This window comes from Bradyrhizobium sp. WSM2254 (assembly GCF_000472645.1).
GTDB lineage: Bacteria > Pseudomonadota > Alphaproteobacteria > Rhizobiales > Xanthobacteraceae > Bradyrhizobium > Bradyrhizobium niftali.
In genome coordinates this window covers 53,618-109,094 of record NZ_AXAB01000031.1, presented here as the reverse complement: position 1 = coordinate 109,094, position 55,477 = coordinate 53,618, and the positions used below count along the sequence as shown (strand labels likewise).

Annotated in this window: 54 protein-coding genes (2 of these 54 cut by a window edge); 28 read left to right on the top strand and 26 right to left on the bottom strand. The window is 65.9% G+C overall.

The genetic code is table 11. The features are described 5' to 3' along the window. A protein-coding gene (locus A3M7_RS0123320; protein WP_084302424.1) for a putative quinol monooxygenase crosses the window boundary here: on the bottom strand, positions 1–146 show its start. 343 nt of this gene lie to the left of the window's left edge; the window shows 146 of its 489 coding nt (coding positions 1–146); the start codon lies at positions 144–146; its stop codon lies off the left edge, out of view. 252 nt (positions 147–398) lie between these two features. Here A3M7_RS0123320 and A3M7_RS0123310 point away from each other — a divergent pair, with 252 nt between their 5' ends. The 3 genes from A3M7_RS0123310 (at position 399) to A3M7_RS44840 (ending at position 3,395) form a co-directional block, all read left to right on the top strand. Then, positions 399–1,637 carry an FAD-binding protein gene (locus tag A3M7_RS0123310; protein ID WP_027546058.1) on the top strand — a complete coding sequence of 413 codons (1,239 nt, stop codon included), beginning with the start codon at positions 399–401 and terminating at the stop codon, positions 1,635–1,637. Further along, a complete protein-coding gene (gene glcF / locus A3M7_RS0123305; protein ID WP_027546057.1) occupies positions 1,634–2,956 on the top strand; it encodes a glycolate oxidase subunit GlcF in 1,323 nt (440 codons plus the stop codon). Before A3M7_RS0123310 ends, glcF begins: the two co-directional genes overlap by 4 nt. A 70-nt stretch (positions 2,957–3,026) precedes the next feature. Continuing rightward, positions 3,027–3,395 carry a hypothetical protein gene (locus tag A3M7_RS44840; RefSeq protein WP_049823638.1) on the top strand — a complete coding sequence of 123 codons (369 nt, stop codon included), beginning with the start codon at positions 3,027–3,029 and terminating at the stop codon, positions 3,393–3,395. A gap of 194 nt (positions 3,396–3,589) precedes the next feature. Here the strand turns inward: A3M7_RS44840 and A3M7_RS48805 are convergent, their stop codons facing one another. Continuing rightward, a complete protein-coding gene (locus A3M7_RS48805; protein ID WP_156936968.1) occupies positions 3,590–3,727 on the bottom strand; it encodes a hypothetical protein in 138 nt (45 codons plus the stop codon). 104 nt (positions 3,728–3,831) lie between these two features. Here A3M7_RS48805 and A3M7_RS0123295 point away from each other — a divergent pair, with 104 nt between their 5' ends. Next, a complete protein-coding gene (locus A3M7_RS0123295; RefSeq protein ID WP_027546056.1) occupies positions 3,832–4,839 on the top strand; it encodes a TorF family putative porin in 1,008 nt (335 codons plus the stop codon). 290 nt (positions 4,840–5,129) lie between these two features. Here A3M7_RS0123295 and A3M7_RS0123290 read toward each other — a convergent pair whose 3' ends face one another. After that, positions 5,130–6,893 (bottom strand): ABC transporter ATP-binding protein/permease, encoded by a 1,764-nt coding sequence (locus tag A3M7_RS0123290; RefSeq protein ID WP_027546055.1) that lies wholly within the window; start codon positions 6,891–6,893, stop codon positions 5,130–5,132. Positions 6,894–7,207: 314 nt separating this feature from the next. Here A3M7_RS0123290 and A3M7_RS0123285 point away from each other — a divergent pair, with 314 nt between their 5' ends. Together A3M7_RS0123285 and A3M7_RS0123280 are read left to right on the top strand one after the other, a co-directional pair. Then, on the top strand, positions 7,208–8,872 hold the full coding sequence (locus A3M7_RS0123285) for an L-lactate permease (protein WP_027546054.1): 1,665 nt from the start codon (positions 7,208–7,210) through the stop codon (positions 8,870–8,872). A gap of 132 nt (positions 8,873–9,004) precedes the next feature. Beyond that, positions 9,005–9,403 carry an META domain-containing protein gene (locus A3M7_RS0123280; protein WP_027546053.1) on the top strand — a complete coding sequence of 133 codons (399 nt, stop codon included), beginning with the start codon at positions 9,005–9,007 and terminating at the stop codon, positions 9,401–9,403. A 68-nt stretch (positions 9,404–9,471) separates the two neighbouring features. Here the strand turns inward: A3M7_RS0123280 and A3M7_RS0123275 are convergent, their stop codons facing one another. From A3M7_RS0123275 to groES, 3 genes are all read right to left on the bottom strand, one after another. After that, complete coding sequence (locus A3M7_RS0123275) at positions 9,472–10,683, bottom strand: hypothetical protein (RefSeq protein WP_027546052.1); 1,212 nt, start codon at positions 10,681–10,683, stop codon at positions 9,472–9,474. A gap of 244 nt (positions 10,684–10,927) precedes the next feature. Further along, the gene (groL, locus tag A3M7_RS0123270; RefSeq protein WP_027546051.1) at positions 10,928–12,556 is read right to left on the bottom strand and encodes a chaperonin GroEL; all 1,629 of its coding nucleotides are present in this window, start codon (positions 12,554–12,556) and stop codon (positions 10,928–10,930) included. 170 nt (positions 12,557–12,726) lie between these two features. Next, complete coding sequence (groES, locus tag A3M7_RS0123265) at positions 12,727–13,023, bottom strand: co-chaperone GroES (RefSeq protein ID WP_027546050.1); 297 nt, start codon at positions 13,021–13,023, stop codon at positions 12,727–12,729. Between the two features lie 314 nt (positions 13,024–13,337). On the opposite strand from groES, the gene A3M7_RS0123260 reads away from it, so the two are divergent. After that, positions 13,338–13,859: a hypothetical protein gene (locus A3M7_RS0123260; protein WP_027546049.1), complete on the top strand. Its 522-nt coding sequence runs from the start codon at positions 13,338–13,340 to the stop codon at positions 13,857–13,859. Positions 13,860–14,131: 272 nt separating this feature from the next. On the opposite strand, the gene A3M7_RS0123255 is transcribed toward A3M7_RS0123260, so the two are convergent. Continuing rightward, a complete protein-coding gene (locus A3M7_RS0123255) occupies positions 14,132–14,914 on the bottom strand; it encodes a protein phosphatase CheZ (protein ID WP_027546048.1) in 783 nt (260 codons plus the stop codon). A gap of 314 nt (positions 14,915–15,228) precedes the next feature. On the opposite strand from A3M7_RS0123255, the gene A3M7_RS0123250 reads away from it, so the two are divergent. Continuing rightward, the gene (locus A3M7_RS0123250; protein WP_027546047.1) at positions 15,229–16,041 is read left to right on the top strand and encodes a L,D-transpeptidase; all 813 of its coding nucleotides are present in this window, start codon (positions 15,229–15,231) and stop codon (positions 16,039–16,041) included. Between the two features lie 243 nt (positions 16,042–16,284). Here the strand turns inward: A3M7_RS0123250 and A3M7_RS0123245 are convergent, their stop codons facing one another. The 6 genes from A3M7_RS0123245 to A3M7_RS0123220 all read right to left on the bottom strand — a co-directional run bounded on the left by A3M7_RS0123245 (position 16,285) and on the right by A3M7_RS0123220 (position 22,317). Further along, positions 16,285–17,115: a DUF2076 domain-containing protein gene (locus tag A3M7_RS0123245; RefSeq protein ID WP_027546046.1), complete on the bottom strand. Its 831-nt coding sequence runs from the start codon at positions 17,113–17,115 to the stop codon at positions 16,285–16,287. A gap of 129 nt (positions 17,116–17,244) precedes the next feature. Beyond that, positions 17,245–18,090, bottom strand: a complete 846-nt coding sequence (locus tag A3M7_RS0123240) for a ChbG/HpnK family deacetylase (RefSeq protein ID WP_027546045.1) — start codon at positions 18,088–18,090, stop codon at positions 17,245–17,247. Next, entirely contained in the window at positions 18,087–19,133 is a 1,047-nt protein-coding gene (locus A3M7_RS0123235; protein WP_027546044.1) for a glycosyltransferase family 2 protein, read from the bottom strand. The genes A3M7_RS0123240 and A3M7_RS0123235 overlap by 4 nt, the downstream gene beginning before the upstream one ends. An 88-nt stretch (positions 19,134–19,221) precedes the next feature. Beyond that, positions 19,222–20,199: an ATP phosphoribosyltransferase gene (gene hisG / locus A3M7_RS0123230; RefSeq protein ID WP_027546043.1), complete on the bottom strand. Its 978-nt coding sequence runs from the start codon at positions 20,197–20,199 to the stop codon at positions 19,222–19,224. A gap of 3 nt (positions 20,200–20,202) precedes the next feature. Then, positions 20,203–21,354, bottom strand: a complete 1,152-nt coding sequence (locus A3M7_RS0123225; RefSeq protein WP_027546042.1) for an ATP phosphoribosyltransferase regulatory subunit — start codon at positions 21,352–21,354, stop codon at positions 20,203–20,205. Between the two features lie 207 nt (positions 21,355–21,561). Beyond that, complete coding sequence (locus tag A3M7_RS0123220; protein WP_027546041.1) at positions 21,562–22,317, bottom strand: 16S rRNA (uracil(1498)-N(3))-methyltransferase; 756 nt, start codon at positions 22,315–22,317, stop codon at positions 21,562–21,564. 211 nt (positions 22,318–22,528) lie between these two features. Here A3M7_RS0123220 and A3M7_RS0123215 point away from each other — a divergent pair, with 211 nt between their 5' ends. Next, positions 22,529–23,188 carry a hypothetical protein gene (locus tag A3M7_RS0123215; RefSeq protein ID WP_027546040.1) on the top strand — a complete coding sequence of 220 codons (660 nt, stop codon included), beginning with the start codon at positions 22,529–22,531 and terminating at the stop codon, positions 23,186–23,188. Next, positions 23,185–24,117 carry a 4-hydroxybenzoate octaprenyltransferase gene (gene ubiA, locus A3M7_RS0123210; protein WP_027546039.1) on the top strand — a complete coding sequence of 311 codons (933 nt, stop codon included), beginning with the start codon at positions 23,185–23,187 and terminating at the stop codon, positions 24,115–24,117. The genes A3M7_RS0123215 and ubiA overlap by 4 nt, the downstream gene beginning before the upstream one ends. A 115-nt stretch (positions 24,118–24,232) precedes the next feature. On the opposite strand, the gene A3M7_RS0123205 is transcribed toward ubiA, so the two are convergent. After that, on the bottom strand, positions 24,233–24,751 hold the full coding sequence (locus tag A3M7_RS0123205; protein WP_027546038.1) for a DUF6101 family protein: 519 nt from the start codon (positions 24,749–24,751) through the stop codon (positions 24,233–24,235). A 264-nt stretch (positions 24,752–25,015) separates the two neighbouring features. Here A3M7_RS0123205 and A3M7_RS0123200 point away from each other — a divergent pair, with 264 nt between their 5' ends. Genes A3M7_RS0123200 through lpxK form a run of 6 tightly spaced genes read left to right on the top strand, consistent with a single transcriptional unit; the run spans position 25,016 to position 30,534 of the window. Beyond that, positions 25,016–26,407: a TldD/PmbA family protein gene (locus A3M7_RS0123200; RefSeq protein WP_027546037.1), complete on the top strand. Its 1,392-nt coding sequence runs from the start codon at positions 25,016–25,018 to the stop codon at positions 26,405–26,407. Then, entirely contained in the window at positions 26,394–27,212 is an 819-nt protein-coding gene (locus tag A3M7_RS0123195; protein ID WP_027546036.1) for a 3'(2'),5'-bisphosphate nucleotidase CysQ, read from the top strand. The genes A3M7_RS0123200 and A3M7_RS0123195 overlap by 14 nt, the downstream gene beginning before the upstream one ends. A 60-nt stretch (positions 27,213–27,272) precedes the next feature. Next, positions 27,273–27,518 (top strand): DUF4170 domain-containing protein, encoded by a 246-nt coding sequence (locus A3M7_RS0123190; protein WP_027546035.1) that lies wholly within the window; start codon positions 27,273–27,275, stop codon positions 27,516–27,518. Then, on the top strand, positions 27,515–28,228 hold the full coding sequence (locus A3M7_RS0123185) for a lysophospholipid acyltransferase family protein (RefSeq protein WP_027546034.1): 714 nt from the start codon (positions 27,515–27,517) through the stop codon (positions 28,226–28,228). The genes A3M7_RS0123190 and A3M7_RS0123185 overlap by 4 nt, the downstream gene beginning before the upstream one ends. Then, entirely contained in the window at positions 28,191–29,525 is a 1,335-nt protein-coding gene (locus A3M7_RS0123180; protein ID WP_027546033.1) for a 3-deoxy-D-manno-octulosonic acid transferase, read from the top strand. The genes A3M7_RS0123185 and A3M7_RS0123180 overlap by 38 nt, the downstream gene beginning before the upstream one ends. Next, positions 29,518–30,534 carry a tetraacyldisaccharide 4'-kinase gene (gene lpxK, locus A3M7_RS0123175; protein ID WP_027546032.1) on the top strand — a complete coding sequence of 339 codons (1,017 nt, stop codon included), beginning with the start codon at positions 29,518–29,520 and terminating at the stop codon, positions 30,532–30,534. The genes A3M7_RS0123180 and lpxK overlap by 8 nt, the downstream gene beginning before the upstream one ends. Before the next feature lie 454 nt (positions 30,535–30,988). Here lpxK and A3M7_RS49810 read toward each other — a convergent pair whose 3' ends face one another. Then, positions 30,989–31,174, bottom strand: coding sequence for a hypothetical protein (locus tag A3M7_RS49810; protein WP_198033804.1), 186 nt, complete (start codon positions 31,172–31,174; stop codon positions 30,989–30,991). Positions 31,175–31,743: 569 nt separating this feature from the next. Between A3M7_RS49810 and A3M7_RS0123160 the strand changes: the two genes are divergently transcribed. Then, complete coding sequence (locus A3M7_RS0123160) at positions 31,744–32,049, top strand: hypothetical protein (RefSeq protein WP_027546030.1); 306 nt, start codon at positions 31,744–31,746, stop codon at positions 32,047–32,049. A gap of 16 nt (positions 32,050–32,065) precedes the next feature. Here A3M7_RS0123160 and A3M7_RS0123155 read toward each other — a convergent pair whose 3' ends face one another. Beyond that, positions 32,066–32,293, bottom strand: a complete 228-nt coding sequence (locus tag A3M7_RS0123155; protein WP_011090242.1) for a DUF2093 domain-containing protein — start codon at positions 32,291–32,293, stop codon at positions 32,066–32,068. Between the two features lie 202 nt (positions 32,294–32,495). Between A3M7_RS0123155 and A3M7_RS0123150 the strand changes: the two genes are divergently transcribed. Further along, positions 32,496–33,320, top strand: coding sequence for a dienelactone hydrolase family protein (locus A3M7_RS0123150; RefSeq protein ID WP_027546029.1), 825 nt, complete (start codon positions 32,496–32,498; stop codon positions 33,318–33,320). Positions 33,321–33,577: 257 nt separating this feature from the next. Further along, positions 33,578–33,727: a hypothetical protein gene (locus tag A3M7_RS47035; protein ID WP_165448178.1), complete on the top strand. Its 150-nt coding sequence runs from the start codon at positions 33,578–33,580 to the stop codon at positions 33,725–33,727. 216 nt (positions 33,728–33,943) lie between these two features. On the opposite strand, the gene xseA is transcribed toward A3M7_RS47035, so the two are convergent. Beyond that, positions 33,944–35,581 (bottom strand): exodeoxyribonuclease VII large subunit, encoded by a 1,638-nt coding sequence (xseA, locus tag A3M7_RS0123140; RefSeq protein WP_084302414.1) that lies wholly within the window; start codon positions 35,579–35,581, stop codon positions 33,944–33,946. Positions 35,582–35,701: 120 nt separating this feature from the next. Between xseA and A3M7_RS0123135 the strand changes: the two genes are divergently transcribed. The 5 genes from A3M7_RS0123135 to A3M7_RS0123115 all read left to right on the top strand — a co-directional run bounded on the left by A3M7_RS0123135 (position 35,702) and on the right by A3M7_RS0123115 (position 40,130). Next, positions 35,702–36,712, top strand: coding sequence for an alpha/beta hydrolase (locus A3M7_RS0123135; RefSeq protein ID WP_027546027.1), 1,011 nt, complete (start codon positions 35,702–35,704; stop codon positions 36,710–36,712). Beyond that, the gene (locus tag A3M7_RS0123130) at positions 36,709–37,263 is read left to right on the top strand and encodes a hypothetical protein (RefSeq protein WP_027546026.1); all 555 of its coding nucleotides are present in this window, start codon (positions 36,709–36,711) and stop codon (positions 37,261–37,263) included. Before A3M7_RS0123135 ends, A3M7_RS0123130 begins: the two co-directional genes overlap by 4 nt. 3 nt (positions 37,264–37,266) lie before the next feature. Further along, positions 37,267–37,566 carry a transcriptional regulator gene (locus A3M7_RS0123125; protein WP_027546025.1) on the top strand — a complete coding sequence of 100 codons (300 nt, stop codon included), beginning with the start codon at positions 37,267–37,269 and terminating at the stop codon, positions 37,564–37,566. Positions 37,567–37,756: 190 nt separating this feature from the next. After that, complete coding sequence (gene purD / locus A3M7_RS0123120; RefSeq protein WP_027546024.1) at positions 37,757–39,040, top strand: phosphoribosylamine--glycine ligase; 1,284 nt, start codon at positions 37,757–37,759, stop codon at positions 39,038–39,040. Positions 39,041–39,227: 187 nt separating this feature from the next. After that, entirely contained in the window at positions 39,228–40,130 is a 903-nt protein-coding gene (locus tag A3M7_RS0123115; RefSeq protein ID WP_027546023.1) for an alpha/beta fold hydrolase, read from the top strand. A gap of 161 nt (positions 40,131–40,291) precedes the next feature. Here the strand turns inward: A3M7_RS0123115 and A3M7_RS0123110 are convergent, their stop codons facing one another. Beyond that, complete coding sequence (locus tag A3M7_RS0123110; protein ID WP_041954073.1) at positions 40,292–40,750, bottom strand: nucleoside deaminase; 459 nt, start codon at positions 40,748–40,750, stop codon at positions 40,292–40,294. A gap of 119 nt (positions 40,751–40,869) precedes the next feature. Here A3M7_RS0123110 and A3M7_RS0123105 point away from each other — a divergent pair, with 119 nt between their 5' ends. Continuing rightward, a complete protein-coding gene (locus tag A3M7_RS0123105; RefSeq protein ID WP_027546021.1) occupies positions 40,870–42,915 on the top strand; it encodes a pseudouridine synthase in 2,046 nt (681 codons plus the stop codon). Beyond that, positions 42,916–43,473, top strand: a complete 558-nt coding sequence (gene rsmD / locus A3M7_RS0123100; RefSeq protein ID WP_027546020.1) for a 16S rRNA (guanine(966)-N(2))-methyltransferase RsmD — start codon at positions 42,916–42,918, stop codon at positions 43,471–43,473. It begins immediately after the preceding gene. Position 43,474: 1 nt separating this feature from the next. Here rsmD and mutL read toward each other — a convergent pair whose 3' ends face one another. Next, positions 43,475–45,286, bottom strand: a complete 1,812-nt coding sequence (mutL, locus tag A3M7_RS0123095) for a DNA mismatch repair endonuclease MutL (protein ID WP_027546019.1) — start codon at positions 45,284–45,286, stop codon at positions 43,475–43,477. A gap of 317 nt (positions 45,287–45,603) precedes the next feature. Between mutL and A3M7_RS0123090 the strand changes: the two genes are divergently transcribed. Continuing rightward, positions 45,604–45,912 (top strand): hypothetical protein, encoded by a 309-nt coding sequence (locus A3M7_RS0123090; protein ID WP_027546018.1) that lies wholly within the window; start codon positions 45,604–45,606, stop codon positions 45,910–45,912. Between the two features lie 58 nt (positions 45,913–45,970). Here A3M7_RS0123090 and arfB read toward each other — a convergent pair whose 3' ends face one another. From arfB to A3M7_RS0123055, 7 genes are all read right to left on the bottom strand, one after another. After that, positions 45,971–46,387: an alternative ribosome rescue aminoacyl-tRNA hydrolase ArfB gene (gene arfB / locus A3M7_RS0123085; protein WP_011090218.1), complete on the bottom strand. Its 417-nt coding sequence runs from the start codon at positions 46,385–46,387 to the stop codon at positions 45,971–45,973. Between the two features lie 111 nt (positions 46,388–46,498). After that, positions 46,499–47,887 carry a M16 family metallopeptidase gene (locus tag A3M7_RS0123080; RefSeq protein WP_371090215.1) on the bottom strand — a complete coding sequence of 463 codons (1,389 nt, stop codon included), beginning with the start codon at positions 47,885–47,887 and terminating at the stop codon, positions 46,499–46,501. Further along, a complete protein-coding gene (locus A3M7_RS0123075; RefSeq protein WP_371090214.1) occupies positions 47,884–49,278 on the bottom strand; it encodes a M16 family metallopeptidase in 1,395 nt (464 codons plus the stop codon). Before A3M7_RS0123075 ends, A3M7_RS0123080 begins: the two co-directional genes overlap by 4 nt. A gap of 191 nt (positions 49,279–49,469) precedes the next feature. Further along, complete coding sequence (locus A3M7_RS0123070; protein ID WP_027546015.1) at positions 49,470–50,195, bottom strand: hypothetical protein; 726 nt, start codon at positions 50,193–50,195, stop codon at positions 49,470–49,472. 96 nt (positions 50,196–50,291) lie between these two features. Beyond that, positions 50,292–50,786: a signal peptidase II gene (lspA, locus tag A3M7_RS0123065; RefSeq protein ID WP_027546014.1), complete on the bottom strand. Its 495-nt coding sequence runs from the start codon at positions 50,784–50,786 to the stop codon at positions 50,292–50,294. A 183-nt stretch (positions 50,787–50,969) separates the two neighbouring features. Beyond that, entirely contained in the window at positions 50,970–53,978 is a 3,009-nt protein-coding gene (gene ileS, locus A3M7_RS0123060; protein WP_027546013.1) for an isoleucine--tRNA ligase, read from the bottom strand. Between the two features lie 204 nt (positions 53,979–54,182). Further along, positions 54,183–55,154 (bottom strand): bifunctional riboflavin kinase/FAD synthetase, encoded by a 972-nt coding sequence (locus A3M7_RS0123055; RefSeq protein WP_027546012.1) that lies wholly within the window; start codon positions 55,152–55,154, stop codon positions 54,183–54,185. A gap of 232 nt (positions 55,155–55,386) precedes the next feature. Here A3M7_RS0123055 and A3M7_RS0123050 point away from each other — a divergent pair, with 232 nt between their 5' ends. After that, positions 55,387–55,477, top strand: partial view of a response regulator gene (locus tag A3M7_RS0123050; RefSeq protein ID WP_008567674.1) — the start only. It continues 305 nt past the right edge of the window; the window shows 91 of its 396 coding nt (coding positions 1–91); its start codon is at positions 55,387–55,389; its stop codon lies off the right edge, out of view.

The following is a 55,477-nucleotide window of genomic DNA, read 5'->3' as shown; positions in this document are numbered from 1 at the left end:
CCTCCTTGCTGCTGGGCTTGAGATGACGACGTCCATGGCGAGAGATAGATTGCCAGGACGGCGCCGAAGGCGGTGATCACCGACCTCCGGCTGAACACTTCGTGGACGCGCGGCGCCGGCGGCCGCGCACATGTCGATCGCTCCATGTCTGTCTCCATCGGCTGAGCTCGATCGCGATCGGCGCAAGCTTGTAGCGATGGCCTGCCGGCTTTGGTTCGCCGGTGATCGAAGTGTCGATGTCGTGAACGCTTCGATATTGATCGAACCGTTGCTGTCGGATTTCGCGGAGCCGGCCTGATGGATTGTCGTCGCATGCCGGACCGTCATCGCGCCGGCAGGTGGTCGTTGCGTCACGCTGCATTTGATTTTGGCGGCGAATTTCGCTACCGCCTTTTCCCGTGGATACGCTCAGGGTCAGAGACGCCAAAGACGTCGAAGAGGTGGTGCGCGCGGCGATTGCCAATGAGCAGCCGCTCGAGATCATCGGTCATGGCAGCAAGCGCAGCATTGGCCACGCCATGGCGACCAACGCCGTGCTCGACGTCTCCGCGCTGAATGCCGTCACCTCCTACGAGCCCAACGAGCTGATCGTGACGCTTGAGGCCGGTGCGCCGCTGGCCGACGTGCTGTCGTTGATCGATGCCAAGAACCAGCAATTCGCCTTCGAGCCGATGAACACCGCGCCGCTGCTCGGCACGCCCGTATCAGGCACCATCGGCGGCATGATCGCGGCGGGCCTCGCCGGCCCGCGGCGCATCAGGGCGGGCGGGGCGCGCGATCACCTGCTCGGGGCGCATGCCGTTTCCGGCTTCGGCGACAGCTTCAAGACCGGCGGCAAGGTGGTGAAGAACGTCACCGGCTACGACCTCTGCAAGCTGCTCGCCGGTTCCTGGGGCACGCTGTCGGTGATGACCGAGGTCACGCTGAAGGTGATGCCGAAGCCGGAGGCCGAGCGGACGCTGCTGCTGCGCGGGCTCGACGAGGCCGCCGCCAACAAGGCGATGACCGCGGCGCTCGGCTCACCCTTCGACGTCTCCGGCGCCGCACACCTGCCGAAATCCGCATTCCGGGCGAAGACCGACGGGCTCGGCGACATTGCAGGCGGGGGCGAGGCGCTGACCGTTCTCCGGCTCGAAGGCATTACCGCCTCCGCCACGCACCGCGCCGGCTCGTTGCGCGAATTGCTGGCGCCGTTCGGAACCGCGACCCTGGTCGAGGACGCGGCGTCTTCGGTACTGTGGGCCGCCATCCGCGACGTCCTGCCGTTCGCGGCCACCGGCGCGCTGGGGGCCTGGCCGGTGTGGCGGATCGTCTGTCCGCCGGCATCGGGTGCGGCGCTCGGGACGCAGCTGGCGCGCGAGACCGGCGGCGACATGATCTTCGATTGGGGCGGCGGATTGATCTGGGCCGCATTGCCGCCGAAGGGCGATGCGCATGAGCCGGCCGTGCGCGCGTGTGCGAATGCGGTCGGAGGGCACGCCATGCTGATCCGGGCGGCCGAGGATGTCAGACGCGAGGTCGATGTGTTCCAACCGCAGGCGCCCGGCATCGCCGCCTTGAGCGAGCGGGTACGCGCCAGTTTCGATCCGAAGTCCATTCTCAACCGGGGACGGCTGACGCGGGGCGCTGCGGCATGAAGACCGAATTCTCACTGGCGCAGCTCGCCGATCCCGATATCGCTGAGGCCGACAAGATCCTGCGCGCCTGCGTCCATTGCGGCTTCTGCACTGCAACCTGTCCGACCTATGTGCTGCTCGGCGACGAGCTCGATAGCCCGCGCGGCCGCATCTATCTGATCAAGGAGATGCTGGAGAAGGACCAGGCGCCGACGGCGGAGGTGGTCAAGCATATCGACCGTTGCCTGTCGTGCCTGGCCTGCATGACGACCTGCCCCTCCGGCGTGAACTACATGCACCTCGTCGACCAGGCCCGGGTCAGGATCGAGCAGCGCTACCAGCGGCCGCTCACCGAGCGGCTGCTCCGCCAGGTATTGGCCTTCGTCCTGCCGGACCCGCAGCGCTTCCGCGCCAGCATGTGGCTGGCGCGGCTGGCCCGTCCGCTGGCCGTATTCCTGCCGACGCCGCGGCCCTCGGCCACGCCCGGACTGATCCAGCGCCTCAAGGCGATGCTGGCGCTGGCCCCGAACCGGCTGCCGTCGCCCGGCCCCCTCCCAGGCAGCGTGTTCGCGGCGCTCGGCAAAAAGCGCGGCCGGGTCGCGCTGCTCCAGGGCTGCGCCCAGCAGGTGCTGGCGCCGCGCATCAACCAGGCCGCCATCAGTCTTCTCACCCGCCACGGCATCGAGGTCGTCCTGGTCAGGGACGAGCAATGCTGCGGCGCGCTGACTCATCACCTCGGCAACGACCACGATGCGCTGGCGCGGGCTCGCGCCAATATCGCGGCATGGCGCGCGGAAGCGGCCGGCGAGGGGCTCGACGCCATCCTGGTGACGGCGTCCGGCTGCGGCACGGTGATCAAGGACTACGGCTACCTGCTGCGCGAGGACGCTGCGTTCGCGGCCGATGCGGCGAAGGTGTCCGCGCTTGCCAAGGACATCACCGAATACGTTGCCGGCCTCGGTCTTCCGACCACTGCGATAGGCGACAACATCGTCGTCGCCTATCACTCCGCGTGTTCGTTGCAGCACGGACAGAAAATCACGGGCCTTCCGAAAGAATTGCTTTCCAAGAATGGATTCGTGGTGAAAGATGTGCCCGAGAGCCATTTGTGTTGCGGTTCGGCGGGGACCTACAACATTCTCCAACCCGAGCTTGCGGGCAGGTTGCGTGATCGCAAGGTCGCCAACATCGCAAGCGTCAAGCCGGACATGATTGCCGCGGGCAATATCGGCTGCATGGTGCAGATTGCCAGTGGCACGTCAGTTCCGGTCGTACACACGATTGAGCTTCTCGATTGGGCTACGGGCGGGTCGCGGCCGGCATTGAACGCGTCGAGCTGAGCTTTCGTCCGAAGGTGACGGCGGAAAGACGCCCGATCGACCATTGTACGGCGGCAACAGGAGGACCACGATGGCGAAAGCGAAGAAGAAGAAAAGCAAGAAGGCCAAAAAGGCCAAGAAGGCTGTAGCGGCGAAGAAGACCGCGAAGAAGGCGACGAAGAAGAAGGCAGCCAAGAAGACCGCGAAGAAATCTGCCAAGAAGGCCGCCAAGAAGGCCGCGCCGAAGAAGTCGGCCAAGAAGGCTGCTGCAAAGAAAGCTGCACCGAAGAAGGCCGCCAAGAAGGCTGCGAAGAAAGCGGCACCGAAGAAGGCGAAGGCAGCTCCCGCGCCGAAGCCGTCAGCGCCGGTGGCGTCTCCGGCTCCCGAGCCTGTCGCCGAGACAAGCTGGGCGATGCCTTCGTCTTCTGCGGAACCGACGCCGGCCGAGGGGCAAGGTTAGGCCCAGGGTCAGGCCAGGGCTGCCCGGGGTCAGGCCGAAGGCCGGCTCCAGTCCAGAGACTATGACCGACAGCAGGAGGGCCGCGGCGGCGACGCTGCGGCCTTTTTGCATCTCAAGCGCCGGCCCCCTGAGGCCGCCTTCCACGGTGACCGCCCGATTCGTGTCGAGCGCAGCACGCACCGCCGGACTCCGTACTAACCCGGTCCTCTTTGTGCACTTTGGAATGCAAATAATGTGATCGAGAAGCCACACAGGCCGACAACCTTCGGCGGAATCGCCAGAACGCCTAAAAAGTCGGCAGATGCTCGCGTTTTTTGCTTCACGGTTTGCATGCCTCAATCCAGATTGTCGCGGTAACGCAATTTTGCATATGGGTCGTACGCCCCGGGGGGCTTCCGGGAAACCGACTGGGTGAGAACTGGTGATGGGGATCGAAATGAAAAAAGTGGCTTTGTTGGCAACGGCGCTGGCAATGGTGACGACGGGTTCCGCTTTCGCGGCGGACATGGCGGTGAAGGCCAAGAAGGCCCCGCCGGTCGTTGCGTTTGATCCCTGGGATATCGCCTTCGGCGGCGCGATCATGAGCGACTACATCTTCCGCGGCGTGACCCAGTCGAACCACCAGCCTTCGGTCGCCGCCTATTTCGAGCCGCGCTACAACGTCACCAAGGACCTCCAGCTCTACGTCGGCGTGTCCGCGGAGAGCATCTCCTTCGCCAACCGCGCCGCGGCTGAAGTCGATATCTACGGCGGTATCCGCCCGACCTTCGGCGCCTTTGCGTTCGACATCGGCGTCTGGGGCTACCTGTATCCGGGCGGGAGCTGCGCCGACAACGTGCTCACCGGCGGCATTCCCGGCGGCAACGTCTGCGGCGTCAGCACGACCACGATTTTCCTCGCCGACGGCAACGTCATGAAGAAGGACGTCAGCTTCTTCGAAGTCTACGGCAAGGTGAACTACACCATCAACGACAGCTTTACCGTTGGCGCGACCGAGTACTACTCGCCGAACTTCCTGAACTCGGGTGCCTGGGGCAACTACGCTTCGTTGACCGCCAAGTACACGGCGCCCAGCACGGTCTTCGGTCCCTCGGGCGTCGGCATGTACGTGTCGGGTGAGTTCGGCCGTCAGTGGTTCGGCACTTCGGACGCCTTCTACGGCACCGGCGCCGGCACCGTGTTCGCCAACGGCATTCCCTACAAGGACTACAACACCTGGAACATCGGCATCGGCTTCACCTACAAGGTGTTCACGCTGGATCTGCGTTACTCCGACACCGACCTGAACAAGGGTGATTGCAACGCCTTCACCAGCGCGTTCAACGCCACCGGCACCACCAACGTCACCGCGATCAACCCGGGCGGCGCTGGCTCCAACTGGTGCGGCGCGGCCGGCATCGCCAAGCTGTCGTTCGACCTGACGGCGATGAGCAACCTGAAGTAAGTTTCTTCCCGAAACGGCTTATGAGGGCGGCAGAGCAATCTGCCGCCCTTTTGCTTTTTGCGGCCTGGAGCGCTGCGACTGTGCCGGGCCTTCATGGTTCGCCCGGCGATGCAGGGCATCGTCCGGAGACGCGCCGTCAGGCAGCGCTCCTCACCATGAGGGTCTGGGATTTTGCCGCAAAATCCGACTTCATCCTGAGGGCCCGCCAAAGGCGGGCGTCTCGAAGGATGGGCCGCAAGGAAAGGTGCCTATCGAGGTTCTTTCAACTACGATAGCGATCGCCTTGCGCCTCAACGCGCCGCGGTCGGCTCCTTCTCGGCCGGCGCTCCGCTCTTGCCGAGGACGTGGATCTTGCCCTCCTTCACCATCGTCACCTTGCGGGTGTGGAAGGCGTCGAGGGTCGAGCGGTGGCCGATCGAGACGATGGTGGCTTGTGGCAGCCTCTCCGTCAGCAGCCGGTACAGCCGGGCCTCGGACGGCTCGTCCAGTGAGGCGGTGGCCTCGTCCAGGAACAGATAGTCCGGCACGTGCAGCAGCGCGCGGGCGAGCCCCAGGCGCTGTTGCTCGCCGAGCGAGAGCATCCGGTTCCAGTGGCCGTCCTCGTCGAGCCGCTCGGCGAGGTCGGGCAGTCCGACCGCGATCAGCGTGTCGCGGATCCGTGCGGTCTCGAACGCGCCTGGTGCAGCGGGATAGACCACGGCGTCGCGCAGAACGCCGACCGGGAAATAGGGGCGCTGCGGCAGCATCATCAGCTTCGCCTTCTCGGGGACAAAGATGGTGCCGGTGCCGAACGGCCAGATGCCGGCGATGGCCCGGAACAGCGTCGACTTGCCGGATCCGGACGGCCCGGTAACCAGCACGCGCTCCGGCATCTGGACGGCAAAGGCGTCGGCGGCGACCAGCGGCGTGCCGCTGGGCAGGTTCACGCAGAGCTGATCGAGGGCGATGCTGCCGTTGCCACCGGCGGCCTTGAGGGCGATCGCCGGCTCATGGGCCGGCAGGTTCGCGGCTGAATCGACCGACATCTCGAAGCCGTCGAGACGCGCGACGATCGAGCGCCATTCCGCCAGCGATCGGTAGGCCGTGACGAAGAACGACAATGCGCCTTGTACGCTGGAAAAGGCCGATGCGGTCTGCATCATGTCGCCGAGCTGGATCTTCTTGGCGAAGAAGGCCGGCGCCACCAGCACATAGGGAAAGATCACGGCGGCCTGCTGGTAGCTCGCGGTGAACGCGGTGAGGCGCTTGGTCCGGCTCATGATGGCGTACCAGTTGCCGATCACGAAGCCGAAGCGGTCCAGCAGCCGGCCGCGTTCGGCCCCTTCGCCCTTGAGCAGCGCGATCTGCTCGGAATTCTCGCGGACGCGGACGAGGTTGAAGCGGAAGTCGGCTTCAAAGCGCTGCTGCTCGAAATTGAGGTTGACCAGCGGAGCGCCGATCCAGTGCGTCAGCGCGGTGCCGAAGATCGCGTAGACCAGCGCGCCCCAGCAAAGATAGCCCGGGATCACGAGGTCGGTGCCGAACAGGTGCAGCGGGGCGGCGTTGGAGAGACCCCAGAGGATGATCACGAAGGAGAACAGCGTCACGATCGACGACAGCAGGCCGAGTCCGATGGTCAGGGTCTGCTCGACGAAGTTCTTGACGTCCTCGGTGATGCGCTGGTCCGGGTTGTCAGCCGCATCGCCCTTGAGCTGCATGCGGTAATGCGTGGCGTCTTGCAGCCATTCGCCCAGATAGTGCCGGGTCAGCCATTGCCGCCAGCGGATCTGGAGCCATTGGTTCAGGTACAGCTTGTAGACCGCCAGCGCGATGTAGATCGAGGCGAGGGCGACGAAAATCCAGATCTGCGTGACGAACGCGTCCCAGTCGCTCGCCTGCAGTGCGCTGTAGAACCGGTTCTGCCACTGGTTCACGAGCACGTCGATCGCGACCAGGGCCAGCTCCATCGCGATCACGGCGCCGAGCAGGCCGCGGCCGGCCCATTTGTCCTCCGATCGAAAATAGGGGGCCGCGATTCGCCAGACGATCGCGAGCGTGGCGCTGATGTTCTTCACAGAGCTCTGTCTCCTGAGGGGATGTGCACAAATGCCTGGAGCCAAATGGCCGAGGCAATGGCCGAAATGGGCGCGCTTAGACTAAAGTCGCAAGTTCTGCAATTTGCGTTGGCTTGTCGCGGCTTGCAACCCTAGCATGGGCTGTAACGGCGCGGGGTGGGGGCCTTCGGGACTTCGCGAGCTTGTGAGCGGACGGGAACCGCCGCATTCGCGAGGAATTCGCGTCCAGCTCGGGGGTTATCGCTTCCAGCGTCAAGCAGGTTCGGCTGTCCACGCGGGCCGCCTGCCGCAAACATGCGTGGGGGAGGAAGACCATGTGGAATCAAATCTATGACCCGCTGCACAGCCCTGTGCTGTCGACGATCGCCGCGGCGGTGCCCGTCGTCACGCTGCTGGTCCTGATCGCGAGCGGCCGCGTCCAGGCGCATATCGCGGCCATCATCGCCGTGATCGTGGCCAACCTGATCACGATCTTCGTCTTCACCATGCCGGCGAACATGTCGATCCGCGCCTCGATCCTCGGTATCGTCACCGGCTTCTTCCCGATCGGCTGGATCGTCCTCAACGTCATCTTCCTCTACCGGGTGACGGTGACCACTGGACGCTTCGAATTGCTCAAGCGCGCCATTGGCGGCGTCACCGAGGACCGGCGGCTGCAATTGCTGCTGATCGCGTTCTCGTTCGGCGCCTTCTTCGAGGGCGCCTCCGGCTTCGGCACGCCGGTCGCCATCACCGGCGCCGTGCTGATCGGGCTCGGCTTCTCGCCGCTCGCGGCTAGCGGCCTGTCGCTGATCGCCAACACCGCGCCGGTCGCCTATGGCGCGCTGGGCACGCCGATCCAGGGCCTTGCCTCGGTCACCGGGCTCGATCCCTACATCCTCGGCGCGATGGTCGGACGGCAATTGCCGTTCTTCTCGCTGATCGTGCCGTTCTGGGTGGTGTGGGCGTTCGCGGGCTGGAAGGGCATGAAGGACGTCTGGCCGGCGATCCTCGTCACCGGCGTGTCGTTCGCGATCCCGCAATTCGTGATCTCGAACTTCATCAACCCATGGATCGTCGACATCGGCGCCTCGCTGATCTCGATGGGCGCGCTGATCCTGTTCCTGAAGGTGTGGCAGCCCAGGCAGCTCTGGTTGTCGCCGGCGCTGCGCGGCCGCGATGAATCGGCGGCCACCATGGCGCCGGCAAAGCCGCTCGACAAGACACTGCTGACGCAAAGCGAGCTCTTCAGCGCGCTGCTGCCGTGGATCATCGTCTGCATCGTGATGCTGATCTGGGGCAACGGCGCCTTCAAGACCTGGGCGAACTCGATCTTCACCTGGAACTATCCCGTTCCGGAGCTGCACCAGATGATCAACAAGATGCCGCCGGTCGCGCCAGGGCCGACGAAAGAGAGCGCGGTGTTCGGCTTCACCTACCTCTCGTTCACCGGCACGGGCATGCTGATCGCGGCGATCATCTCCGGCTTCCTGATGGGCGTCGGTCCCGGCAAGCTCGTGACCGAGTACGGCCGCACCATCCGGCTGTGCGCGATCTCGCTGATCACGATCTCGGCGATGCTCGCGATCGGCACGCTGACGCGCCTGTCCGGCGTCGACGCGACGCTCGGTCTCGCCTTCGCCGCAACCGGGGTGCTCTATCCCTTCTTCGGCACGCTGCTCGGCTGGCTCGGCGTGGCGCTGACGGGATCGGACACCGCCTCCAACGTGCTGTTCGGAAATCTGCAGAAGATCACCTCCGAGCAGCTCGGCCTGTCGCCGATCCTGATGGGCGCGGCGAACTCCTCCGGCGGCGTGATGGGCAAGATGATCGACGCGCAGTCGATCGTCGTCGCTTCCACGGCCACCAACTGGTACGGCCACGAAGGCACCATCCTGCGCTTCGTGTTCTGGCACTCGATCGTGCTGGCCTGCCTCGTCGGTGTGCTCGTGACGTTGCAGGCCTATGTCTGGCCGTTCACGGCGATGGTGCTGAAGTAACAGGCCCTATTTCGACGCAAATCCCCGCGGGCTCGTCCCCGCGGGGATTTTTGCGTCGCGTGTAGGCGAACCTTCTCAATCGCGCCGCCGTCTTATAGAAGGTGCGGCAAATCAGGTCGGTCGAGAGGTTTCATGGTTTCGCTCAGGCAGATGGTGTGTGCGACGGTTGCAATGCTGGCGATGTCCATTGTCGCGCGTGCGGAGGACGGTTTTCCCTTCGGCACCGAGATGACGCTGGAGGCGCTGCCGCAGCCGGGCTCGAAGCGGATTCCGAACATCGAGATCGGCGACAATGGCGAGGTCGTGCTGGAGCTGTGGTGCAAGGGCGGCAAGGGCCAGTTCTCGGTCGCCGGCAACACCGTGATCTTCGTCCCCGGCCAGATCCAGGACCGATCCTGTCCGCCTGCCAGGGCCCAGGCCGACGACGATCTCGTCGCAGCGCTCGGCAGCGTCGAGACCTGGAAGCGCCAGGGCGACGTGCTGACGCTTCTCGGCCCCAAGCTGCTGCGCTTCCGCGTCAACGGGAATTAGCTTCGCTGTCATGCCCCGCGACCCGGCTACACCAAGGCCGGGCGATGACCGAGAGTAGGTGTCTGCGCCTATTTCCACACCGACTTGTCGGCGTCCCAGCGCTGGCCCTTCAGCTCCTTTGCGAGCGCCTCGATCGAGCCGTTGTCGTCGGGCTGGTCGCCTTCCTCGTCGGCCGAAGCCTCGTCCGAGAGGTTGAGCTTGGCGCCGCCGCTCTCGTCCGCGGTGGTGGTTGCGGGGCTGCCGATCCAGAGCATGAGCTTGTCGGTCGTGCCGGGCTTGTCGGGCGAGACGAGCCCTGCGACCTCGATCGTGTCGGTGAGATCGAGCGCCGGGAAATCCTGGTTCGGCCGCTTGAAGACCAGCTTGAGCTTGCCGGTGGCCGGGTTGAAGCTCTGCGAGACCGGCTTTGCCGCGAGCGTCCGGCTCAGCACGCCCGCCACCGCGGACGCGAGCTTGTCGCGGTTGATCTTGTCGCCGTCGCGCCAGTCGGCGGCGGCGAAGCGGATGGTGCGGTCCATCTCGGTCATGCCCGCGGTCCAGCCCGCGGCGACGACGCCGGGCATCGCCTTGAACTTCGCGAGGAGGGCGCCGGCGCGCTCCGGGTCGACCGACATGTTGATGGTCTGCTCGCCGGCGCGCAACGCGTCGCAGCCGACGCTGAGGCTCGCCAGCGTCACTTCGACCTCCTGGCCCTTCAGGCTCTTCAGGAACTCGGTCGCGGCGTCCAGCTTGACCTTGACCGCGATCGCCTCCGGCGAGACATCGGTGAAATCCTTCGGCTGCGGCGTGATGCCGTCGTCGGAGGTCTGGTTGTCCAGAAACTCCTTCTCGCTGAGATCGGAATTGTCGGGCGAGGTGACCTCGGTCACGGCCGGGCCGATTCCAATCTGGCCGCGGAACTCGAAAGTGTCTCCGGCCTGCTTGCGCAGCAGCTTGACGGTGACGGGCGCCTTCGCGCCGAGGCTCTGCGTCGTGCCGGTCAGCATCTGGCCGGCGACCTGGAGATTGACGACGAAGCGGTCCTTGCGGTCGGAATTTTTCGCGACCGGATAGCAGACGTCGAGCACGGCCGCCGTGACCGTCTTGCCCTGGCGGGTCTCCTTCAGGATCACGTCGGCATTGCCGTCCATCAGCCCGTCGATCGAGGTGAAATAGCGCGTCTCGGGTCCGCCCGGCGCCGTCGCCTTTGGCGACAGCTTCATCTGGGCGGATGCGACCTCCGGCGAAACAGCAAGCAGAGCCGCCACAAGGGCCGTGGAGCAAACCAGAAGCGCGCGCATCGACGAAATCCTCGAGCAAGGGAGCATGATCCGGAAAAGCGTGACGCGGTTTTCCGAAAAGATCATGCTCAAACAATAACCTAAAGCGCGATGACGACTCATTTTCCGATCTCGTCGCGCTTTAGAATCGGCGCCACCGTAGTGGGTTTTGGCCGTCGGTTGAATCGGAAAGCGTGAGCCATGGTCGGCAAAAAAGAAGGCCGCCCGGAGGCGGCCTTCGCAACATTGTCACGGAACGGTCGGCTCAGAAGCCGCCCATGCCGCCGCCGGCCGGCATCGCGGGCGGAGCTTCCTTCGGCGTCTCGGCGACCATGGCTTCGGTGGTCACCAGCAGGCCGGCCACGGAGGAGGCGTCCTGGAGCGCGGTGCGCACCACCTTGGCGGGGTCGATGATGCCCTTCTCGACCATGTCGACATAGTCCTCGTTCTGGGCGTCGAAGCCGAAGGTCTCGGACTTGTTCTCGAGGATCTTGCCGACGACGATCGAACCTTCCACGCCCGCGTTCTCGGAGATCTGGCGGATCGGGGCTTCCAGCGCCTTCAGCACGATGTTGATGCCGGCCTGGACGTCGTCATTGGCGTTGGTGAGACGGCCGACCGCCTTCTTGGCGCGGAGCAGCGCGACGCCGCCGCCGGGGACGATGCCTTCCTGCACTGCGGCACGGGTGGCGTTGAGGGCGTCCTCGACGCGGTCCTTCTTCTCCTTGACCTCGATCTCGGTCGCGCCGCCGACGCGGATCACCGCGACGCCGCCGGCCAGCTTGGCGAGGCGCTCCTGGAGCTTCTCGCGGTCGTAGTCCGAGGTGGTCTCCTCGATCTGCGCCTTGATCTGGCCGACGCGGGCCTCGATGTCGGGCTTCTTGCCGGCGCCGTTGACGATCGTGGTGTTCTCCTTGTCGATCACCACCTTCTTGGCGCGGCCGAGCATCTTCACCGTGACGTTCTCGAGCTTGATGCCGAGCTCTTCGGAGATGAGCTGGCCGCCGGTGAGGATCGCGATGTCCTCGAGCATGGCCTTGCGGCGGTCACCGAAGCCCGGCGCCTTGACGGCGGCGACCTTGAGGCCGCCGCGCAGACGGTTGACGACCAGGGTCGCCAGCGCCTCGCCCTCGACGTCCTCGGCGATGATGACGAGCGGCTTGCCCGACTGCACCACGGCTTCGAGCACCGGCAGCATGGCCTGGAGGCCCGAGAGCTTCTTTTCGTGCAGGAGGATGTAGGCGTCCTCGAGCTCGGCGGTCATCTTCTCGGCGTTGGTGACGAAGTAGGGGCTGAGATAGCCGCGGCCGAACTTCATGCCCTCGACGATGTCGACCTCGGTGTCGAGCGACTTGTTCTCCTCGACGGTGATGACGCCCTCGTTGCCGACCTTCTGCATCGCCTGCGCGATCATCTTGCCGATGGCGGCATCGCCGTTGGCCGAGATGGTGCCGACCTGGGCGACCTCGGAGGAGGCGGCAACCGGCTTGGCGCGCTTCTCGATGTCCTTGATGACGGCGGCAACCGCGATGTCGATGCCGCGCTTGAGGTCCATCGGGTTCATCCCGGCGGCAACCGCCTTGGCGCCTTCGCGCACGATGGCCTGGGCCAGCACGGTCGCGGTGGTGGTGCCGTCGCCGGCGAGGTCGTTGGTCTTGGAGGCGACCTCACGCACCATCTGGGCGCCCATGTTCTCGAACTTGTCCTCGAGCTCGATCTCCTTGGCGACGGTGACGCCGTCCTTGGTGATGCGGGGCGCGCCGAAGCTCTTCTCGATGACGACGTTGCGGCCCTTCGGGCCGAGCGTCACCTTGACGGCGTTGGCGAGAATGTCGACGCCACGCAGCATGCGTTCGCGCGCGTCTCCGGAAAACTTGACGTCTTTGGCAGCCATTTCTGCAATCCCTCGTGTTTCGTGATGTGTCTTGTTTCGTGCTGGGTTGCGCTCTCTCCGTCATTGCCGGGCTTGACCCGGCAATCCATCTTTTTGCGAAGAATGATGGATGCCCGGGTCAGGCCCGGGCATGACAGTGGCGCATTCAGCGGCTGTTCAGGCGGATGGCCTTAGGCCAGAACGCCCATGATGTCCGACTCCTTCATGATCAGGAGCTCTTCGTTGTCGATCTTGACCTCGGTGCCCGACCACTTGCCGAACAGCACGCGGTCGCCCGCCTTGAGGTCGATCGGGATCAGCTTGCCGGTCTCGTCGCGGCCGCCGGGGCCGACGGCGACGACCTCGCCCTGGGACGGCTTTTCCTTGGCTGTGTCCGGAATGATGATGCCGCCCTTGGTCTTTTCCTCGGCGTCGATACGTTTGACCACGACACGGTCATGCAGCGGACGAAATTTGGATTTAGCCATGACGTTTCCCTTTGGAGGCTCGCTTCGGAAGTAATGAAGTGGGTGGGGCGGCGCTTCCGTCCGTCCTCTTCCCGAGGATCGAACGGCGCGCTTAGCAATCGGGCTTTCCGAGTGCTAATAGTGCGCCCGGAAATATGGCTTGGCCGCGATCCTGTCAAGCAAAGGTGGTTAAGCGATTGGTGAGGCGGATATAGGATGGTGGCATTGGAAACGTGTTCGGGGCGCCGGCGTATCAAAGGACGTCATTGCCCCGGCGTCGGTTTTGCGCTTGGCTGCGGGAGGGGTGCGGCCATGGTCTTGTTCGGGGGAATGCCATGATCAGTTCAGCTCGCGCGCGCACGGTAGCCAATCTGGCGGCCGCGTCTTCTCTGGCGCTGTTGCTGGGCGCCTGCGGCGGCGGCATGAGCCTGCCGTCCTTCTCGTCGTCGTCTCCGCCGCCCGAAGCCGAGCCCGGTACCGGCCCGGAAATGCCGGCGAGCATCCGCGCCGACGAGATCGTCGGCCGCTGGGGTCTTGCCTCGTTCCAGAACCCGGCCGACCGCGCCCGCACCGAGGCTGCGGCGCGGTCCCAGTGCAAGAATCCTTACGTGATCGGCGCCGGAACCTCCGGCGGCGTGGTCATGCATCTGGCCGACCAGGCGACGCCGCAGGAATTGCGGCTCAAGGGTTCGCCCAGCGGCAAGAACTATATCGGGCCGGCCGGTCCGACCCCCGGCGAGCAGGACCGCGAGATCGTGTCCTTCGACGGCCGCGTCCTGATCACCCGCTTCATCGACAAGGACGCCGCCACCCGCTACGGCAACATGGTCTACGTCCGCTGCGCCCCGAGGGCGTAGTCTCTCGCCTTCGTCATGCCCCGCGACCCGGCTACGCCAAGGCTTCGCCGGGTTTGCGGTCTAGGGGCGCCGAAGCTTTAGCGTAGGCGGCAGGCGGGGCATCCAGTACGCCGCGGCTTCTCGGCTCTAGCCTCGCTGTCTCTGGAATACTGGATCGTCCGCCCCAGTGCGCAATTGCGCACAAGGCGGACGATGATAGCGTGAGATAAATCCCCAAAAACAAAAACGCCGGCTCGCGCCGGCGTTTTGCGTTTCCGCGATCTCGCGTCCGTTCAGTCGAACAGCGCGTCGATGTCGTCCTGCGAGGCGTGGCCGACGTCGCCGGCGAGCTTCGGACCGTTGAGGAGTTTTTCGTCGTCGCTGCGGGCGTCGACCGGCGCCGGCACATGGGCCTTGATCGCGTCGACGCCGCCCCAGATCTCCATCATCGCGTTGATGTGCTGCTCGATGAACTTCATCGTGGTCATGACCTTGCTGATGCGCTGGCCGGTCAGGTCCTGGAAGTTGCAGGCCTCGAAGATCGAGATGACGCGTTCCTGGATGTCGTCGGCGAGCCGCTTCTGCTGGTCGGCCGATTGCACCTTGGACATCGCACTGGCCGCCTGGTCGATCGACTCGGCGGCTTCCAGGATCTGCTGGGTCGCCTGCTCGGTGCCGCCGACGACCGCGCCGAGTTCGCCATTGACCTTGGCCATCTCGCCGCCGTCGAAGCTCTTGCCATGCAGCGTCGCGATTTCGCGCTTGGTGCGGTCGATGGCGTCGTGGATGAGGTCGAGCTCGACCTTCAGCTTCTCGCACTGCTCGATCTGCGCCCGGTACGTGTCGAGCATGGTGCGCGTCTCGGCAAGCTCATGAGCCGTGGAAGCATCGATCGCCGCCATCGCCGCGCTGGCGGACAGGGGGGCAGCGGTGCCCTTCGCCATCTGTGCGCGGATCGCGCGCAGCTCCGCCATGATCTCGTTATGCATCGGCGCAGCCTCCTCAATCATTTCGGGGCTGGGCATCTCGCCGACAATAGCCTCTTCGACACGAAAACGTTTGCGGTGAATCGCCATCAGGAACTCCCCCCACCTCACTCACGCGTCTTTGTAGGCAGAAGCAATTTAACACGAGGTTCACGACCGGAACTGTTGCGCGGCCGCGCGCGACGGCCCGCAAACGAGCGATTAACCATGAGCATGAGGCGTTCATCGAAAATAAACGCTGATCGCCAAATTGGACCGTCGCTCGCGACGTGGTGAATCAAAACGGCGTTTCCGTTTACCAAACAAAACGCCTTTTGCTTTTTATTGACCACGTCGCGGACGCCGATCAGCCATCAGCTCTGCACGACGCATGTGATCTAGACGAAACAGTACAGAGTACGTCGATGTTCAAGAAAATGTCTGTCGCGCTGCTCGGCGGCGCTTGCACCCTCGTTGCCGGCGCAACCAGCGCCAGCGCCTTCGACAATACCGTGCCGAACGATCCGCCCGCGGTGCTTTACCAGCCGCAAGTGCCGTCGGCGCCGGTGCGCGTCGCCTCCAATGCGAACATGGGCGGCGGCTTCATCGAGTTCCTGTTCGGCGACGGGCCCGGCCGCGGTCCGGCCTACGCTTCGCCGCCGGTGTATCAGCAGCAGCCGGGTTACAACGATCCGCGCCGCCTGCCGCCGATGGGCGAGCCACAGATGCAGGGTGGATATCAGCAAGGCGCGGGTCTCCAGCAGGAGGCGGTCGATCCGCGGCAGCGTCAATTCGATCCGAGATTCGAGAAACAACTCGTTGACTATAGCGGCAAGGAAAGTGCCGGCACGATCGTGGTCGATACGCCGAACAAGTTCCTCTATCTCGTCGAGGGCAACGGCCGGGCGATGCGCTACGGCATTGGCGTCGGCCGTCCCGGCTTCACCTGGTCCGGCGTGAAGTCGATCACGGCCAAGCGCGAATGGCCGGACTGGACCCCGCCGGCCGAAATGATCGCGCGCCGCCCCGACTTGCCCCGGCACATGGAAGGCGGTCCGGAAAACCCGCTCGGCGCCCGCGCGATGTATCTCGGCTCCACGCTCTACCGCATCCACGGCTCCAACGAGCCCTGGACCATCGGCACCAACGTCTCCTCCGGCTGCATCCGCATGCGCAACGAGGACGTCATCGACCTCTACGGCCGCGTCAATGTCGGCACCAAGGTCGTGGTGATGTGAGGCGCTGTTTCACCCTCTCCCCTTGTGGGAGAGGGTGGCTCGCCGCATAGCGGCGAGACGGGTGAGGGGTCTGTCTCCGCGCGTGACTCTCTTGCAATTGAGCTCGCTGAAGCAACCCCTCATCCGGCGCTTCGCGCCACCTTCTCCCGCAAGGGGAGAAGGGAAGAGTGCTGCGCAAGACCCTCGAAATGAAAACGGCCGCCCCATGGGCGGCCGTTTTTGTTTGCGCGCTATCGAGCAGCCTTACGCATAATCGCTGCCGCCATCGTCGCCGCCGCCGAAATCGCTGTCGTCGGCCAAGTCGACGTTGTCGTCATTGTCGTTCTGATCGTTGTAATTCTGGTCGTCGTTCGAAGCCTGGTCGACAAAGCCTTGGCGGGAATCGCCGCCGCGGTCGCGGCTGGAGCCGATGTCGTTGAGGCCGGCATCGCGCGCGAGCGAGCCGCCGGACTGGTCGCTGCCGCCCCAAGGGCTTCCACCAGCGCTGCGGTCGCCCAGGGCGTTGGTGTCGCCAAAAGCCTGCTGGTGCGATCCGCCCATCATGCCGCGGATGCTGGAGAGCAGCAGCGAGCCGCCGACGACGCCGGCTGCGGCCGCCGCGGCCGTACCGAGGAACGAGCCGCCGCCACCGCCGGCCGGCGGGGCACCATAGCCCGGGGCCGGAGCCTGACCGTAAGCCTGTCCATAGGGCGGCGGGGCGCCGTAACCGGGTTGCGTCTGTTGCATCGCCTGGCCGCTGTTCCAGACCGGCCGCGAATCGCGCGGCGGCACGTTCGGAACCGAGCCGCGCGAGGGGCCTCCACCGAACAGCGTGTCGCGCATGGTATCCAGGAAGCCGCCGGATTGCGCCTGTTCGGGCGCATGGGCCGCCTCCAGCTCCTGGATACGGTTATGGGCGCGCTTCAGCGCTTCGTCCTGCAACAGCGTGGTCTGCACCAGCGCGTAGATCGCGCCGGGCGCCTTGCGCAGGCCGTCGGAGATCGCGGCGATCGCGTCGGGATCGCGCGGTGCATTTTCCAGTTTCGAAAGCCGGTCGAAAAGCTCGTCGACGAGCTGGCGTTCCTGCGGCGTCATGATCAATCTCCCTCGCGCAAACCAAGCGCGCAGAAGATGTAGGGTTCCATTGTGGCCCCAACAGTGCCGGCCATATTAAATTTCGGTATGCGACAAGCTGCCTCGTCGGGCCGGCGCTTTCGCCGGCTTTCACCCCAGTGTCGTATTGGTCTGCGCCAGCAGCCGCACGAATTCGTCGCTCCCGAGATAGGCATACTCGCGTTCGCGCACGTCGGTCATCGGATCAAGCGCGGCAAGGACGTCGTCGACGAAGCCGGGATGGCACATCACGAGGCCGCCATCCGGCAGGCCGTCCAGGAATTGCCGCATCATTTCGCCGAAATCGGCGGCGCGGCTGAAGTCATAGGCGCCGGCGAAGCCGGGATTGAAGCCGAGGCCGGCACTGGCGGCGCGGCGGCGGAATTGTGCGCTGAGGATGTCGAGCACCATGGCTTTGGGTGAGGCCAACCGCTGCTTCAGCGGCAGGTCACGGCCGCCCTGACGCACCCAGGCGTTCGGCGCGGTTTCGATAACCGCGTCGACAAAGCCGTCGCGCACCTGCGGATAGAGCTGCACATGCTGATGTCCGTCGACGAAGTCCGGGGCGCAGCCGAAAGCGTCGGCGAAGGCCGCGAGCTGCGCCTTCACCTCATTGCGAAAGAATTCGCGGTCGAGCCGCCGCAAGACACCCGCGCACAACAGCTTCGGAAACGGCATGAACATGTCGCCGTCGAGCGGGCGAAAATGCATGGTAAGCGGCCGGAACGGCGCGGACAGCGTCACGTGCAACCCGATCGCGCAGCGCGGGCTCGTCTTCGCTGCGGCCTGGAGCGCCTCGATCTCGCCCCGAGCGATCGTGGGGCCCACCATCATCACCGAGGTGGCGTTGAGGCGGCCGCGTCCGATCAGGTCACGGATGGCGCGGTTGACGCCCGGGCTGATGCCGTAATCGTCGGCGCAGAGCCAGATCCGCCGCGGCGGCGCCGCCGCGCTCATTCGGCCGCCGTCCTCTTCGAGGCCTCGTCGGCCTTCTCGGTCTCGAAGTGCTTTTCACTGTGCTCGGCGACGAAGTAGATCGGGCGGGCCTTCAGCTCGGAGAGGATCTTGCCGATATATTCGCCGACGATGCCGATCATGATGAGTTGGACGCCGCCGATCGTCATCAGGCCGACCACGAGCGAGGGATAGCCGGGGACCTGCTTGCCGGTGGTGAAGACCTCCCAGAGAATGGAGAGGCCGAACAGGAAGGCGATGCCGGCGAGCACGACGCCGAGCAGGCTGGCGAAGCGCAGTGGTGCCACCGAGAACGAGGTCAGGCCCTCGATCGACAGGCCGAGCAGGCGCGCGGCGTTGAAGGTGGTGACGCCATGGGCGCGCGGCGCGGGCTCGTAGTCGACGCGGATCTGGCGGAAGCCGATCCAGCTTGCCAGGCCCTTGAAGAAGCGGTTGCGCTCCGGCAGTTGCCGAAGCGCCGTGACCGCGCGCGGCGAAAGCAGGCGGAAGTCGCCGGCATCTTCCGGAATCTTCTGGCGGGCGCCCCAGTTGATCAGGGCGTAGAAGCCGTGCACGGCGAGCCGCCGCAGGAAGGTTTCGTTGTCGCGATGCGCCTTGGCCGTATAGACGACGTCATAGCCGTCATCGATCCAGTGTCGCACGAGCTGCTCGATGAGAGCCGGCGGATGCTGGCCGTCGCCGTCCATGAACATCACGGCGCCGAGGCGGGCATGGTCGAGGCCGGCCATCAGCGCCGCCTCCTTGCCGAAATTGCGCGACAGCGAGACCACCTGGACGTCGATCGCGTCGGCCGGCAGGCTGCGTGCGATCGACAACGTCGCGTCCGCGCTGCCGTCGTCGACATAGACCACCTCGCAAGCGAGGCGATGGCGTTGCCGCAGGGTCCTTGCGAGATCGCAGATGCGCTGGTGCAGAGCGGCGAGGCCCGCCGCCTCGTTGTAGACGGGGACGACGATCGACAACCCCTTCGCGGCGGCGTTCGCTGCGGTGGTCGTCAGGCCGGAAACGTCAGAGCCCAGCGTCATCGATCAAGGTTCCAGAGGGCGTTCAAGGTCATCTCAACAGCATATGGTAGCTGCCGTTTGCTGTCGCTACGCTGAACGGACCTGAGGCTCACCGCCGCAGGAACGCCTCGAGCTTGGCGAACAGCGGGTTCTCCCGGTCGAACACGTAGTCGAGCGAGACCACCGAGACGGTCTCGGCGCCATGCTCGCGCAGGAAGCTCGCGAGCGCATAGAGCTGCCCCGGCGGGCAGTGCAGCGTCAGCATGCCCGACGAGGTCGGCCCGCCGAACGGGGCCTCGACGCCGAAACGGCTGTGGGCCTCGCCGAGCAGGGCGGCGTCGCACTGCCGGAATCGGGTCCGGACCTCGCGGTACTTGTTGGCCCGCGCCCGCGCCGCGATGTGGTCGAGGATGATGCGCGCGGTCTCCCGCGCCTGCGGCGACCAGTCGGCATCCCTGGAGGCGACCAGATTGGCCTGGCTGCGCAGGATCATGCCGTCATCGAGCACCCGCAAGCCGTTGGCGGCGAGGGTCGCGCCGGTCGTCGTGATGTCGACGATCAGCTCGGCGCTGCCGGCCGCCGGCGCGCCCTCGGTCGCGCCTGCGCTTTCGACGATGCGGTAATCGGTGATGCCGTGGTTCTGGAAGAACGCGCGGGTGAGATTGACGAACTTGGTCGCGACCCGCATCCGCATGTGATGCTGCTCGCGGAAGCCGGTGGTGACGTCGTCGAGGTCGGCCATGGTGCGGACGTCGATCCAGGCCTGCGGCACTGCCACCACGACGTCGGCATAGCCGAAGCCGAGCCCTTCGATCAGGGACACGCGCTTGTCGGCGTCCGCGATGTTCTCGCGCACCAGGTCCTCGCCGGTGACGCCGAGATGGGCGAAGCCGCGCGACAGCTGCGCGGCGATCTCGCTCGCCGACAGATAGGCGACTTCGACATTGTCGAGGCCCGCGATGGTGCCGCGATAGTCGCGCGCGCCGCCGGCCTTCGACAGCTTGAGGCCGGCGCGGGCGAAAAAGGCCTCGGTGTTTTCCTGGAGGCGGCCCTTGGAGGGAACGGCCAGAACGAATGGCGCGCTCATGACTTAAGCTCCCACCTTGCGGCCGATCCGGGTCAGCGCGTCCACCCAGACCGAGAAACCGACCGCGGCGATCGGCTCGGCCGAACCGAGCTGGGTCATCAGCCCGTCATAGCGTCCGCCGGCGACCAGCGGCTCGGCACCGTTGCCGCGATGATGCAGCTCGAATTCGAAGCCGGTGTAATAGTCGAGCCCGCGTCCGAACGCGGTGGAGAAGCGCGTCTGCTTCACGTCGATGCCGCGCGCCGCCATGAAGCCGACCCGGCTCTCGAACTGGTCGATCGCAGCCGTGAGGTCGAGCCTGGCGTCGGTCGTGAGCGCGCGCAGCTCGGCGACGGCGTCGTCGGGATTGCCTGCGATCGACAGGAACGGCTTGAGCACGGCGATCGCCTCGCGCGGCAGCGCGCCGCCCTTCAGCGTCGATTGCTCGAGGAAGCGGTCGGCGATCTCGGCGGTGGTGCGGCCGCCGACATTGGTGGTCCCGGCGATCGACATCAAATCGGTGACGAAGGCGAGCGCCGCCTTGCGGTCGGAGCCGGCGAGCGCGGCCAGCACGCCCTCATATTCGCTGCGGGTGGCGGTCGTCGCGGCCGCCAGCCGCTCCAGATCCTGCTCCAGGCTGATCTTGCGGTTGAAGTCCTTGACCAGGCGGCGCCGCCAGACCGGATAGAGGTTGAGCGCGTCGAGCAGCGCGTTGAACAGCGCCACATCGCCGGTGCGGATCTCGACGTCGCGGACGCCGAAGGCGCTGGTCGCCTCCAGCGCCAGCGCCAGCATCTCGGCATCGGCCGCAGCGCGGTCCTGGCGGCCGAATGATTCGATGCCGGCCTGAAGAAATTCGCTGGCCTGGCCACCGCGGTAACGAAATACCGGACCGAGATAGCTGAACCCGGCCGGCTGGCCGGCGCGGCTGGAGGCGAGGTAATCGCGCGCCACCGGTATGGTCAGGTCCGGGCGCAGGCAGAGCTCCTCGCCGGTGAGGTCCGTGGTGAGGTACAGGCTCTTGCGGATGTCCTCGCCGGAAAGGTCCAGGAACGGCTCGGCCGGTTGCAGGATCGCCGGCTCGGCCCTGACATAGCCGGCCTGCGCGAACGACAAGAGCAGCGTATCCGCCCAGGCGGCGGAGCCGGCAGCATTTGAAGTGGCAGTCGCGGTCATCTCAGGGGTCCATCGTCCCGGCGGAACCGGGCAGGGCAAGGGGAGGCAAGGGGAGCAAGCCAGTTGGCGCAGCCCTTAGCATGGCCGGAAAGCGGTTTCGACCTCCAAAGGATCAATCGCTTAACGGCCGGCCAACGCCATCGTCATGCCCGGGACAAGCCCGGCCATGACGACCTCCTGCGTTCTCAAATGTGATCACTGCAAGAGCTAAGTGGCCTTGCCGCCCCAATCGCCCAGCACCGCCTGCACCAGCGCCAGCGCCGCCACCGCGGCGGTGTCGGCCCGCATAATCCGGGGCCCCAGGGCGAGCCGCAGGATTTTCGGCTGCCGCAACAGCAGCGCCCGCTCTTCCTCGGCAAAGCCGCCTTCGGGGCCAATCAGCACGTCGATACCTTGTCCTGCCTCGCGTGCGCCGTGCAGGCTCTGAACGGGGTTTTCGACCTCCGCGGCCTCATCGCAGAAGATGAGCAGGCGACCGGCGGCGCGCTGGCCGAGGAAGCGCTCCAGCGGCACCGGCTCGGCCACGGTCGCGATGCTCAGGATGCCGCATTGCTCGGCCGCCTCGACCACGTTGGCACGCATCCGCTCGGTATTGACCCGGGAGGCCTGGGTGAACCGGGTCAGGACCGGTTGCAGGCTGGCGGCGCCCATCTCGATGGCCTTCTGGACCATGTAATCGAGCCGGGCGTGCTTGAGCGGGGCAAAGACGTAAGTGAGGTCCGCCAGCCGGTCCTGCGGCCGGGTCGGCTGGAGGATCACCAGGCCGTCCGGCCGTTTGCGGCCTTCGATGGCGGCCTGCCATTCGCCGTCGCGGCCGTTGAAGGCTAGGACCTCGGCCCCCGCGGCCAGCCGCAGCACATTGCCGAGATAATTGCTCTGGTCGCGGTCGAGCGGAACCCTGACGTCCTGGGCGAGGGGGCCATCGACGAACAGGCGGGGGGCGCGAAAATCGTGGGAGGGCATCGTTCAAAGGTCCGTTTTGCGGCCGTTATTAACCGAAAGCCGCCATTCCGGGGGTAAATATTGCCAAACCGGTGCGTCGGCGCGCCGCGCTCCTGCCCTATTCGACGGGTTGTTAAGCGCCGGCGGGAATCGTAAAAACGCGAACACGCTGGTTGCGCTTCAATTGGGAAGACGCCGAACCCCGTAAGCTCCTGCCGGAGAGACTGCCTTGATGATCCGTCATTTGATGGTTCCGATCACCGCCGCCATGGTCACCATGGGGGCCGCGGGTGCCTACGCGCAAAGCGCCTTCCCGGCGCCGCTGCCGAACCAGGCCGCGAGCAGCTCGGCATTTCCGCCCGTGAACGGCTCCGCGCCGGCCGCATCCGTCGGCGCGGCGCCGCAATCCTCGTTTCCCGCAAACGGTGCTGCGCCGATCGGCGGCGCTGGCGCCTTCAGCGCGGCCCCGCCGACGCAAGGGCCGGGCGAGGACTGCATGAAGGGATTCGTCCCCTTGCGCGAAGAGGCCGAGAAGCGCGGCAAGCTGATCAAGGCCGCGAGCGACCGTCACGCGATGCCGGACGAGGCCTGCAAGCTGATCGGCAATTTCAGCCAGGCCGAGCTCAAGATGATCAAGTTTGTCGAGGCGAATGCCGCCAAATGCGGAATCCCGGCACAGGTCGGCGCGCAGATGAAGGACGGCCACAAGAACACCGAGGCCATGCAGAAGAAGGTCTGCACGGTTGCGCAGCAGATGCAGAACCAGCCGCGCGGTCCGGCCGGCCCGTCGCTGAGCGAGGTGCTGGGATCGGGCTCGGCGCCTGAGGCCAACGCCGGCAAGAAAGGCGGCAGCACCTTCGATACGCTCAACGGCAACGTCCTCACCCGATGAGCGACACGAGCGCCCGCGTTGCCGACTCCACCGGCAACTGGGTCGATACGCTCGCGCCGCCATGGGCGCGGCCCTATTTGCGATTGTCCCGCTTCGATCGTCCGATCGGCTCCTGGCTTCTCCTGATGCCATGCTGGTGGTCGGCGGCGCTTGCCGCCGGCATCGCGCACGACGCCGGCCGCCTGCCGCTCACCATCGTCCTGTTCTTCATCGGCGCCTTCGTCATGCGCGGAGCAGGCTGCACCTGGAACGACATCACCGACCGCGACCTCGACGACAAGGTCGAGCGCACCCGCTCGCGGCCGCTGCCGTCGGGGCAGGTGACCACGAAGCAGGCGCTGGCCTTCATGGTCGCGCAGGCCCTGATCGGTCTCGTGGTGCTCCTGCAATTCAATCGCTTCGCGGTCCTGACCGGCATCGCCTCGCTTGTGATCGTCGCGATCTATCCCTTCATGAAGCGCATCACCTGGTGGCCGCAGATCGTGCTCGGGCTCGCCTTCTCCTGGGGCGCGCTGATGGGCTTTGCCGTCACCTTCGGCCGCATCGACGTCACCGCACTCGTGCTTTATGGCGGATCGATCGCCTGGGTGATCGGTTATGACACGATCTACGCGCATCAGGATGCCGAGGACGACGCGCTGATCGGCATCAAGTCGACCGCGCGCCTGTTCGGCGCGCACACGCACCAGGCGCTGATCCTGTTCTATGGGCTCGCGGTGATGCTGATCGGCGTCGCGCTGGCGTCAGGCGACGTGCGCTGGCCCGCCTGGCTCGGGCTCGTGGCCTTTGCCCTGCATCTGGCGTGGCAGATCGTGCGGCTCAGGATCGACGATCCTGCGCTCTGCCTGCGCCTGTTCAAGTCGAACCGCGATGCCGGGCTATTGCTGTTCGCGGGATTGCTGGCGGACGCGGTGATGCGGGCGGCGTAGCTGTCGTAGGGTGGGCAAAGGCGCTCTTGCGCCGTGCCCACCATCTTTCCGGGATTGAGATTTAAAAGGTGGGCACGCTTTCGCTTTGCACACCCTACGGCACCGTGCTTGTCGTTCAATTCCGCGCGATGATCTCACGCTCTTCGCGATGAACCGGTAGCTCGCGCGTCATGGCGGTGCGCCGGCGCATCAGGAATTTCGGACGGCGGGCGCGGATCGCGTTGGCGCGGCGGCGGCGCGGTGCGGGCTTGCGGGCGCCCTCGTCGAGCTGCGGAAGCGCGAAGATCTCGCTCCAGACCGCCCAGGCTGCGGTGAGCTCGTCCTCGTCGGCGCCGACCAGCAGCGGAACGGAGAGCGAGGGGTCGCGATGGACGAGGATGAGGGCCTGCGCCTCGTCGTTGCCGCGCAGCGCGACGCCGGTGAAGTCGCTGACGCGCACGTTGATTGCCATCTGCATGCCGCGGACGGCACGGCGCAACACGACGCGTTCGCGATGAAGCTCGATCTGCCTTGTGTATCCGTCGGCGCGCGGATCATGCGCATCGAAGCGGACCGGAAGGGAAAGGGGGTCGAGCCGCAAGCTGCGGCTCGACCCGGCGGGAGCGATCCCGCTTGTTGCTGTTTGACGCCTCACGGCTTTAGTTCTCCCCGCCAGGATTATGTTCCCGGTCGATGCGAGGACCTTAGCGCGGCGGCTTCCGAAACCGCTTAAAAAGGCTGGTTAACCCAGCGTCACCGCGGCTCATGATTGACAAGACCTTGGCGCGCATGATTGACGAGACGTTGCGCCGAAGTCGCGAATCTGAGCTTTTGGCGGGCTGAAAATGCTTGAAGTCCGCGCTACCAGGGCACATCTGTGGGTTCCGGTCCCGAACCCCGCCCCAACAGGATTTCGTTTGTGAACCCTTCACCAAGCTCGACGCTTTCGCCCAAAGCCAATAGTGACCTGTTCGATCAGTCCGCGCTGTCCGATCTCGCGCAGCGGCTGGTCGAGGCGGCGAGGCGCGCCGGCGCCGATGCGGCCGATGCGGTCGCAGTGCGCGGCGTCTCGCAAGGCGTCGAGGTGCGCGACGGCCGTGTCGAGGAATCCGAGCGGTCCGAGGGCGACGATGTCGGCCTGCGCGTGCTGGTCGGCCAGCGCCAGGCGGTGGTCTCGACCAACGACGTCAGCGGCGATGCCGTGACCAAGCTCGCGGAACGCGCGGTCGCGATGGCGAAGGTCGCACCCGACGACAAATATGTCGGCCTCGCCGATCCCGCGCTGCTCGCGCGCGACTTCCCCGATCTCGATCTGCTCGATCCGAATATTCCGGCGACCTCGGAGCTCGAGCGCCGCGCGCTCGAAGCCGAGGCTGCGGCGCTCGCGGTGAAGGGCGTGACCAAGTCCGGCGGCGCCTCGGCCTCCGCCGGCATCGGCGGCATGGTGCTCGTCACCTCGACCGGCTTTCACGGCTCCTATCTGCGCTCCAGCCAGGGCATCTCGGCCACCGCGATATCGGGCGAGGGCACCGGCATGGAGCGCGACTACGATTTCACCTCGGCGCCGCACGGGGCCGACCTGCTGTCGCCGGAGATCGTCGGCCGTTCCGCCGGCGAGCGCACCGTGGCGCGCTACAATCCGCGCAAGGTCGAGACCTGCAAGGTCCCGGTCGTGTTCGACCCGCGCGTTGCGGGCTCCCTGGTCGGCCATGTCGTCGGCGCCATCAACGGCGCCTCGATCGCGCGCAAGACCAGCTTCCTGAAGGACAAGCTCGGCCAGCAGCTGTTCGCCAAGAACATCCGCATCATCGACGATCCCCTGCGCAAGCGCGGCCTGCGCTCGCAGACCTTCGATGCCGAAGGCGTCGCGGTGAGGAAGACCGCGCTGATCGACGAGGGCGTGTTGACGACCTGGCTGCTTGATTGCGCCACCGCGCGGGAGCTGGGCCTTGCCACCACGGGCCACGCCCATCGCGGCGTCTCGTCCTCGCCCTCGCCCGGACCGTACAATCTGCATCTCGAGGCCGGCACGCCGACGCCGGCCGAGCTGATCGCCGACATCAAGCAGGGCTTCTACGTCACCGACCTGATCGGCTCCGGCGTCAACGGCGTCACCGGCGATTACAGCCGCGGCGCCTCCGGCTTCTGGATCGAGAACGGCGAGATCACCTATCCCGTCAGCGAGGTGACGATTGCGGGCCACCTGTTCGAGATCTTCAAGTCGATGCAGCCCGCCAACAATCTCGAGTTCCGCTACGGCATCAATGCGCCGACGGTGCGCATCGAGGGTTTGACGCTTGGCGGACGCTGACGCGAACTCTCTCGACGCGACGATCCTGACCCGCGACGCAGCGCTGTTGAAGGACACGGTGCGGGAAGCGGGCGCGCTCGCGCAGTCGATGTTCCGCACCGAACTGAAGAAATGGACCAAGGGCGCGTCCTCGCCGGTGTCGGAAGCCGACATCGCCGTCAACGACCTGCTCGAAGCGCGCCTGCGCAGTGCCACGCCCGACTATGGCTGGCTGTCGGAGGAGAGCGCCGACGATGCCACGCGGCTGTCGCGGCGGCTTGTCTGGGTGGTCGATCCCATCGACGGCACCCGCAACTATCTGGGCGGCCATGACGACTGGTGCGTCAGCGTGGCGCTGGTCGCGGACGCCGCGCCGGTGCTGGCCGCGGTGTTCGCACCGACCAGCGGCGAGTTCTTCTTCGCGGCCCGCGGCCAGGGCACGCTGCTCAACGACAAGCCGGTGCGGGCGACGTCCGGAGCCACGCTCGATTTCTCCCGCATGGCCGGCCCCAAGCCGATGGTCGAGCGGCTCAACACCGCCGGCGGCGACATCAAGCTGCACCCGCGAATCGGCTCGCTCGCGCTCCGGCTCTGCCGGGTCGCCCATGGCGCGCTGGATGCGGCTTTTGCGGGCGGCAACAGCCATGATTGGGACCTTGCGGCGGCCGATTTGATCGTGCAGGAAGCGGATGGTAGGATGAGCGACCTCTCCGGAGATCCCATCCTCTATAACCGCCGGGAAGTGGCGCACGGGGTGCTGGTGGCAGCGGGTCGCGATCGTCATGCGAGCATTGTCGCGCATTTTCGAAATCGTCCCTTGCCCTGAGCGCTTTCGCTGTGCTTGTCGAACACTGCTTTGCCGGGCAGCCCGTTAGGAACAGAACCCATGCCAGATAGTGCCCCGCAACAACTGCTCCATCTCGTCATCGGAGGCGAACTGCTCGATCTCGAGCACAACACCTTCAAGAACCTCGACGATGTCGAGGTCGTCGGCCTTTATCCGAACTATGCCTCTGCTCACGTCGCCTGGCGCGCCAAGGCGCAGAGCACGGTCGACAACGCGCAGATGCGCTACTTCATCGTCCATCTCCACCGGCTGCTCGACCCGAATCAAGAAACGAAGGCGCGTTGAAAAGGCTGCTTCGCAATACGCTGCGGAGCAGCTTCGTTCAGCGTGCCGTCGGGGTCCTGGCGGCCGAATATCTGCGTCTGGTCTGGCGGACCAACACATTCACGTTCGATCCGCCGGACGTCTATGAGCGCGTCGAGCCGCAGATCCCCGCCATCTTCGCCTTCTGGCACGGCCAGCATTTCCTCACCCCCTTCATCAAGAACAAGGACTGGTACAAGGCCAGGGTCCTGATCTCGCGGCATCGCGACGGCGAGTTCAACGCGATCGCCGCCGAGCGGCTGGGCATCGGCACCATCCGCGGTTCCGGCGACCATGGCGGCGCCTTCCACCGCAAGGGCGGCGTCGGCGCCTTCAAGGAAATGGTGCGGACGCTTCAGGACGGTTGTAATGTCGCCCTGACCGCCGATGTCCCCAAGCGCTCGCGCGTGGCCGGGCTCGGCATCATCATGCTGGCACGGGAATCGGGGCGGCCGATCATGCCTTTTGCTATGGCGACCAGCCGCTTCATCCGGCTCAAGAACTGGGACCGCACCACCATCAATTTGCCATTCGGGCGGGGCGCATTGGTCGGCATCAAGGAAATCCACGTTCCGCCGGACGCCGACGCCGCCATGATGGAAGCGCTGCGGCTGGAGCTGGAGGAGACGTTGAACGAGGCGACCCGGCGCGCCTATGCGCAGCTCGGCCGCCCGGGGCCGGAAGATGCCTGACGCGCTCCCGATGACGCTGCGGATGTATCAACGCCTGGCCTCCGGCCTCGTGCCGCTCGCGCCTGCGCTGATCAAGCGGCGGCTGAAGCAGGGCAAGGAAGATCCCGCGCGCGTCGGCGAGCGGCGCGGCCTGTCCCGGGACGTGCGGCCGCATGGTCCGCTGGTCTGGATCCACGGCGCCAGCGTCGGCGAGGTGCTGGCCGCGGCGGCGCTGATCGAGCGCCTGCGCGATCTCAATTTGCGCATCCTGCTCACGTCGGGCACCGTCACCTCGGCCGCGGTGGCGGCCAAGCGTTTCCCGCCCGACGTCATCCATCAATACGTGCCGTATGATTCCCCGCGCTATGTCGCGCGCTTCCTCGACCACTGGAAGCCGTCGCTGGCGCTGTTCATCGAATCCGATTTGTGGCCGAACCTGATCCTGGCGGGCGCAACGCGACGGGTGCCGATGGTGCTGATCAACGGGCGGATGTCGCCGCGCTCCTTCCCGCGCTGGCAGCGCATGTACGGCACCATCTCGGCGCTGCTGTCGCGCTTCGACATTTGTCTCGCGCAGTCCAAGACCGATGCCGAACGCTTCTCCGCGCTCGGCGGCCGCGACGTCCTCACCACGGGCAATCTCAAGCTCGACGTGCCGGCGCCGCCCGCCGATCCCGCCAAGCTCGAACGGCTGATGGCGATGACGCGCGGGCGGCCGATCATCGTCGCGGCCTCGACCCATCCGGGCGAGGACGAGATGCTGGTGGCGGCGCATCGCAGCCTCGTCGGCTTCTTCCCGCAGCTCCTGACGGTGATCGTGCCGCGCCATCCGGATCGCGGCTCCTCGATTTCGGGCCTGATCACCGCGTCGGGCCTGAAGCCGGCGCTGCGCTCGCGCGAGGAGCTGCCGACGGCGACCACCGATGTCTATGTCGCCGACACCATGGGCGAGCTCGGCCTGTTCTACCGCCTCTCGCCGATCGTGTTCATGGGCGGGTCGCTGATCCGCCACGGCGGCCAGAATCCGATCGAGGCGATCAAGCTCGGTGCTGCCATCGTCCACGGTCCGCACGTCTTCAATTTCGCCGAAGTCTACGAAGCGCTCGATGCGAGCGGCGGCGCGCGCCAGGCCGACACGCAGGAGCTTCTGGTCAAGCAGCTCGGCCAGTTGCTCGCCGATCCCGCCGTGCGCGATAAGCTGCAGCACGCAGGCAGAAGCGTGGTCGACCAGCTCGGCGGCGCGCTGGAGCGCACCATGACCGCGCTGGAGCCGTATCTGCTGCAATTGCGGATCGAGATGGGAGCCGCCAATGCGTGAGCCGGCCTTCTGGTACCGGCCGCGTTCCCCAGAGTCCCAAATCCTCCGTCCCCTGGGCGCGCTCTATGGCGCGATCACGGCGCGTCGCATGGCGCTTAGGGGATTCGATGCCGGCATCCCCGTGATCTGCGTCGGCAACTATCATGTCGGCGGCGCCGGCAAGACGCCGACCGTGCTGGCGCTGACCAGGCTGCTGCGCGAGCTCGGCGAGACCCCGGTGGTGCTCAGCCGCGGCTATGGCGGACGCCTGAAGGGCCCTGTCGTGGTCGATCGCGCGCGTCACATCGCAGCCGACATCGGCGACGAGCCGCTGATGATGGCGCGCGACGTTGCGGTCGTCGTCGCGCGCGACCGCCTCGACGGTGTGGCCCTTGCAAAGTCACAAGGCGCGACCGTGATCCTGATGGACGACGGTTTCCAGAACCCGCGTCTGCTGAAGGATACCTCGTTGATCGTGATCGACGGCGAGCGCGGCATCGGCAACGGCAACGTGTTTCCCGCCGGACCCCTGCGCGCGCCGCTGAAGGCGCAGCTCGCGCGCACCGACGCGCTGGTGCTGATCGGCGACGGCCGTGCCGCCAACGATGTCGCCGCCGAGCTTGCCAAGCGCAACAAGCCCGAGCTGCGCGCGCGCCTGAAGCCGGATGCTGCCTCGGTCGCGCAGCTGTTCGGCAAGCGGGTCTTCGCCTTCGCCGGCATCGGCGATCCCGAGCGCTTCTTTCGCACCCTGCGCGCCTGCGGCATCGAGGTCGCGCGCACGCGTTCCTTCGCCGATCACCACGTGTTCTCGCCCGAGGAGATCGCCGCGCTCACGGCGGACGCTCAGCGCGAGCAGCTCACGCTGGTGACGACGGAAAAGGACCTCGCGCGCCTGCGCAGCCACGAAGGCGTGCCCGATGGCATCGTGCCGTTCGCGGTTCAGCTCGAATTCGATGATCCCGCAGCGCTCCGGCAATTGATCAGCGATCATCTCTACAAGGCGCGCGAGCGGCGGTTCGGCAGGCGATGATTTTGCAGGATGGGCAAAGCGGCTCCGCCGTAGCCCAACACCGCGCGCCATTGACCGGGGCGACATGTCATCCGGATCTCGAGCGAAGCCGCCGCAATCGTATCAAGCGGCGGCAACGCTTAACGTCACAGCAAGAATCAATTCTGCAAACCGAGGTGAGGCGAAAGCCTTCCGGCGTCCATTGACGGACGATGCGGGACGGCGCGTGCTGCGTCCGGCGCCGTAGGTCCGACTGAACGTGCTTGCCTGCGGCCCAGGTAGCGGATTGCGATTGCGGTTCAGCAATCAGTCATGCTCACCACGCCCCAACGGCTATCATTCCGATGATGGTCAGGCACGAGGCGCAGGCCACCATGACAGTATAGCATTCGGGTGTATTCATTGCTTGCTCCCAAACTGCTGCCAATCGCTTGGTCACTGCTACGCGGGAGAGATCGCCGGTGTTGGGGCCGCTTCAATTCGGCACGCCGCGACCGGTCTTGTGTTGTGCGTCCGTCCTCTCATCGTCACCCTGATCCGCAGGATGATAATGCGCTGCGAGAGCTTCAGAGCGTTCAGCTGCGATCAGAAGCTGTTTCCGCATTTCAGCGAGGCGGGCGCGGCAATATTCACGATAGAGCAGGTCCAATATGGTGGGCATGATCACCCCCATCGTTTGGCTTTCGATTTACAGACATTCCACTGCAAATTTTCGAGGTGATCGTAACCCGCCGGATGGCTCTTCGATATGAGCCCGTTCACAGACTGCGCCAATTCCAAAGCTCAATGGCCGTTTGGTTGACTTGATTGTCTGCGCGATAAAAAGAGCAGGGCCAGTTACCTAATATGCACTGTAGCAGCCCTGTGTTTCAGCAAGACTTCGTCAAACAACTTAAGGGCGCCGACCCGCAACAAAGAATCCAACCACAGCGCGAAATGACTCACCAGGGAGTGCAAGCACTGTTCGATGCAACGCGGATCGGCACGATGGAGATCATTTTTGAGACGCGCAGTTGAGACGCCGACACATCCATCCCCATGCCTCGCGATAGGCTGCATTGCTCGCTCCCGGCTCGACGAAATCGCTCCACTTTTCTCGGATCGCCTTGCGATAGAGTCCGGGAGGTGCCGCTTCAGGACGACAAGGAACGGCTTTCCAGCGTGACGACATCATTCACGCGACATTCATCGCAAAACGCCTATCGGTCTGGGACCGATCAGGAGAATTCGATGAAACTGCCGTCCGCGACGGTCGCCGCCAGCCTTGTGTGTCTGATTGTTGCGCCCGTGTTTGCACAAACGACGCCGCCCGCGGCTTCGACCGGCACAGTGCCGGTTCCCGCGACCAAGCGCGTGACATGCCTCGGCTCGACGCAAAACCTGAAGGGACAGGACAAGCGCGACCAGCTGCAGCTCTGCATGGCACAGGCGCGGGTCGATTGCCTGAAGCAGGCGATCGATCAGAAGGTCGTCGGCGAGCCCAGGAAGACCTTCATCAAGACCTGCGTGGGCGGCGATGCCACCGAGCAGCAATAGAAGCGCAGGCGCGGCCTCACGGCTGCGGCTTCGGCGCGCCGGGGAAATGCCGCTGCAGCACCGCGGCCGGCGTGGCGTAGGCCTCTTGCAGGTCCACGCTCCAGTACTTCAATTCGTCGAGCGGGATCCGCGTGTCAGTGATCGCGCAGCGTACATAGGTCCCCGGCGAGATCACGCGGAAATCGCCGTCGAGATACTGCACCTGCGCTTCGCCATTGCCGGAAGAGCCGAACTTGTTCAGCACCGTCGAAAGTCTCCGTGGAAGGCCTCTCCGTAAAAAACCTGGAGGGCACGATGTGTTGGACGGGATGTAGCATAGATAGGGCGGCCTGTCCGCCCGGTAAACCCACCGGTTTGTGATGTTTTGCCGCCGTTTTCGCATGATAGTGCTTCGGGCGAAGGATCGTCCCGGCGCCCTCGGCCGGCACCTGATACGGCAGAGTCCGATGCGCCTTCGACTGACCGCCCTGTTCCTGATGCTGCTGATGTCGGCCGCGCGCGCCGCGCCTGCGCCGCAGCAGGTCGAGATTCCGCTGTCGTCCGGCGTCCTGCATGCGCAACTCTACAAGCCCGAGGGCGTGGGGCCGTTTCCGACCGTGATCGCGCTGCATGGCTGCGGCGGCCTTGGCGGCCATGGTGATCCCGTATTGCCGCGCTATCGCGACTGGGCGGAGCGGTTGCTCAAGGCGGGTAACGCGGTGTTGCTGCCCGACAGCTACGGCTCGCGCGAGCTTGGGCCGCAATGCCGCGTCAAGGAGACGCACGTCAAGGCGCGGCGCGAGCGTGTCGCCGACGTCGCGGCCGCGCGCGCCTGGCTGATGAAGCAGGCCTGGGTCGCGCGCGACCGCGTCAGCCTGATCGGCTGGGCCAACGGCGCGAGCACGCTGCTGTGGGCGGTGCGCCCGCAGAACGCGGCGCGCGACGCAGGCCCGGATTTCCGCGCGGCGATCGCGTTCTATCCGGATTGCCGGATTTCTGCCGGCCTCGGCTGGAGCACGCGGGTACCGACGCTGGTCTTGATCGGTGCCAATGACGACGTGTCGTCGCCGCCGGCCTGCCGCCAGATGGTCGAGGGTGCGCATGGCCGCAGCGCGCTCGCGCGCATCGTGGTCTATCCCGGCGCCTATCACGATTTCGACCACGCCAACACGCCGCTGCACTCAGCTGCCGGCAGCAGCGACGCCGCCGCGCCCGAGCACGGCCATCTCGGCACCGATGCGGTCGCGCGCGCGGAGTCGCAGAAGGAAGTCGCGGAGTGGCTGGCGCGGTGATGAAGATCCAGTAGCCCGGATGAGCGAAGCGATATCCGGGAAGACAGTTCCCGCATATCGCTGCGCTCATGCGGGCTATAAGGCGACGGATTCCCAAGCGGGGCCGCCCGAGGAACAGTTTGAGGCGGACAGCCCCGCATCGACCACCGCCCTGCACGGATAATGGCCGACGGTGAATCTACGGATCGCGCATTGCTGCGGTTTCAGCACGTGGCGGTGCCATCATTCGACCACGATGTCGGTTAAACGCATCTCACATGCGCAACCGCATCGTCCTCTTTTCCTCCGCACTGATCGTCTTCACCGTCGCGATCTTCCTGTTCGAAGCCCATGCCGGCGCGCCAATGCTCGCGCCGGAACATTGCGGCTTCTGGACCACGATCGACGCGGGATTGTCGTGCCGCTGAGGCGGGCTGCTGCGTCTCCCACCCTTCCGCGCTGATGTGTATTGAGAGGGCGACCAACTCTCCCAGACGTCGTCCTGGCGAAAGCCAGGACCCATACCGCGGAATCTATCGATTGTGCGCGGTATTAGTCCCGAACGATCAGTCTTCGCCAAACCACTTCCTGGGGTAATGGGTCCTGGCTTTCGCCAGGACGACACGGAGAGTGAGCCACCACCCTCAGAACAAACTGCCCTGATCCACCGGCTTGCCGACGCGCTTCGGCGCGGGCTTGGTCTCCTGCGCGGCCGGCTTCGGTTGCTGTGCGCGCTTTGCGGCAGGCGCCGGGCGATCGGCATCCGTCGTCGCGCCGACACGTCCGTCCGCGAACTCGATCTCGACGCGCGCGCCGGGCCCGATGCTGTCGGCCGAATGCAGGGGATGGCCGGCCTCGTCGCGCACCAGCGCAAAGCCGCGCGCGAGCACGCCGCGGTAGGACAACGCCGAGAGCAGCTTGCCGCTGGCCTCGACGCGGGCGTCGAGCCGTTGCAGCAGCGTCACCAGCGCACGGTTGGCACGCTCGGCCAGACGATGCGTGCGTTCGCGCTGGCGGGCAATCGCATTGCGCTGCGCCTGCGCGTTGGAGAGTTTTGAGGCACGCAGCCGCACCTCGAGACCGGCAAAGCGGTCGCGCCGCTGTCGCAACAGCGACCGCGCGGAGAGACCGAGCCGCTCGCCGCACACGGTGAGCCGGTGATCGGCCTGCGAGATCTGCCCGTGCAGCACCCGCAGCGTCAGCTTTGCGCCCGCAGCAGTAAACCTGCGGAAATGTGCATGCGTGTTGGCTTTCAAGCCGCGGGGCAGGGCGGCGCCTGCCGAATCCAGCCGCTGTCGCGGGATCGCCAGCAGATCTCCGGCCGCCGGCAGCGCACGCGCAGCCGCACGCAATTCACTGCGGCGGCTTTCGTGGGCGCGCTGCCAATAGGCACGGGTGCGCCGTGCGAGATCGGCGACCTCGACGAACAGATCGCTGCGCACGGGCACCGCCATCTCGGCAGCGGCCGTCGGCGTCGGCGCGCGCTTGTCGGCGACGAAATCGATCAGCGTGATGTCGGTCTCGTGGCCCACCGCGGAGATCAGCGGGATCATGCTCTCGCTAGCCGCCCTCACCACGATCTCCTCGTTGAACGACCAGAGATCCTCCAGCGAACCGCCGCCGCGCGCGACGATCAGCACGTCGGGCCGCGGAATCCTGCTGCCTTCGGGCAGCGCGTTGAAGCCGCGGATCGCAGCCGCAACCTGCTCGGCCGAACCTTCGCCCTGCACCTTGACCGGCCACACCAGCACATGGCGGGGGAAGCGGTCCTCCAGCCGATGCAGGATGTCGCGGATCACAGCTCCGGTCGGCGAGGTCACGACGCCGATCACCTCCGGCAGCCAGGGCAGCAGCTGCTTGCGCGCCTCGTCGAACAGGCCCTCGGCGGCGAGCTTCTTCTTGCGCTCCTCCATCAGCGCCATCAGCGCGCCGATGCCGGCCGGCTCCAGCGCCTCGATCACGATCTGGTACTTCGAGGAGCCCGGATATGTGGTGAGCTTGCCGGTGGCGATAACCTCGAGCCCCTCCTGGGGCTTGAAGCGCATGCGGCCGTGCACGCCCTTCCAGATCACCGCCTCGATCTTGGCGCTCTCGTCCTTGAGCGCGAAATAGCAGTGGCCGGAGGAGTGGGCGCCGCGAAAGCCCGAGATCTCGCCGCGGACCCGGACATGGCCAAAGGCATCCTCCACCGTCCGCTTCAGGGACTGTGAGAGCTCGGAGACGGTGAATTCTGGGGCGTTGAGCAGGGGTTCCGCGGGCGGCATCGGCAAACGATTCGGCATTTTGGGGTCAGGCCCGACGTTAAGGATTTTCGCCGCGCGGCGCCAATCCGCGGATTGACCTGGAGAGTACTCTGAAATATAGAGTTCTCTATTGATTGATATGTTCGAGGGAGTTGAGCGATGCCGATCCGGCTGCTGCGCGGCGTTTTGCACGGACTGAAATGGGCCCTGTGTGCGGTCGGCGCTATGGCGCTGACCGTGGCCGCAATGATCGCAACGCCGCTGGAGCGGCCGCCCGAGATGAAATCGGTCTCGGAGTCCGTGAAGCTCGTCGACTTCTCGACGCTGCCGCCGCTCGAGCGCTTCCAGGCCCGCGACGGCACCTGGATCGGCTATCGCCACTACACGCCGAATGGCCCCGCGACGGGCCACGGTGCGATCTTCATCCATGGCTCGTCCGGCTCCAGCGGCACCGTCAATCATGCGTTGACCCATGCGATCGCCTCGCGCGGGGTAGAGACCTGGGCACTCGACATCCGCGGCCACGGCGGCTCCGGCACGCGCGGCGACATCGGCTATGTCGGCCAGCTCGAGGACGACCTCGTCGATTTCGTCGCCCATTTGCGCAAGACGGCGCCCGACCTGCCGCTCACCCTGATCGGCCATTCCGCCGGTGCCGGTTTCTCGCTGCGCGTCGCCGCGACACCGATCATGCAGGACATGTTCGTGCGCACCGTGCTGCTCGCGCCCTATCTTGGCTATGACGCACCGACCAACAGGCCGCACGCCGGCGGCTGGGCCAACCTCGATGTCCCGCGCTTCCTGGGCCTGACTGCGCTGCGCAAGCTCGGCATCGACTGCTGTTCGCAGCTTCCGGTGCTCGCCCTGGCCGTGCCGGCGACTTCGGCGAAGTACCTCGTTTCCACCTATTCCGATCGCCTGATGCGCAATTTCGCGACGCGCGGCTATCGCGTCGACCTTCCGGCGACGACGCGTCCGATCACGATCTTCGGCGGCGCCGACGACGAGATGATGATCTCGGACAAATATGCCGAGACCGTGCAGGCGATCAAACCGTCGGTCGACGTCAAACTGATTGACGGCATCAACCACATGGGCATCGTCACCAACCCGAAAGCGATCTCGGTGATCGCCGAGGACGTGGCAACACGCGGAGCAGGGCAGTCATGATCGACAGCAAGGAGGCCTCCGCGGCGCTGGCCGATATCGACGATATCGTCCAGCGGTTGAAGCAATCGCAGCTCTATGAGCTCGCAAGCCTCGCGGCTGTCTGGTGGGGCGTGTTGGTGTTTGCCGCCAATCTCGTGACGTGGCTCTGGCCGGTCTATGCCGTCTACGCCTGGGTTGCCTCGGACTTTCTGGGCGTCGGCGGTCTGGTTGCGATCCGCCTGCTCAATCCGCCGCATCAGCCCCATGGCGCAGCCTTCAATATCAGGCTGGTCCTGGTGTTCGCCTTGTTCTTCGCCTTCGGCTACCTCGTGACATCAGTCATCGGTCATTTCGGTCCGCGCCAGTTGGGCACGTTTTGGCCGATCTATTTCATGCTGTTCTACACGCTGGCGGGCCTCTGGTTTGGTTACGCGTTCGTAGCGATCGGTCTCGGCATCTCCGCGCTGACGCTGATCGGCTTCTTCTTCATCGGCGAGACGTTTCCGCTCTGGATGGCCTTCGTCAATGGCGGCGGGCTCATCCTCGGCGGCCTCTGGATGCGGCGGATCTAGCGAATGGCGGAGCTCGACGACATCATCCACCAGCCGCTGCGGCTCAAGATCATGGCGGCGCTGAATGCGCTGCCCGTGTCCACGGGCCTCGAATTCTCCCGGCTGAAAAAGCTGACCGGAGCCACCGACGGCAATCTCGGCGCCCATATCGAGACGCTGGCGAAGGCCGGTTACGTCTCGGTCGAGAAGGCCTTTGTCGGCAAGAAGCCGCAGACCACGGTGACCGCGACAGCGACGGGCCGCGGCGCGTTTGCAAGGCATGTCGCGACGTTGCAGGAGATCATCGCGGGGAAGCAGGTCTAGCCGTCATTCCGGGGCGGAGCGCCAGCGACGAGCCCGGAATCCATTTCACTACCAACGCTGCGGGCCAATGGATTCCGGGCTCGCGCTACGCGCGCCCCGGAATGACGGGGAATTGGAACGGCGCCCCCTTGAGGCCCGCCGCGATTCGTGCGACCTCCGCCCCCAGCAAACCCCTCTTTTCGAGCCTTCGATGCACATTCTCCTGCTCGGTTCCGGCGGTCGCGAACATGCCCTCGCATGGAAGATTGCGGCCTCCCCCCTGGTGACCAAATTCTGGTGCGCGCCCGGCAATGCCGGCATCGCGCGCGAAGCGGAGTGCGTGGCGCTCGATGTTGCCGACCATGCGGCCGTGATCGACTTCTGCAAGACCAACGCGGTCGAGCTCGTCGTGGTCGGCCCGGAGACGCCGCTTGCCGCCGGCATCGTCGATGATCTCACCGCCGCCGGCATCAAGGCGTTCGGGCCGAGCGGGGCGGCCGCCCAGCTCGAAAGCTCCAAGGGCTTCACCAAGGCGCTGTGCACCGAATTCGGCATTCCGACCGGCGCCTACAAGCGCTTCACCAATCCCAAGGACGCGCGCGACTATGTCATCAGCCAGGGCGCGCCGATCGTGGTGAAAGCCGACGGTCTTGCCGCCGGCAAGGGCGTCGTCGTCGCCAAGACGGTGCGCGAGGCGGAGGACGCCATCGCCATGATGTTCGAGGGCGCCTTTGGCGAAGCCGGCACCGAAGTGGTCATCGAGGAATTCCTGCCGGGCCGCGAGATCAGCTTCTTCGCGCTGTGCGACGGCGAGACCGCCATTCCGCTGGCCTCCGCGCAAGACCACAAGCGCGTGTTCGACCACGACGTCGGCCCGAACACCGGCGGCATGGGCGCCTATTCGCCGACGCCGCTGGTGACGCCCGCGATCCATGACGCGATCATGGCCAGGATCATCCTGCCGACGGTCGCCGGCATGAAGCAGCGCGGCACGCCGTTCCGCGGAATCCTCTATGCGGGGATCATGCTGACCACGCAGGGGCCGAAGCTGTTCGAGTTCAACGTCCGCTTCGGCGATCCCGAGTGCCAGGTCCTGATGCTGCGCATGATGTCGGACATTGTGCCGGCGTTCATCGCCGCCTGCGACGGGGAGCTGAAGCATTTCGATCTGCGCTGGTATCCGGAATCCGCGCTCACCGTGGTGATGGCGGCGAAGGGCTATCCCGGCGACTATCAGAAGGGCACGCGCATCGAGGGGTTAGAAGAAGCCGCCAAGGTCGACACCGTCGAGATCTTCCACGCCGGCACGGTCGCAAAGGACGGCGCGATCCTCGCCAATGGCGGCCGTGTGCTCAACGTCTGCGCGTTGGGGGCGACGGTGACGGAGGCGCAAGGCCGCGCCTATCAGGCCGTGGACCGCATCAACTGGCCGGAAGGCTTCTGCCGCCGCGACATCGGCTGGCAGGCTGTGGAAGCCGAGAAGGCCAAGGGCTGACAGGCTTTTTTCCGGAATGCGCGCACGGAACCTGCGCCATCGCGCCGCCACACCGACATTCCAGAAATGCGTAGTCGGCTGTTGGGCTTAGCGCCCTTCGCCGGTGACGCCGCGCTACTGTGCATGGGGTTGTTTTCGACATTTTTGTTGGGCGCCTCCGCGCCTGACCAGACAAGGATGCAGAAAGATGTCCGATCTCGCCGATCTTTATCCCGGCTTCGCCTCCGAGTGGATCAACACCTCCCTCGGCCGTATCTTTGCCCGCGTCGGCGGCAAGGGACCGCCGCTCTTGCTCCTGCACGGCTTCTCCGAGACGCATGTGATGTGGCACCGCGTGGCGCCGCAGCTTGCCGACAAGTTCACGCTGATCATCGCCGACCTGCCGGGCTATGGCTGGTCCGACATGCCCGAGAGCGACGCGCTGCACATGCCCTACAGCAAGCGCGCGATGGCCAAGGCCATGGTGGAGGCGATGGAGCGCCTCGGCCACGTGCACTTCGCGCTGGCCGGCCACGACCGCGGCGGCCGCGTCTCCTACCGCCTCGCGCTCGACCATCCCGGGCGGCTGTCGCGCCTCGCCGTGCTCGATATCCTGCCGACCTATAATTACTGGGAGCGGATGAACCGCGCCTACGCGCTGAAGATCTATCACTGGACCTTCCTGGCGCAGCCGGCACCCCTGCCGGAGACGCTGATCTCGGGCAATGGCGAGTTCTTCCTTCGCTTCAAGATGGCGAGCCAGACCAAATCGAAGACGCTCGACGCCATCGACGAGCGCGCGCGCGAGCACTACATCGCCCCGTTCCGCGATCCCGCCCGCGTGCACGCGATGTGCGAGGATTACCGCGCCGGTGCCTATTTCGACTACGACCTCGACAAGGCCGATTTCGAGGCCGGCAAGAAGATCACCATTCCCATGCTGGCGCTGTGGGGCAATGCCGGCGTGGCGCAAGCCGCCGCGACGCCGCTGGATATTTGGAAGCAATGGGCCACGAATGTCGACGGCATGCCGGTGGATTCCGGTCACTTCCTCACCGAGGAGAACCCCGACGTCACCGCGCAGGCGTTGCGCGAGTTCTTCGCAGGCTGAACTACGCTGTCGCAACACACACAGCTGTCATCGCCCGGCTTGACCGGGCGATCCAGTACTCCGAGACGATGGTGGTTGATCGATAGGCCGCGGCGTACTGGATGCCCCGCCCCCGTGCGCAATTGCGCACTAGGCGGGGCATGACGGCGGAATATGTGAATCTACCGCCGCTCCCGGAAGAACTCCCGCAGCAGCCGCGCTGCTTCGCTCTCGCCGACACCGGAATAGACGTCCGGCGCGTGATGGCAGGTTGGTGAGGCAAAGAACCGCACGCCCGATTCCACCGCGCCGCCCTTGGGATCGGCGGCGCCGTAATAGAGTCGCCTGACCCTTGCAAAAGAGATCGCGCCCGCACACATGGTGCAGGGCTCCAGCGTCACGTAGAGGTCGCAGTCGACCAAGCGCTCGCTACCGATCTTTTTCGCGGCCTCGCGCAGCGCAATGATCTCGGCATGGGCGGTGGGGTCGTAGTCGGTCAGCGTCCGGTTCGCCGCGGTGGCGATGACCTCGTAATTGCGGACGACCACGCATCCGATCGGAACTTCGCCCGCCTTTCCGGCATTTTCGGCCGTTTTGAGCGCCAAATCCATGAAAGAGGGGGCTTTCAAGCCTCGTATCATCGCCAGAAACCTGCTAGTAGCTCCGCCTTCAGCAAGAGTGAATACCGGTTTTGCCTGAGCATGCGGCTCGAAACGAGCGCGCACAATGCTTTCTGGCCACCCCCTGAGTGAGATTATTCATGCCTCGCGACAGCGACAAAGACAACGATTCCCGCGGCCGGCGTGATCGTGGCCCGGCCAAGGGCCGGTCCGGCAAGCCGCGCGGCCCCGAGAAGAAGTTCGCCAAGCGCGGCCCTGAGGGCAAGGGCGACAGCCGCCCGCCCCGCGGCGACCGCGATAGCCGTCCGTTCCGCCGACGCGAGGAGGGCGATGCGCCGCGCCGCGATTTCAACGACCGCCCGCGCTTCAAGCGCGACGACCGTGGTGGTGAGGAGCGCAGCTTCAAGCCGCGTGGCGACCGTCCGTTTTCGGATCGCGGCGCGCGTGACGGCGAGAAGCGGCCGTTCAAGCCGCGCGGCGATCGCCCGTCCTATGGCCGCGACGACCGTCCGCCGCGCAGCCGGGATCGCGACGATTCCCGCCCCGCAGGCCGGACCGGCGACAAGAAGTTCGGCGACAAGCGGCCCTACGCGCCGCGTGGCGATCGTCCCAAGTTCGACGGCGAACGGAAGTTTTCGCGTGGTGCGCCGGACCGCAGCGACCGGCCGCGTGATCGTGGCGAGCGCAGCGATTCAAAGCCGTGGCAGAAGCGCGATGCGGGTCCGCGCGGCGACCGGCCGCCGCGCAAGGATTTCAGCAAGGGCCCGCGCAAGGATTTCGGCGGCCGCGACCGCGGTGAGGACAAGCCCTGGCAGAAGCGCGAAGGCGGTGAGGATCGTCCCCGGTTCTCGCGTTCGCGCGACGATCGTCCCTCGGGCGATCGTCCGTTCCGCGAGCGGCCCAAATTCGATCGTCCCAAGTTTGATCGGCCGCGCGATGATCGCCCGAAGTTCGATCGCCCCCGTCGTGACGGCGATGGCGAGCGCGGCGACCGTCCGAAATTCAATCGCCCGCGCGAGCGCTCCGAAGGCCGCTCCGACTGGCACGAGCATCCGCGCAGCGAAGGCCGCTTCGGTGATCGTCCGCGCCGCGAAAACGAGGACGAGAGCCGGATCTTCGAGAAGCGCCCGGCCTTCGGCGGCCGTGGCGCCTATCGCGAGCGCGATCGAGATTTCGAGGGGCGGCCGCGCCGCGAAGAAGCGCCGAAGCCGAAGAAGGCCGGCGAGCGCATCGCCAAGGCGCTGGCGCGCGCGGGGCTTGCCTCGCGCCGCGACGCCGAGGAGATGGTCACGCAGGGCCGCGTCGCCGTCAACGGCCGCGTCATCAATTCGCCGGCGCTCGACATCACGCCGAACGACGTCGTCACTGTCGACGGCAAGCCGTTGCCGCCGCGCGAGCGCACGCGGCTGTTTCTCTATCACAAGCCGCGCGGCCTCATGACCACGCATGACGATCCCGAGGGTCGTCCGACCGTGTTCGACAATCTGCCCGAAGGTCTGCCGCGCCTGATCAGCGTCGGCCGGCTCGACTTCAACACCGAAGGCCTGTTGCTGCTCACCAATGACGGCGGCCTCGCGCGCACGCTCGAGCTGCCGGACACCGGCTGGCTGCGCCGCTACCGCGTCCGCGCCCATGGCGACGTCACCCAGGCGCAGCTCGACCAGCTCAAGGCTGGCATCGAGGTCGAGGGCGTCAAATACGGTCCTATTGATGCGACGTTGGAGCGCGACCAGGGCGCCAATGTCTGGCTGGTGTTCGCGATCCGCGAAGGCAAGAACCGCGAGGTGCGCAACGTCTGCGCCCATCTCGGGCTCGAGGTGAACCGGCTGATCCGCGTATCCTACGGCCCGTTCCAGCTCGGCGAAGTCCCCGAAGGCCAGGTCGAGGAGATCAAGTCGCGCGTGCTGCGCGAACAGCTCGGCGACAAGGTGATCGAGAAGTCGGGCGCGCAGTTTGACGTGCCGCAGAAATCTTCTTCACCCGATGGCGAAGCGCCGCGCGAGAAGAAGCCTGCCAGCAAGCGTGACGTGATCAACGACCGCAAGGGCCGCCGCGTGCTGGTGCAGCGCACCGGCAGCGAGGAGGCGCGCGAGCGCAACGAGGCGGAAGCGAGCGGCTACGGCCCGCCGCGCCGTCCCAAGCGCGGCTATCACGGCAAGCGCGACCTGACGCCGCGGGAGGACTAGTTGCGCGTCGTCGGCGGTCGCTTGAAGGGGCGTAATCTCGCCTCACCGTCTTCGCGTGACATTCGCCCCACGGCGGACCGCCTGCGCGAGTCCGTGTTCAACATCCTCGTCCACGCCTATGACGATCCGATCGAGGACGCGCGCGTGCTCGATCTCTTCGCCGGCACCGGCGCGCTCGGCATCGAGGCGTCTTCGCGTGGCGCGAAGTTCGTGCTGTTCGTCGACAACGGTGCGGAGGCGCGGGCGTTGTTGCGCAACAATGTAGAATCGCTCGGCCTCGGCGGGGTGACAAAAGTCTATCGCCGCGATGCGACCGATCTCGGCCCGGCGCATCCCGTCGAGCCGTTCTCGCTGGTGTTCCTCGATCCGCCCTATGGCAGGGGACTTGCGGAGAAGGCGCTTGTGAGCTTGCGCGACGGCGGTTGGCTCACGCCGGGCGCGTTGCTGGTGGTCGAAGAGGCGAAGGCCGCGCAGTTTGCGGCGCCTGATGGCTTCGAGGAATTGGAGCGGCGCGCCTATGACGACACGGAGTTCGTGTTTTTGAAGCGCAACGCGTAAGTCACCGCCGCCCGAACAGCTTCTCCACATCCGACAGCTTCAGCTCGACATAGGTCGGCCGGCCGTGATTGCACTGGCCGGAGTTCGGCGTCTCCTCCATCTCGCGGAGCAGGGCGTTCATCTCCTCGGGCCTGAGCCTGCGGCCGGCGCGCACCGAGCCGTGGCAGGCCATGGTGGCGGCGACGTGCATCAGGCGCCGCTCCAGCGGCAGCGCTTCGTCCCATTCGGCCATGTGCTCGGAGAGATCCCGCAGCAGGCCGCCGGCATTAGTCTTGCCGAGCAGCGACGGCGTCTCGCGCACGGCGACCGCGCCGGGGCCGAAGGATTCGATTGCAAGCCCGAACGAGGCAAGCTCCTCGCTGCGCTCGAGCAGGCGCTCCACCGTGGCCTCGTCCATCTCGACGATCTCGGGGATCAAGAGGATCTGCCGCTGCACGCCGTTGGCGGCCAGCGAGGCCTTCAGCCGCTCATAGACGATGCGTTCATGTGCGGCATGCTGGTCGACGATGATGAGGCCGTCGCGGGTCTGCGAGACGATGTAGGTCTCGTGGATCTGCGTGCGCGCGGCGCCGAGCGGGCGATCGACGAGGTCGCTGACGGGCTGCGTCTCGAACCGCACGTCGGCACTGGGCGCGCCGACGTCGAACGCCGCCTGGGCGCGCTCGGCGAAGGCAGGCGCTGCCGCGCCATCGAATGACGGCATCGGCGCGACTGGGGCGGATGGCGAGGCCCGCCAGTCCCAGCTCGCCGGGCGCGGCGTGAACGCGGGCCGGAACGAGGACAATGCGCTCTCGCCGCTGTTGGCGGCGGTGCGCCTGCCCTCGCGTGCGAGCCCTTCCTTCAATCCATGGACGATCAGCGCGCGCACGAGGCCTGCGTTGCGGAAGCGCACCTCGGTCTTGGCCGGATGCACGTTGGCGTCGACCTCGCGCGGATCCAGCGTGACGAACAGCGCCAGCACCGGATGGCGGTCGCGCGGCAGATAGTCGGAATAGGCCGCGCGCACCGCCCCCAAGATCAGCTTGTCGCGCACCGGGCGGCCGTTGACGAAAAGATATTGCCCGAGCGCGTTGGCCTTCGTCAGCGCCGGCGCTGCGGCATAGCCGGAAACGACGACGCCGTCGCGCTCGGCATGGACCTCGATGGCGTGGCTGCGGAATTCCGCGCCGAGGATGTCGCCGAGCCGCGTCAGCCGTCCGGCGGCGCCGGGCAGCGCCGCGGCCCAGGTCACCGGCGCGCGCTCTTCGCCGGCGAGCGTGAAGGCGACGTCCGGCCGCGCCATCGCGAGGCGCCGCACCACCTCGCGGATCGCCTCGGCCTCGGTGCGGTCGGTCTTGAGAAACTTCAGCCGCGCCGGCGTCGCGTAGAAGAGGTCGTTGACCTCGACGCGGGTGCCATGCGCGAGCGCCGCCGGCATGATCTCGGACTTCGCGCCGCCTTCGACGGTGAGCGCCCAGGCGTGCGGCTCGCCAGCATGGCGCGTGGTGATCGAGAGACGCGCGACCGAGCCGATCGAGGGCAGGGCCTCGCCGCGGAACCCGAGCGTGCGGATCTGGAGCAGGTCTTCGTCGTCGAGCTTGGAGGTGGCGTGGCGCTCCACCGCGAGCGCGAGATCCTTCGCCGTCATTCCGCTGCCGTCGTCGGTGATGCCGATTCGCCGCCGGCCGCCGCCATCGGTGAAGACGTCGATCCGGCTCGCACCTGCATCGATCGCGTTCTCGACCAGTTCCTTGACCACGCTCGCGGGCCGTTCGACCACCTCGCCGGCGGCGATGCGGTTGACGACTTGCTCTGGCAATTGGCGGACGGGCATGGGCTCACTCGGCGAATATCCCAGTCTAATGCCTCGTGGGCACAAATGCATGGGGAAGGTCGAGCTTCCCACATGGCAAATGTGGGCGCGTCCAACCTCGCGTACGTCTAATGCACACGGGGAACGTGTTCCACGCTGCCGCATATGCGGAGGACAATTCCGCGAAACCGCCTCGAAATCCCTAAACGATCACCACACGAAGCGGATTGCATCGCGATCGCGCCGTTCGAACTCTCTATGCGATGAACCGGTCCGGTGCAGGCGGACGGCGCAGGACGCAGCCGACCCGGTCATCGCAAAAAATCCAGGAGAAATGGATGAAGTTGGTGAAGACTTCTGCAATCGCATGCGCTCTTGCAGCCCTCATTGCGACGCCCGTTTTCGCGCAAGGCACGTCATCTGGCACCAAGCCCGGCGGCACCGTGCAAAGCAAACCCATGCAGGGGGGCGCGTCAGCCAGCGAAGATGAGGATCTCGGCACGCAGCAGGGCGCCGCGGGTGAGAAGGTGGGCATGAAGTCGACCAAGGGAACGAAGGGCGCGGTCGGCACAACGGGAAGCGCAGCGCACAAGGGGACGGTCGACGATTCCGCCTCGGGCAGTCCCGCCACCGGCAAGCGCTACTGACGCCGGAACGTGAACCTGCAAACCTCCGGTCGCTTGGCGGCCGGAGGTCTTTGTCCATTCAATCGTCGAAACTCCGGCCGCGTCCGGCCTTGACGTCGCTGCGACGCTTCTTGCCCTCAAGCCGGCGCTGCTTGGAGCCGAAGGTCGGCCGTGTCGCGCGCCGTGGCTTCGGCCGTATCATCGCCTCGCTCAGGATCTCGACGAGCCGGTCGATGGCGTCCTGGCGGTTGCGTTCCTGGGTGCGGAAGCGCTGCGCGTGGATCACGATCACGCCGTCCTTGGTCATGCGCTGGCCGGCGATGCGGGCGAGCCGGATCGTGGCATCCTCCGGCAGGGTCAGCTTGCGCGTGTCGAAGCGCAGCTGGGCCGAGGTTGCGACCTTGTTGACGTTCTGCCCGCCGGGGCCGGAGGCGCGGACGAAGCCGATCTCGATGTCGTCCTCGTCGATGACGAGATCGCGGGATATCCGCAGCATGATGGCACCATTCGTGATGTCCGGACATATCCCGGACGTCCACGTTCGGCAATGGCGCTCATGCGAAACGCAAATGGCCGGGGCAAGCCCGGCCACAGCGGATGGAAGACCTCAGTTCGACTTGGGCGCCGCTGCCGCCGGCTGCGCGGCGGCCTGCGGGGCGCGGCCGACGACGACGGTCAGGAGGCCCTGGCCCCAGAGGCGCCTGGCGGCTGCCTTGGCGTCGTCCAGCGTCACCGCGTCGACGATGGCGTTGCGCTTCTCGATATAGTCGATCGGAAGCTTGTCCTGCTGATATTGCAGCAGCGCCTGGGCGAGCTTCGAGGACGTATCCAGCGCCAGCATCTGCGAGCCCTTGAGGTAGGACTTGGCCTCGTCGAGCTCCTTCTGCGTCGGGCCCTCCTCGGCGATCCGGCGCACCTCCTTCTCGATGGCGTCGATGGTGTCGCTGGCGCGGTCGGCGCGGGTGCCGGTATTGCCGATGAAGACCGCCGAATGCTCCATCCAGAGCAGGGATTCGAACACCGAATAGGCCAGCCCGCGCTTCTCGCGGACCTCGCGATAGAGCCGGGAGGACAGTCCGCCGCCGCCAAGGATGTGGTTGACGACATAGGCCGCCATGAAGTTCGGATCGCTGCGCTTCACGCCGGGGCCGCCGAAGGTGATGACGGTCTGCGGCACGTCGAGCGGCACGAAGGCGCGCTGCGGCGGTTTTGCCGCCTCGATGTCGGGGACCGGCACGAGATTGGCCTTGGCGGGCAGGCTGCCGAAAGTGTGGTCGAGCAGCTTGCCGAGGGTCGCCGGATCGACGTCGCCGACGACTGCTACCTTCAAAGTGTCCTTGGCCAGCACGCGGCCGACATAGTCCTTCATGTCGGCGACAGTGACAGTCGGCACGCTCTCCAGCGTGCCGTTGGTCTGCCGGCCGTAGGGATGATCGCCGAAGGCGGCCTCCAGGAATCTGCGGCTCGCCAGCGACGACGGATTGGTGGTCTCGCGGCGCAGGCCCGAGATCACCTGCGAGCGGATGCGCTCGACGTCGGCGGTGTCGAAATGCGGCGAGGTCAATGCCATCCGCAACAGGTCGAAGGCTTCGTCCTTGTTGTCGCGCAGCATGCGCAGGCTGCCGCGGAAGGTGTCCCGGGTGGCGCTGAAGGAGAGCTCGATGGCGCGGCGGTCGAGCCGCTCGTGGAAGGTCTTGGAGTCGAGATCGCCGGAGCCTTCGTCGAGGAGATCGCCGACGAGATTGGCGACGCCCGACTTGTCCTTGGGATCCTGGGCCGAGCCGCCGGCAAAGGAATATTCCATGGCGATCAGCGGCACGGTGGCGTCCTGCACGAACCAGGCCTCGATGCCGCCCGGCGAGATCAGGCGCTGGATCTTTGCTGCGGCCTGCGACGGCGAGACCGCGGCGAGCGCGAGCGCCGCGCCGGTGACAAAGGACAGCGCGAAGTGCCTTGTGCGTCGGAAGTGTCTTGCGCGAAGGAAGGGATAGGTCACGAACGCTTCTCCTCGCGCTTGGTGGTCGCAGTGTCCTTGACCAGATAGCCCGTCACCGAACGCTTCTTCTCGAGCCATTTTTGCGCAACAGCGCGAACCTGCTCGGCGGTCACCGCGCGAATGCGGTCGGGCCAGCTCCTGATGTCCTCGATCGACAGGCCCGTGGTCAGCGCGCCGCCATACCAGCGCGCCAGCACCGCCTGGTTGTCCTGGGCGTAGATCGCTTCCGCGATGAGCTGGGTCTTGACCCGCTCGAGATCCTCGGCGCGGATCGGGTTCTGCGCGATGTCGGCGATGACGCCGTCGACCGCCTGCTCGACCTCGGCGAAGCCGACGCCGGGTTTCGGCGCGGCCGAGATCGCGAACTGCGTCGGGTCGAGCGAGATGCTGGAATAGCTGGCGTTGGCGGAGACCGCGAGCGGCTTGTCGACGACGAGGGCGCGGTAGAGATAGGAATTGCTGCCGCTGCCCATCAGCTGCGCGAGCACGTCCAGGGCCGCGCTTTCGCCGGCCGCAGCCGTGGTCGCCGAGGGAACGAGATAATAGCGCCGCAGGCTCGGCTGCTCGACGCGCGGGTCGGCCAGCGTGACGGTGCGCGGTGCCGCCGGCTCCGGCTCCTGCGGACGGATGCGGCGTGCCGGGATCGCGGGCTGGGCGGGGATGGAGCCGAAATTGCGCTCGACCAGCGGACGGATGTCGGCTGCTTCGACGTCGCCGGCGATCACCAGGATCGCGTTGTTCGGCGCGTAGAAGCGGCGGTAGAAGGCCAGCGCATCTTCGCGATCGAGCTTCTCGATCTCCTGATGCCAGCCGATCACCGGCCGGCCATAGGGATGGTTGAGATAGAGCGCGGCCATGATCTGCTCGTTGAGCCGCGCGTCCGGATTGTTGGCAACGCGCATGTTGTACTCTTCGAGCACGACGTCGCGCTCGGGCAGCACGTTCTCGTCCTTGAGGATCAGACCGGTCATGCGATCGGCCTCGAACTCCATCATGGTCGGCAGCTGCTCGCGCGGCACGCGCTGGTAATAGTTGGTGTAGTCGACCGAGGTCGAGGCGTTCTCGTTGCCGCCGACACGGAGCACGGTCTGGGAGAATTCGCCGACCGGATGCTTCGAGGTGCCCTTGAACATCAGGTGCTCGAGGAAGTGCGCGAGCCCGGATTTGCCCGGCGTCTCGTCGGCCGAGCCGACCTTGTACCAGATCATCTCCGTGACCACGGGCGTGCGGTGATCCGGGATCACCACGACCTGCATGCCGTTGCTGAGCGTGAAGCTGGCGGGCGGGGCCGATGTCACCGTGGTCTGGGCGAGGGCCGCGCTGGCTGAGAGGACACTCGTCGAAAGCAGCGCGGCAAGGAGGCAGGCAGCCGATCGGTAAGAGGACATCATGATCCCTAGTGAAAGGCCGAGGTCCGGATGTCCGGCTCGGCGGCACGGCATGCTACACCGTGCGGCTGAGGCTTCGCGTCACGAAGCAGAGAACGCCGTCATCGTGAAGTTAAAGATAAGTCATGTGCTTCGTCCGGCCTACACCGGGCGATTGCGGCAGTTCCGTATGGGGACGCCAATCGGCAAGAGCGCTATTTCTCTTTTTCCTTGCCGCTGAGCACGTCAAAATATGTCCTTTTGGACTTATCCGGTCCCCCGGCGCCATAGGCGTAGTTGGGCGAGGGCGTCTGGTATCCGGGCGGTGGTTCGGTCAGGGATGCCCGCGGCGGCTCAGATGTGAATTGCTTGGATTCTTCGCTGTCACCCTTGAAGATGCCGAGCAGACCGCCCTTATAGCCGAGCTGGCTGGGGCTCATGGTTGGATTGTTTCCGCCCGGCTGGACAGAGTCGTTGCTCGACGTGCGGCTGCTGCCGTTGGTCTTGGCGGCGTTCAACTCGGCCGGAGTGAGTGGTCGGGCCGCTTCCCAGGGGTTCAGGAACTTGGTGCCGGATTTCTTCCTGGCAGCGGCAGCCTCCTTGCGGCGCTTCTCATCCGGGTCTTTGGGCCAGTTCGGAGGAGCCGCCTCGGCGGACGCTGCCGGCGGCGGCAGGTCGAGCTTCGGCGGCACCACCAGCGGCGAACGTTCACGGTATTCAATACCGGGCGTTTCCATGCTCTTGGCGCCGAGGCCGGACATCAAATTATCGATGATCTTTTCCTCGAAGGTCCGATCGTCTTCGTCATCGTCGCCGGCGCGGGCCGCGCCTGCTGCCATGACGAGACCGACGCCGAGCGCGACAGCGGACAATTTCAACGCCCGCCAGAACCCCCACCGGGGGTCTCGAACCATCGAACCGCTGGTCTTCGAGCTGCGCATCAGTGTACCTGTTCCATTTTGTGGCAGATTGCCGCTCGCGCGCGGCTCAAATTCTCGCAAAAAGCGGGTTCCACCTGCCGGTCGTATCGGCCGGGATCAGGGCGCTTTTGCGGCGGGTACCCCCAGGAAGGAATCATACAATAGCCCCGCCACCCCAGCAACGATGGCCACGTCGGCGAGGTTAAACACATACCAATTATAGGTATTTCCGCCGATCTCGATGTGGAATAGGGCGAAATCCACCACCGCGCCATAGGCCAGGCGGTCGATGCCATTGCCGATGGCGCCTCCGATGATCAGGCCGAGCGCGATGGTCGCAAGCAGGGTGTGCGAGCGGGCCATCCAGATCGCCAGCGCGACCACTGCGATACCTTTGACGGCCATCAGCGCGAGCTGCGCCGCCTGGCTGTCGTTCTGGAGCCAGCCGAAGCTGATGCCGATGTTCCAGGCCAGCACCAGGTCGAGGAACGGCGTTACCTTCACCGCGCCGCGACGGGCGAGGTCGAACCCGTTCAGCAGCCAGAGCTTGGAGGCCTGGTCGAGGATGACCGTGGCGATGGCCGAGACGATGCCGGCGCGGAGGGGGGTCATTGTGAGTGACCCAACGCCGCCGCGGCACACTCCGCCGTCGTCCTGGCGAATGCCAGGACCCATAACCCCAGGCGGTCGTTGATTGAAAGACTCGTGGTCATCAGCCTTCGCTGCAATTGGCGACGGTGGTAATGGGTCCTGGCTCCCGTGCGCAATTGCGCACTAGGCCAGGACGACGCTAGATCAAACGCCGACTCCCAGCGCCTTCCATTCGCGCAGCGCCTTGGCATCACGCGGGGTGACGTCGGGGTATTCGGGGTCTTCGCCGACTGTCGGCGAGATCTTCCAGGAGCGGGCGCATTTGGTGCCGACCGCCTTCTCCACCACGATGGCAACGCCGGGCACGGCATCGAGACGGAACGCAGACGCCGGCGCCTCGCCCTCGCGCACCTCGTAGTTCGAGGTGATGCAGACTTCGGCGAGGTCGGTGTCGAACAGCGTCGCCAGCATGTCGCGCTCGGCGACATAGATGACCGGCGAGGCCTCCAGCGACGAGCCGATGTTTTTGGCGGCGCGTTCGAGTTCGAGCGCGCCGGTGACGACACGGCGGACGTTGCGGATCGCCTCCCATTTCGCGGCGAGCTTGTCGTCGCGGAGCTTTTCGAGATCCGCCGGAAATAGCGTGAGGTGCACTGAAGGCTCCGCATCCGGCCGGTACATGCGCCAGGCTTCCTCCGCAGTGAAGCTGAGGATCGGCGCCAGCCATGTCAGGATCGAAGAGCACAACAGGTCGATCGTGGTCAGCGCCGCCTTGCGCGTCGGCGAGGACGGCGGATCGCAATAGAGCGTGTCCTTGCGGATGTCGAAGTAGAACGCCGAGAGCTCGCTGTTCAGGAACGCGGACAGCGTCGCCACCACGTTCTTGAAGTCGAACGTCTCGTACGCCTTGCCGATCAGCTCGGCGCGCATCGCGAGCTCGTGCAGCATCAGCCGCTCGAGCTCGGGCATCTCGGCGGGCGCGACCGCCTCTGTCGGCTTGTAATGATACAGCGTGCCGAGCATCCAGCGCACGGTGTTGCGCAGCTTGCGATAGGTCTCGACCGTGTTCTTCAGGATCTCGGGGCCGATGCGCTGGTCGTCGGTGTAGTCGCAGGACGCAACCCAGAGCCGGAGGATGTCGGCGCCGGATTCCTTGATGACGGCCTGCGGCTCGATCGTGTTGCCGAGCGACTTCGACATCTTGCGGCCGTCCTCGGCCTGGGTGAAGCCGTGGGTCAGCACGATGTCGTAGGGCGCGCGGCCCCGCGTGCCGCAGCTTTCCAGCAGCGAGGAGTGGAACCAGCCGCGATGCTGGTCCGAGCCTTCAAGATACATCACGGTGTCGGTGCCGCCGTCGATCTTGCGCTTGATGCCTGACAGCCCCGGGAAGTGCACGGGGTCTTCGAGCACGAAGGCGTGCGTCGAGCCGGAATCGAACCAGACGTCGAGGATGTCGTCGACTTTCTGCCAGCCCTCGTTCGCATGCGCGCCCAGGAAGCGCTCGCGCGCGCCTTTCGCGTACCAGGCGTCGGCGCCTTCCTTTTCGAAGGCGTCGCCGATGCGGGTATTGACGGCCTCGTCCTGGAGGATCTCGGCGGAGCCGTCAGCCTTCTCGCGCACGAACACGGCGATCGGCACGCCCCAGGCCCGCTGGCGCGAGATCACCCAGTCGGGGCGCGCTTCGATCATGCCGTTGATGCGGTTTTCACCGGACGGCGGCACCCATTGCGTCACCGAGATCGCGTGCAGCGCGCGGGCGCGCAGCGTGTCGCCGGACTTGGTCTTGCCGCCTGCCGCGATATCCTTGTCCATCGCGATGAACCATTGCGGCGTGTTGCGGAAGATCACCGGCTTCTTGGAGCGCCAGGAATGCGGATATTGATGCTTGAGCCGGCCGCGCGCCAGCAGCATGCCCTTTTCGACGAGCGCCTTGATCACGGCCTCGTTGGCATCGCCCTTCTCGCCCTTGTCGTTGATGACGCGCTTGCCGACGAAGCCAGGGGCATGGTCGGTGTAGGCGCCGTTCTCGTCGACGGTGTAGGGAATCGTGCTGTTGATGCCGCGCGCGTCGAGGTCGCGCGTGTTCGCCATCCAGACGTCGAAGTCCTCGCGGCCGTGGCTCGGGGCGGTGTGCACGAAGCCGGTGCCGGTGTCGTCGGTGACGTGGTCGCCCGACAGCAGCGGCACGGTGAAGTCATAGCCGCCGGCAAGGTCCTTCAGCGGATGGGCGCATTCGATTGCGTCCATGGTGTCGGCGGGGACGTCGCGCACCTTCTCATAGGCGGTGACACGCGCCTGCTTGAACACCTCGTCGGCAAGCGCATCGGCGAGGATCAGGAGATCGCCGGTCCTGGCCCAGTTGTCCGCCGGTGCGTCCGTCACCTTGTAGAGGCCATAGGCGATCTTCGGCGAGAACGAGATGGCGCGGTTGCCGGGTAGCGTCCAGGGCGTGGTGGTCCAGATCACGACGCTCGCGGAGGCGAGCACGCCATGTGCCGGCGAGGTCACCGGGAATTTCACCCAGACCATGTCGGAGGTGTAGTCCTCGTACTCGACCTCGGCTTCGGCCAGCGCGGTCTTCTCGACCACGCTCCACATCACCGGCTTGGAGCCGCGGTAGAGCGTGCCGTTGGCGGCGAACTTCATCAGTTCGCGCGCGATCTGGGCTTCGGCCGGGAAGCTCATGGTGGCGTAGGGATGATCCCAGTCGCCGATCACGCCGAGACGCTTGAACTCCTCACGCTGCACGCCGAGCCAGTGGGTGGCATAGGCGCGGCACTCTTTCCGGAAATCGATCATCGCCGCACTGTCGCGGAAGTCGGGCTTCTGCTTGCCCTTCTTGCGATAGTGCTCCTCCTCGACCTTCCACTCGATCGGCAGGCCGTGGCAGTCCCAGCCCGGCACGTAGTTGGAATCGAAGCCGAGCATCTGCTGGCTCTTGGTGACGAGATCCTTGAGGATCTTGTTCAGCGAGGTGCCGATGTGGATGTTGCCGTTGGCGTAGGGCGGGCCGTCGTGCAGCACGAACTTGTCGCGGCCCTTGGCGCCCGCGCGCAGCTTCTCGTAAAGGCCGATCTCGTACCAGCGTTTGAGGATCTCCGGCTCGCGCTGCGGCAGGCCGGCGCGCATCGGGAAGTCGGTCTGCGGCAGGAACAGGGTTTTCGAATAGTCTTTGACTTCGGACTTTTGGGACTTTTGCGGCTTTTCGGACATGAGGCTGACTGGCTCGGAAGGGCGCGGGAAGACGGATGGCGATGCGGAATCGCGGGGTGAAACGACGAAATCCCGGTCTTGCGCCGAGCCAAAGGCTCAGGCGGAAGCCGGGCCGCTAATTCCTATGATGCGCCGCGCAAACATGGGCTCTCCATAGCAGGGGGCTAAGGGAAGCGCAAAGGTCCGGCCGGCCGGTTTTCGGCCTCAATCGATGACGCCAAGCCGCGGAAATGCGTCCGGGGCGGCCGCCAGCATGGCGCGGGCGCGGGCGGAATCGTCGTCCATCTGGCGGATCAGGGCCTCGATGCCGTCGAATTTCAGCTCCTCGCGGATGAAGCCGACGAAGGCGCAGTCGAGCACCTGCCCGTAGAGGTCGCCCTTGAAGTCGAACAGGAAGATTTCCAGGAGAGGAGCGCCATTGTCGAAGGTCGGGCGGCGGCCGAAGCTGGCCACCCCGTCCAAGCGCTCGGCGCCGCGGCCGACCCGCACCGCATAGATGCCGTGCTTGAGGCCGCAATTGGCGTCGAGGCGGATGTTGGCGGTGGGGTAGCCGAGGTCGCGGCCGCGCTTCTCGCCATGGATCACCTCGCCGGTGATGAACCAGGGGGCGCCGAGCATGGTGGTGGCTTCGTCAAGCTGGCCTTCGGCGAGTGCAATCCGGATGGCGCTGGAGGAGACCGGCCGTTCGTCGAAATCGACATGCGGCTGTACGTCGACCTCGATGCCGAGCCGGGGCGCCTCGTTGACCAGCAGGCTCGGCGAGCCGACCCGTCCCTTGCCGAAATGGAAGTCATAGCCGACCGCGATGGCGCTGACACCGAGACGCCCGATCAGGTCATGGTGAATGAAATCTTGCGCGCTGGTGCCGGCTCTTGCCTTGTCGAAGGTCATGACCACGGCGCCGGAGAGCCCGGTCCCGGCCAGAAGCCGCAGCTTGGCCCGCTCGTCCGTCAGGCGGAATTGCGGGGTGTTGGGGCTGAAAAATCGCCGTGGGTGCGGCTCGAAGGTCAATGCCAGCGCAGGGCGGCCATGCGCCCGGCCCATCTCCAGGGCCGCTGCGATCACTGCGCGATGGCCAAGATGAACCCCGTCGAAATTGCCCATGGCGACCACGGCGCCCCGGGGAATAGCGGAATCCGGCGTGGTGTCGCGGATAACGGTAAAATGCGGGGCCATCAGGGGAATTCTCGAGCCGGGCGGGACCGGCCGGGACCGTGGCTTGACCCGCCCGGCGAAGTCAAGCGGGGGAGGCGGCGGCATTGAACGCGATTTCAATTCTTCGGGGGCCGCCCCAGTTAACGGGCTGTTTAACGCCTTGATGCTAGTCCTTGGAACGTGGAACTGCACGGGCCTCCCGGCCTGGCAGCTTCAATCGTAATATTCCTGGGTTTGCGTTGGGGGAGTCGAGATGGCGGTTGATTTGTCGATGCCGGTTCTGGTGGTGGATGACTACAGCACCATGATCCGCATCATCAGGAATCTGCTGAAGCAGCTTGGCT

Bases quoted from the DNA above. Each gene is read 5' to 3' on its own strand.
- xseA (WP_084302414.1), bottom strand. From the start codon at position 35,581: ATGCCGAATCGTTTGCCGATGCCGCCCGCGGAACCCCTGCTCAACGCC.
- A3M7_RS0123075 (WP_371090214.1), bottom strand. From the start codon at position 49,278: ATGATGTCCTCTTACCGATCGGCTGCCTGCCTCCTTGCCGCGCTGCTT.
- A3M7_RS0123240 (WP_027546045.1), bottom strand. From the start codon at position 18,090: ATGAGCGCGGCGGCGCCGCCGCGGCGGATCTGGCTCTGCGCCGACGAT.
- A3M7_RS0123235 (WP_027546044.1), bottom strand. From the start codon at position 19,133: ATGACGCTGGGCTCTGACGTTTCCGGCCTGACGACCACCGCAGCGAAC.
- A3M7_RS0123115 (WP_027546023.1), top strand. From the start codon at position 39,228: ATGTCCGATCTCGCCGATCTTTATCCCGGCTTCGCCTCCGAGTGGATC.
- purD (WP_027546024.1), top strand. From the start codon at position 37,757: ATGCACATTCTCCTGCTCGGTTCCGGCGGTCGCGAACATGCCCTCGCA.
- A3M7_RS0123130 (WP_027546026.1), top strand. From the start codon at position 36,709: ATGATCGACAGCAAGGAGGCCTCCGCGGCGCTGGCCGATATCGACGAT.
- A3M7_RS0123125 (WP_027546025.1), top strand. From the start codon at position 37,267: ATGGCGGAGCTCGACGACATCATCCACCAGCCGCTGCGGCTCAAGATC.
- hisG (WP_027546043.1), bottom strand. From the start codon at position 20,199: ATGAGCGCGCCATTCGTTCTGGCCGTTCCCTCCAAGGGCCGCCTCCAG.
- A3M7_RS0123110 (WP_041954073.1), bottom strand. From the start codon at position 40,750: ATGATACGAGGCTTGAAAGCCCCCTCTTTCATGGATTTGGCGCTCAAA.
- glcF (WP_027546057.1), top strand. From the start codon at position 1,634: ATGAAGACCGAATTCTCACTGGCGCAGCTCGCCGATCCCGATATCGCT.
- ubiA (WP_027546039.1), top strand. From the start codon at position 23,185: ATGAGCGACACGAGCGCCCGCGTTGCCGACTCCACCGGCAACTGGGTC.
- A3M7_RS0123260 (WP_027546049.1), top strand. From the start codon at position 13,338: ATGATCAGTTCAGCTCGCGCGCGCACGGTAGCCAATCTGGCGGCCGCG.
- A3M7_RS0123275 (WP_027546052.1), bottom strand. From the start codon at position 10,683: ATGCGCGCGCTTCTGGTTTGCTCCACGGCCCTTGTGGCGGCTCTGCTT.
- A3M7_RS0123090 (WP_027546018.1), top strand. From the start codon at position 45,604: ATGAAGTTGGTGAAGACTTCTGCAATCGCATGCGCTCTTGCAGCCCTC.
- A3M7_RS49810 (WP_198033804.1), bottom strand. From the start codon at position 31,174: ATGCCCACCATATTGGACCTGCTCTATCGTGAATATTGCCGCGCCCGC.
- A3M7_RS0123150 (WP_027546029.1), top strand. From the start codon at position 32,496: ATGCGCCTTCGACTGACCGCCCTGTTCCTGATGCTGCTGATGTCGGCC.
- A3M7_RS0123250 (WP_027546047.1), top strand. From the start codon at position 15,229: ATGTTCAAGAAAATGTCTGTCGCGCTGCTCGGCGGCGCTTGCACCCTC.
- lpxK (WP_027546032.1), top strand. From the start codon at position 29,518: ATGCGTGAGCCGGCCTTCTGGTACCGGCCGCGTTCCCCAGAGTCCCAA.
- A3M7_RS0123180 (WP_027546033.1), top strand. From the start codon at position 28,191: ATGCGCAGCTCGGCCGCCCGGGGCCGGAAGATGCCTGACGCGCTCCCG.
- A3M7_RS0123160 (WP_027546030.1), top strand. From the start codon at position 31,744: ATGAAACTGCCGTCCGCGACGGTCGCCGCCAGCCTTGTGTGTCTGATT.
- A3M7_RS0123055 (WP_027546012.1), bottom strand. From the start codon at position 55,154: ATGGCCCCGCATTTTACCGTTATCCGCGACACCACGCCGGATTCCGCT.
- A3M7_RS0123295 (WP_027546056.1), top strand. From the start codon at position 3,832: ATGAAAAAAGTGGCTTTGTTGGCAACGGCGCTGGCAATGGTGACGACG.
- A3M7_RS0123135 (WP_027546027.1), top strand. From the start codon at position 35,702: ATGCCGATCCGGCTGCTGCGCGGCGTTTTGCACGGACTGAAATGGGCC.
- groES (WP_027546050.1), bottom strand. From the start codon at position 13,023: ATGGCTAAATCCAAATTTCGTCCGCTGCATGACCGTGTCGTGGTCAAA.
- A3M7_RS47035 (WP_165448178.1), top strand. From the start codon at position 33,578: ATGCGCAACCGCATCGTCCTCTTTTCCTCCGCACTGATCGTCTTCACC.
- ileS (WP_027546013.1), bottom strand. From the start codon at position 53,978: ATGTCCGAAAAGCCGCAAAAGTCCCAAAAGTCCGAAGTCAAAGACTAT.
- A3M7_RS0123280 (WP_027546053.1), top strand. From the start codon at position 9,005: ATGGTTTCGCTCAGGCAGATGGTGTGTGCGACGGTTGCAATGCTGGCG.
- lspA (WP_027546014.1), bottom strand. From the start codon at position 50,786: ATGACCCCCCTCCGCGCCGGCATCGTCTCGGCCATCGCCACGGTCATC.
- A3M7_RS0123225 (WP_027546042.1), bottom strand. From the start codon at position 21,354: ATGACCGCGACTGCCACTTCAAATGCTGCCGGCTCCGCCGCCTGGGCG.
- A3M7_RS0123070 (WP_027546015.1), bottom strand. From the start codon at position 50,195: ATGCGCAGCTCGAAGACCAGCGGTTCGATGGTTCGAGACCCCCGGTGG.
- mutL (WP_027546019.1), bottom strand. From the start codon at position 45,286: ATGCCCGTCCGCCAATTGCCAGAGCAAGTCGTCAACCGCATCGCCGCC.
- groL (WP_027546051.1), bottom strand. From the start codon at position 12,556: ATGGCTGCCAAAGACGTCAAGTTTTCCGGAGACGCGCGCGAACGCATG.
- A3M7_RS0123285 (WP_027546054.1), top strand. From the start codon at position 7,208: ATGTGGAATCAAATCTATGACCCGCTGCACAGCCCTGTGCTGTCGACG.
- A3M7_RS0123220 (WP_027546041.1), bottom strand. From the start codon at position 22,317: ATGCCCTCCCACGATTTTCGCGCCCCCCGCCTGTTCGTCGATGGCCCC.
- A3M7_RS48805 (WP_156936968.1), bottom strand. From the start codon at position 3,727: ATGCAAACCGTGAAGCAAAAAACGCGAGCATCTGCCGACTTTTTAGGC.
- A3M7_RS0123105 (WP_027546021.1), top strand. From the start codon at position 40,870: ATGCCTCGCGACAGCGACAAAGACAACGATTCCCGCGGCCGGCGTGAT.
- A3M7_RS0123190 (WP_027546035.1), top strand. From the start codon at position 27,273: ATGCCAGATAGTGCCCCGCAACAACTGCTCCATCTCGTCATCGGAGGC.
- A3M7_RS44840 (WP_049823638.1), top strand. From the start codon at position 3,027: ATGGCGAAAGCGAAGAAGAAGAAAAGCAAGAAGGCCAAAAAGGCCAAG.
- A3M7_RS0123215 (WP_027546040.1), top strand. From the start codon at position 22,529: ATGATCCGTCATTTGATGGTTCCGATCACCGCCGCCATGGTCACCATG.
- arfB (WP_011090218.1), bottom strand. From the start codon at position 46,387: ATGCTGCGGATATCCCGCGATCTCGTCATCGACGAGGACGACATCGAG.
- A3M7_RS0123255 (WP_027546048.1), bottom strand. From the start codon at position 14,914: ATGGCGATTCACCGCAAACGTTTTCGTGTCGAAGAGGCTATTGTCGGC.
- A3M7_RS0123245 (WP_027546046.1), bottom strand. From the start codon at position 17,115: ATGACGCCGCAGGAACGCCAGCTCGTCGACGAGCTTTTCGACCGGCTT.